This is a genomic window from Paracoccus indicus (genome assembly GCF_003056335.1).
Classification (GTDB): Bacteria; Pseudomonadota; Alphaproteobacteria; order Rhodobacterales; family Rhodobacteraceae; genus Paracoccus; species Paracoccus indicus.
The window spans coordinates 341586-397268 of the sequence record NZ_PYWA01000003.1 but is presented as its reverse complement, the minus strand read 5'-3'; the positions used below and the strand labels follow the sequence as shown (position 1 = coordinate 397268).

The window sequence follows — 55683 nt, the reverse complement described above, 5'->3', positions numbered from 1 at the left end:
GCCTGCTGGTCTACAACCCGTGGCTGGTCCTGCTGCTGGCCGTGGCGCTGATCCCTTCGCTGTTCGGAGAGATGCACTTCAACGCCCAGACCTATGCGTTGAACCACCGCCGCGCGCCCGACCGGCGCGAACGCGATTACCTGCGCATGATCGGGGCCAGCGCCGAGACCGCGAAAGAGGTCAAGATCTTTGGCCTCTCGCCCTTCCTCCGCGACCGCTACCTGACGCTGGCGCGGCGCTTCTACGTCGAAAACCGCGCCATCCAGCGACGTCAGCTGACGGTGATGGCGGGGCTGACGGCGATGGGGACCCTGGCCTATTACGGCGCCTTCCTCTGGATCATCGCCAACGCTCTGACCGGCGATCTGACGCTTGGCGATCTGACCTTTCTCTCGGGCAGCTTCCTTCGCCTGCGCGGGCTGCTGGAGGGTCTGCTGAGCAGCTTTTCAAGCATGGCCGGACAGGCGATGTATCTGGACGATCTGTTCGAGTTCTTCACCTCGACCCCCGCCATCGCCTCGCGCCCCGACGCCCTGCCGATCCCGACCCCAATCACGCAGGGCTTCCGCTTCGAGAACGTTGGCTTCCGCTATCCCGGTCGTGACGATTGGGCCATCCGCGGGATGAGTTTTGATCTGCATTCCGGGGAAACCGTGGCGCTGGTCGGTGAAAACGGCGCAGGCAAGACCACCATCGTCAAGCTGCTGGCGCGGCTCTATGACCCCGACGAAGGGCGCATCCTGCTGGATGGGCGCGACCTGCGGGACTATGATCTGGACGAATTGCGCGGCGCGGTTGGCGTGATCTTCCAAGACTTTGTCCGCTATGCCGTCACGGCTTCGGAAAACATCGCCATAGGTCGAATCGAGGCGCGGGACGACCGTCCGCGAATCATCTCTGCCGCCGAACGGTCGCTGGCCGATCAGGTCATCGCCAAGCTGCCCAAGGGCTATGACCAGATGGTCGGCAATCGGTTCAGCAAGGGCTTGGACCTGTCGGGCGGCGAGTGGCAGAAGCTGGCCATCGCCCGCGCCTATATGCGTGATGCACAACTGCTGATCCTGGATGAACCCACCGCCGCACTGGACGCCCGGGCCGAATACGAGATCTTCGAGCGGTTCAAGGAACTGACGCATGGACGCACGGCGCTGCTGATCTCGCATCGCTTCTCCAGCGTGCGGATGGCCGACCGGATCATCGTGCTGGAAAAGGGCCGCGTCGATGCGCAGGGCAACCACGAGGAACTGCTGGCCCAGAACGGCCGCTATCGCGAGCTGTTCGAGCTGCAGGCGCAGGGGTATCGCTGACAAAAGGGGGGTGATGGTACCGCCTGCCCGTCTCGAACGGGCGACCTCTAGATCCACAATCTAGCGCTCTAACCAACTGAGCTAAGGCGGCACTGGGCGGTTCAATAGCCCCAGTGCGCGGGGGTTGCAACCCTCGCTTGCCGTGAAATTGCGTCCGCGTTACAGAAAGTTTCTCAGCTGAAAGGACAGACCATGGGTATCAACAGCGAAAGCGACGTCACGGCCAATCTGCAGATCGGCCCGACCGATCAGGGAATGGTCCGCATCTACGTCCAGGGCGACGGCATCGACCTGCCGATGGACTTCGATGCCGAAGAGGCGACCGAGATCGCCGAGGAACTGCTGGCCGCAGCCGAGGCCGTGCGCAGCGATTCTAAAAAGCCCCGGCGCTGAAGCCGTCGGGATCGCAAAGACCCTGCAACCGCAGGGCCGCGGTCCGGGCAAAGTCGCGTTGCACCTTGGTGCGGCGTGCCGGAGCCAGCCGGGTTTCGGGTGCCATGCGCGCGATTTCCGCACCATAGGCATCGGCCATGATCAGGCCCGTATCCTCGGGCAGCAGATCGACGGGAAAATTCTCGTCGACGGCCCAGAAATAGCGGTCGCACCATTCCAGATACCCCTGCCACTTGCGGTCGGACTGGAAATCGGCGCGGCTGCTCTTGCATTCAACGATCCATAATTCGCCCTTGGGGCCAAGGCTGATCAGATCGACGCGCAGCCCGCGCGATGGCACGAATTCGGTCAGGACGGCATGGTCCAGCGTTCGCAGCATGCGCCCCGTGCCGCGCGCCAGGCGCTGCCCCGGCATGGCGGGAAGGCAGGTCGGATCAAGATTGCTCATCGGGAAAAACTAGAACAAATCGGCAACCACCTCAAGCCGCCTTGCCGCTGGCTGACGCTGCGTATAGCGTCCCGCCAAACGCGAAACCCGATGCCTCTTGAAAGGTCTGCATGTTCGATATCGCCCTGCTGTTTCTTGCCGGGCTGGTCGGCGGCATGCTGAACGCGGTGGCGGGTGGCGGCACCTTTATCACCTTCCCGGCTCTGGTTCTGGTCGGTGTGCCGCCGGTCATGGCGAATGCCACCGCGACCGTCGCATCCTTTCCCGGCTATCTGGCGGCGACCTATGGCTTCCGCCGCGATCTGGCCGTAATGCAGGGCGTGCGGATGGTTCATCTGACGTTCTGGACCATGGCTGGCGGGATGGTCGGAGCGGGTCTGCTGCTGGTCAGTTCAAACCAGGCGTTCTCGGCACTGGTGCCCTTCCTGCTGTTGATCGCCACCGTCGTCTTCATCTGGGCCGAGCCGATCAGGGCACTGGCGGCGCGATATGCGCGCGTGGTCACACCCTTCGGGTTGGGCACGCTGCTGCCGGTTGCGATCTATGGCGGCTATTTCAACGGCGGGCTGGGGATCATCCTTCTGGCGCTGTTCGCCATGTGGGGCATGCGCGACATCCACCAGATGAACGGGCTGAAAAGCTGGCTCAGCGTCGCCTTGTCGTTGATCGCCTGCCTGATCTTTGCCGTCGGCGGATCGATCGCATGGGGACCCGGCGCGCTGATGGCCACCGGCACCGTGCTGGGTGGCCTGGCCGGTCCGTCCATCGCAAGGCGGATTCCCATGCCGGCACTGCGGGCGCTGATCGCCTGCATCGGCTTCGGAACCACCGCAATCTTTTTCTGGCGTCTCATTCAAGGAGCATGAACATGAGCGACATCACCCGCATTGAAACCGGAACCCGCATGAGCCGCGCGGTCATCGCCAACGGCTTCGTCTTCCTGGCCGGTCAGGTCGGCGAACCCGGCAGCTCGGTGGCCGATCAGACCCGCGAGTGCCTTGCGAAGGTCGAGGATCTGCTTGCGAAGGCAGGCACCGACAAGACCAAGATCGTTTCGACGCAGATCTGGGTGGCCGACATGGCCGATTTCGCCGAGATGAATGCCGTGTGGGACGCATGGGTTCCCGAGGGCCACGCCCCTGCCCGCGCCACGGGCGAATCGGCGCTGGCATCGCCCGAACTGAAGGTCGAGATCATCGTCACCGCGGTCCTGTGATCGCCTGAATGACCGAGCGCGCCGCGCGATGGCCCGGCGCCTCACCCCCTTTACCTAGGCGGTCCATGGTCAGATCCATCGCATGCAATTGGGCACTGCGCGAGGCGGGGTCCTCGAGAGCGGCCTGAAGGGCCAGGGCGATGGGACCGGGCTGGCACTGACCGCCCAGATATTCGGGCACCGCGCGGGTGTCGCTGACCAGATTGACCAGCGTCACAGTATCGGTCCGCAGCAATGCCCCCAAAATCCAGCGGCTGATCGGCGCCATGTCATAGCCGATCACCATCGGAATGCGGTTCGCCGCCAGTTCGAGGCTGACGGTCCCCGATGCAGCCAACGCCAGATCGGCGGCTGCGAAAGCGGCGCGCTTCTCATCCGCCTCCTCGATGACGATGGGGGCCGTCGGCCAGCGGCGTGTCATGTCGCGGACCATGCCCGCCACGCCGGGGACGGTTGGCAGAACGACGCGGATCTCGGGGACGCGGTCGCGAAGGCGCATCAACGCCTCATCGAAGCGAGGCCCGAGGCGCGCGACCTCGGATCGCCGTGATCCGGGCAGACACAAGACGATGGGCGCATCGGCGTCGATGCCATGCGCGTTTCGGAACAGCATCGCCTGATCCGGCCCCGCCACATCGGATGTCGCCACCGGATGGCCGACGAAATCGCAGGTCATCCCCGCCGCCTGCATCAACGGCGGCTCGAACGGCAGGATCGCCAGCACGTGGTCTATGACCTTGGCCATCTTCACCGCCCGCCCCGATCGCCATGCCCAGACCGAGGGCGCGACATAGTGAACGGTGCGCAGCTGCGGTCGCGCCGCACGGACAATCTTGGCGACCCGCAGACAGAAGTCGGGACTGTCGATGGTAACAAGCACGTCGGCGCCCGACTGCAGAACCGCCTCGGCGGTTTCGGCGATCCGGCGTTTCAGGTGACGGTACTTGGGAAGGACTTCCCAGATGCCCATCAAGCTCAGCTCATCCATGGGAAACAGGCTGTGCAACCCGTGAACCTGCATGCCGGCGCCGCCGATGCCGACGAATTTCGCGCCCGGATCAAGATCCTTCAGACCCGCCATCAAGGCCGCGCCCAGCTGGTCGCCCGAGGGTTCGCCTGCGATCAGGAAATACTTCATGCCGCTTCACCTTGCTGCTGTCGGAACATAGGTATTGGCCAATCGGCCCGGATGCCAGTGCTTCCTGAGCAGGCGTCAGCCTTGGGGGCCCACTGCCCAAAGGAACATCCCGGCTGCCTCTGCCCGGCGCAGGGTCTCGGGCCGGTCCAGCAGGATCGCGCCGCCCGCTTCCCATGCGATGCCGGTCAGATCGGCCTTCGCGGCCTGATCGACGGTATCGGGACCGATGGTTGGCAGGTCGATCCGCCGATCCTGATCGGGCTTCGGCGCCTTGTAGAGGACACCCTTCGCGCCCTTGGGGTTGGGTCGCATGTCACCGTGGAGTGCGGCGAATTCCAGCATCGCCTCGGTTCCCGGCAAGGTTTCAAGCGCGAGGCAAAGCCCCTGCGCCACGACCGCGCCCTGACCCAGATCCAATGCACCGGTCGCGGACAGGATCTGCGCGGCACGGTGAACGTCGCGCTTGTCAGCATCGGAAGGCTGACCGGTCAGAAGACCTTCGGCGGGAACCAGATCAGGGCAGATTTCCGATACGGAACATATGGCAAGGTCGTTTTCCTCGAAGATGTCGAGGACAGTTCGCAGGGCTGCATCATCGCCTGACTGCATGGCCATCAGGATCCGCGGGACCATCTGCGCGGTGCGGGGATCGAAGGCTTCGGGATCAAGCCTGGGGCGTCGGATCGCCCCGGCAAAGACCACGCGGGTGATCCCCTGATCCAACAGGTTGTCGATGAAGGGCAGCAGACGCTCCAACCGGAAGGTCGTGTGGTCCAATCCTTCGGGCGCGAACCCCTCCAGCGCATAGACTGCGGGGTTGTCCAAGGCGCGCGCCACTGCGGGGGCGAGGTGCCCCTTGCCTGCGATCACTGCAATGCGTGTCATTTACTCTGCCTTGTTGCGCGGCGTCAGAAAGCTGCGGTCCGAGGGGCCGAGGATGAAGTCCAGCACATCACGCTCCATCCCGTGAACATCGGTTTCGGCGCGCGCGCGGGCGGTATCGCGGAAGGATCCCTGCCCCAGGGCCGCCAGCAATTCGCGCAGCGCCACGATGTCGCTGCGGCTGGCCCCGCGGCGTTTCAGGCCAACTAGGTTCAGCCCGTCCAGATGGCCGCGCGGTCCCTGAACCAGGCCATAAGGGATGACATCGGCGGTCACCATGGTCACCGCGCCGATCATCGCGCCACGTCCGATGCGCACCCATTGATGCACCCCCGACAGCCCGCCGACGATCACATCGTCCTCCAGATGGCAATGCCCTGCGACCGAGGCATTGTTCACAAGGATCACCCGATCGCCGATATGGCAGTCATGTGCGACATGCGCCCCTGACATGAACAGACCGTCGTCGCCGACGATGGTGACGCCGCCGCCGCCCTCGGTCCCGGGGTTCATCGTGACATATTCGCGGATACGGTTGCGCGCACCGATCTTCAGGCTGACATCCTCACCCCGGAATTTGAGGTCCTGAGGCACCTCGCCGATGCAGGCGAATGGGAAAACGACCGTGTCGGGGCCGATGCTGGTGTCACCGGCGACCACGACATGGGACTTCAGAACCACCCCGGCCGCCAGCTTGACCTTGGCGCCCACGACGCAGAACGGCCCGATGGACACGCCCTCGGCGATCTGGGCGCCGGGTTCGACCACGGCCGAAGGGTGGATCAGGGTCTCAGGCATCGGTCTTCCGCGCCATCATGGCGGTGAACTCGGCCGAGGCGCAGAGCTGGCCGTCGACCATGGCCTTGCCCTCGAACTTCCAGATCTTGCCGCCACCGCGGATCGCCTTGACGTGCAGCTCGACCACGTCGCCCGGCACGACCATGCGGCGGAACTTGCATTTGTCGATGCCCATGAAATAGGTCAGCATCTCCTCGTCCACGACGTTGATGCTGATACCGACGACGATGGCGGCGGTCTGGGCCATCGCCTCGATGATGGTGACGCCGGGCATGACCGGCTGTTCGGGGAAATGCCCCTGAAAATGCGGTTCGTTGCTGGTGACGTTCTTGATGCCGACGGCGCTTTCGAAGGGCACGATGTCGCGCACCTTGTCGATGAACAGGAAAGGGTAACGGTGCGGGATGATCCGCTTGATCAGCGACAGGTCTGCCTCGGTATAGGGGGCGGGATTGCGCGCGTCGTCGGCCATTTTCGTTCCTTCAGGCGGTTTTCAACGGGTTACCAACCGGATGCGGGCTTGGCAAGCACGCAGGGTTGCGGGTGGCGGTCATGCGCCGCGACCCCGCCGGCCTTCGACCAGCCAGCCGGTCAATGCCAAGCCCGCGATGATCGCCAACCACAGCCAGCCGGGAATGACGGGGCGGCGCTGCAATCCGGTCACCGTCGCCGCATCGCGCGGGGTGATGCCGATCCACGGTCCGCCGACGCCCTGCCCGGTCGCCCGTCCGGCGCGTGCGTGTCGGACCGATGGCACGCCGTCCGAGAGGTTCAGCACCGCGCCCGCCGACGCGTCGACCAGCGGTTCCAGCAGGGCCGCATCGGCGACCGTCTGTTCGAATTCGCGCGGTGCCGCGGGTCCAAGCGCCAGAACCCGGCTTTCGTTGCCGTTCTGCAGGCGATAGAGGCCCGGCTCGGGCGCAGTCCAATCGGCGGTGAAGCGTCCCGGTCCGTCGGGGTCCAGGGCCAGCGCCTGCGTCGTGCCGTCGGGCTGGATGATGACCAATGGACCGACCCGATCCTCCATCGTGCGGCGGGTGATGCGGACGCTCAGACCGCCCGAGACCTCGGCTAGCAGGCTCTCCTCCTCCAGCTCGGGTTCCTTCATCGACCAATGTGCGATGCGGCGCAGCAGCTCCAGCTGCGGTCCGCCGCCTTCGAAGCCGCGCCCCCAGAGCCACGCCTGATCCGAGGTCATCAGCGCCACCCGCCCCTTGCCGACGCGGTTCATCACCAGCAGCGGATTGTCGCCCGTCCCCGTCATCACGACCTGTGCGTCGGGGTTCGGCGCGACCTGCGCCATCCGCAGCCAGCGCCCCCATTCGGGATCGCCTTCATCCTGCACGCCGGGCAGATCGGCGGTCACGGGGTGGCGTCGGCCTTCTGCAGTCAGGCGCGGCAGGAAAGCCTCCTCGATCACGTTGCCGGTCGGGCGCGCGGGCAGGATCTGACCCATGGGCGACAGGTTCAGACTCTCGACCGAGGCCATCTCGGGGCCTGCCGCGACCAGCACCGCACCGCCGTCGCGCACATAACGGGCGATGTTCTGATAATACTCGGGCGGCAGGATGCCCCGCACGCGATAGCGGTCGAAGATGATCAGGTCGAAATCGTCGATCCGTTCAAGGAACAATTCGCGCGTCGGGAAGGCGATCAAGGCCAGTTCGCTGATCGGCACGCCGTCCATCTTGTTGGGCGGGCGCAGGATGGTGAAATGGATTAGATCGACAGAGACGTCTGATTTCAACAGGTTGCGCCAAGTTCTTTCACCGGCGTGCGGCTCGCCCGAGACCAGCAGAACCCGCAGCCGGTCGCGCACGCCATTGATGCTGATCGCGGCCGAGTTGTTGCGGTCGGTCAGCTCGCCCTCGATTTCCGGAAGGGTGATCTGGACGACGTTCTGACCGGCATGGGTCAGCGTCACCGGCAGCGAGAGGGTCGTGTTCAGGGGGACGGCGAAGGTCTGCTGGGCGTCTCCGTCCAAAGACAGGCGCAGAGTGGCGCTGCCTTGACCAAGGCCGGGCGGAACGGCGCCCTGATCCTCGACCCGCAGGCGGATCGTCACCTCTTGATCGATCAAGCCGAAGGCGGGGGCCTGTTCGATGACCAGACGCCTGTCCCAATCCTGCGGCTGTCCGGTCAGCAGGACGTGCAACGGCGCAGGCAGGCCCGTGGGCAGCATCTGCGGATCATGCAGGCGGCCATCGGTCACAGCGATCACGCCCGCCAGCCGCGCGTCCGGTTCGGCGGCCACGGCGCGGGTGATGGCGGTGGCCAGAAGGGTGCCGTCTTCGTCATCGCCCACGGTGACACGGCGCAATTCGGTATCGGGCAAAGCCTGCACGCCGTCCGACAGCTGGTCGACGGCCTGATCGACCTGCGCGCGCCGTCCCGGCAGATCCTGGCTGGCGGAACGATCGTCAAGCAGGATGACGATGTCGGTCAGCCCTGCGCGGGTGCCGATCTCGAAGGCGGGTCCGGCAAGGGTGATGGATGCCGCCAGCAAGGCAAGCCCCCGCCATGCCCATCCACGCAGCCCGCGCCACAGCGCAAAGCCCGCCACCAGCAGGGCCAGCGCGGTCAGCGTGGCAATGGCCCACCATGGCAGGGCGGGATCGAAGCGCAGTGCGGTCATCTGGACAGGGCCTCCTCGGTCCGCAGGCGGTCAAGCAGGGCGGGCACATGGACTTGGTCGGATTTGTAGTTCCCAGTCAGGACATAGGTGATCACGTTGACGCCAAAGCGCAGCGCCATCTCGCGCTGCTCCTCGCCCTTCCACCCCGAGCCGATGGGGAAGACCGGATAGCCGTCGTCGTCGATGGCCCAGGCCTCGGCCCAACTGTTGCCGCCGATGATGACGGGGCTGACGCCGTCGTTCAGCTGACGGAAGGGGCTGCCCTCGGCGGCCTCGGCACCGACGGGCGGAGCCTCGACCCAGACCGGATTGCCGCGCCACCGGCCCGGGAAATCGTCCAGCAGATAGAAAGTCCGCGTCAGCACGTGGTCTTCGGGAATGGGGGCCAAGGGCGGAATGTCCAACGGTGCCGCAAGCGCCTGCAGCGTGTCGGTCATGTCGGGGCCGCCGACGCCTGTCACATCGCCGTCACGCGTGTCGAACATGATCACCCCGCCCGACCGCATGAAGGCGTTCAGCCGCATGTAGGCACGCGGCGAAGGCGCAGGCTGATCGGCGGTCACCGGCCAATAGAGGAACGTCAGCAACGACAGGTCGTCGCTGTCCAGATCAATGCCGATCGGCGCTCCCGGCTCGACCGAGCTGCGCTGCCGCAAGGCCGCCGACAACCCGCGCAGCCCCTGATCCGAGGCCGTGTCGATCCGGTCGTCGCCGGTGACGACATAGGCCAGCGCGACCTCATCGGCGGCGCGGATCAGATCGGGGTCGAGGTCCTGCGCCATGGCGGCGGGTCTGGGCATCAGCGCCATCACCAGCAAGACCGCAGCCACGCGACCACCCCGCCCCAGCCAAGCCGAGCCCAAGGCATCCAACGCCAGCAGCGCCGCCGCCAGCGCCAGAAGCGCCCCCGTCAGATCGCGTCCCGTCGTCACGTCGGGCTGCATGACGGTCGCCCCCGGCCAATCGGCCAGGGTGATGGGTCCGCCTGCGTTTAGCGCCTGCTGACGTTCGCCCGCCGCATAGATGCCCGCCGGACGGCCAAATCCTGGGCCTTTCTGCATATCCGCACCCGGCACAGGCGCCAGATCGACAGCCTCGGTCAGATTGCCGAAGCCGTCCAGGACCTGCACCGGCGTCCAGAAGGGCTGCTGGCGGTCATCGACCGGTTCGTCGCGCGGGCTGGTTCCCGCCGTGGCCACCAGTCGCTGCATCATCTGGACGAACAGCTCGGACAGCGGCAACGAGGACCATTCGGCATTCGCCGTGACATGCACCACCACCACCTGCCCCTGCCCCAGCCTGTCGCGCGTCACCAGCGGCGTGTCGTCGCTCAGCGCGGCGATGGTTCTGGCGGTCAGATCGGCGGCTGGTTGGGCCATCAGCTGCGCCCGCACCGTCACGTCGTCGGGGATGACCAGCCCGGCAAAGGGGCCATCGGCGTCGAATGGCTTGATGCCGCGCGGCTCACCCCAGCTGAGCGCCCCGCCGATGTCGCGCCCCCCTTGGCGCAGATCGACCGGCAGCAGTGGTTCTTGATCCAGCCGGTCGAAGCCCGCCATGCGCGGACCGCCGAAGCGGATCAGCAGGCCGCCCTGATCGACCCATTCGGCCAGTTCGCCGATCTCGGCCAGTTGCACCTGATCGGCCAGGATCACCACGTCGGGCGCGGCGTCCAGAACGTCGCCCAGGCTGCCCTCGACCAGGTCCGAGGTCGGGGCCAACGCCTGCCGCAGGTAATGCAGTTGGGACAGCAGCTGCTGCGCCTCGGACTGGTCCGAAGGGTCGCCGACAAGCGCGACCTTGTGGCGTCTGACACGGTCATCGGCCAGCACGACCGCCCCGGCATGGCCGTTGCCCTGAATGCGGAAGCTGGTGATGCGATTGCGCAGTTCGGGTGGCAGGTCGATTGGGATGCTGCGCGTCGTGATGCCACCGCTGGTCTGCGGGGCATCGGCGGTCAGATCGGCCAGCGGACGGGGAATGCCCTGCGGGTCCGGACCGATCGCCTGCACAGTTGGCGCATCATCCGAGGTTCCGCGCAGGGTCAGTGCGGGCACGGTGCCCTCTTGCAGCGACAAGGTATGCAAGGCCCGCATCGGCGGCACAACCGTCACCGGCCCCAAGTCCGACAGATGCGCCAGCCAATCTGCACGCCCCGGATAGTCGGTTCCATCGGCCAACCACAAGGTCGACAGCGCCCCCGATGGCGCCTCGGCCAGAACCTCTGCCACATCACCCGGCAGGCCCGAGGGCCAAGCCTTGGGACGTACGGCGCGCAGGCTCGCGGTCAGGCTGGTGGCGGGCTGGAAAGCGACGGCACCGGCTGGCGGGCGTGCATCGGCCATGATCAGTGCGGCGGGACGACCCGCGGCGGCGGCATCCGTCAGCGCGGCCTCAGCCCGCGCCTGCTTGGCCGCCCAATCAGGCGCTGCGGCCCATCCGGCGTCCATCACGATCAGCAACGGCCCCGAGGCATCGTCGCGCGGCGCGGGCTTCCAGACCGGCCCGGCAAAGGCCAAGATCAGTGCCGCCACCGCCAGCAGACGCAGCAGCAGCAGCCACCAGGGCGTGCGACGGGCAACGGGGCTTTTGTCGGTCAGCCCTTGAAGCAATGCAACGCCGGGAAAAACGATGCGTTTGGGGGCGGGTGGCATGGCCCGCAGGATCACCCAAAGGACCGGCAGGGCGACCAATGCGCCCAGCACCCAAGGTGCTGTGAACCCCAAGGGACCCAGGATCAGCATCAATGCGCCCCCTTCGGTCCCAGCATCGCCCAGATCCGACCCAGAACCTGCGCCGGATCGTCCGAAGTGACATGATGGGTGAACTGCCATCCGGCTTGGGCCGATTGGCTGTGCAACCAGTCGCGCCGCTTTGCCAGGCGGGTCAGATAGGCTTGGCGCAGGCCTTGGGCATCACGACTGTGGTGGCGCGTCGCGGCATTCGGGGCGCGAAATTCGACGGCACCTTCGAAGGGGAAGTTCTCCTCATCCGGATCAAGGATTTGAAGCAGGCATCCGTGGGTGCCCAATCCGGCAGCACGGTTCAGGGCGTCGGCGATCCACTGCGGGTCGGCCAGAAAGTCCGCGATGACGATCACCTGACGGTCGGGCCGCAGTTCGGCGACGGGAAAATCGGTGTCGCGCGGCATGCACAACGCCTCGGCCAGGCGGTCGGCCTGAATGCGTCCGGTCCCTGTCGATTGGCCCAGAAGGCCGACCTTCTCACCCCCGCGCAAAAGCAGCATTGCCAAGGCCAGTGCCAGAACCTGTCCACGTTCCGCCTTGGTCGGGCGGTCGGACCCGCCGGTGAAATCCATGTCGGGCGATGGCGACAGCCAGATCTGGACGGTCTGGGCGGTCTGCGCCTCGCGGTCGCGCACGAATTGCGCGTCCGATCGGGCCGAGCGTCGCCAGTCGATGCTGCGCGCCCCGTCGCCGACCCCCGCGGGACGATACTGCCAGAAATCCTCGCCCGGACCGGCACGGCGCAGGCCGTGGGCGCCGGGGGCGATCATGGCGGCCAGACGCTCGGCCGCCAGCATCAGGGCGGGCAGATGCGCACTGGCCGTATCGGCCTGCGCCCGAAGGTCGGAAGGGCCGGTGATCATGCCGCGCGACGGCCGCCGATCCGGTCATCCAGCAGGCGCGACACCACGGCATCGACGCCCTGCCCCTGCGCGCGGGCCGCGAAGGACAGTGCCATCCGGTGGCGCAGGACGGGCGCGGCCATCGCCGCCACATCATCCAGCGTCGGGGCAAAGCGCCCGTTCAGCACCGCCCTGGCCCGCGTCACCAGCATCAGCGCCTGCGCCGCACGCGGCCCCGGCCCCCAGATCAGCGCATCGCGGACAAAGGCCGGAGCTTCGGGCGCGGTGGGACGGCAGGCGCGCACGATGTCCAGGATCGCCTCGACCACGGCATCGCCGACGGGCATCTGGCGGATCAGGCGCTGCGCGGCGATCAGGTCGTCGGCGGCAAAGGCGGCATGGGGCGCACCCTCCAGCAGGCCGGTCGTGGCCAGCAGGATGTCGCGTTCGGTGTCGCGGTCGGGATAATCGACGTCGATCTGCAGCAGGAAGCGGTCCAGCTGCGCCTCGGGCAGCGGATAGGTGCCCTCCTGCTCGATCGGGTTCTGGGTGGCAAGGACGTGGAAGGGGCGGCCAAGGGGGCGGTGCTGGCCGCTGACCGTCACCTCGCGTTCCTGCATGGCCTGCAGCAGGGCCGATTGGGTGCGCGGGCTGGCGCGGTTGATCTCATCCGCCATCAGAAGCTGGGTGAAGACCGGGCCTTCGATGAAGCGGAAGGCGCGGCTGCCGTCGGGAAGCGCGTCCAGCACTTCGGACCCCAGGATGTCGGCGGGCATCAGGTCGGGGGTGAACTGGATGCGCTGGCTGTCCAGCCCCATGACGGTGGCCAGCGTATCGACCAGCATCGTCTTGCCCAAGCCCGGCTGACCGACCAGCAGCGCGTGCCCGCCCGCAAGGATTGCGGCCAGCACCTGTTCGACCACCTCATGCTGGCCGACGAAACGCTGCTCGACGCTTTGCCGTGCTTCGGACAGGCGCGCGGCAAGGGTCTGGACCTCTTGCACCAGAATTTCGTCCGACGTCATGACATTGCCCTTCTGCTGCTTTAGACAGGAGCATATGCAGTTGGGGTGGAGGCGACCAGATCGAATGGCGGAAAACAGTGACAAAACCGTGAGCGCCGAGGGCCTGGCCCAGGTTGCAAGCAAGGCAGCCAAGGGTGGCCTGCCGCCCGTGCACCTGTGGAACCCGCCCTATTGCGGGGAAATGGACCTGGTGATCCGCAAGGACGGCATCTGGATCCACGATGGGACGCCCATCGGACGCCCCGCGATGGTGCGGCTGTTTTCCACCATCCTGAAGCGCGAAGGCGACAGCTTTTTCCTTGTGACCCCGGTCGAGAAGCTGGGCATCAAAGTCGAGGATGCGCCCTTCATCGCCACGGATGCCGATTTCGCGCCCGACAGCATCACCTTCACCACGAACGTCGGCGATCAGGTGGTGGCGGGCCCCGAGAATACCATCATCATGCGCGGCGATGCGGGCGAACCGCGCCCCTATGTTCATGTCCGCGCGGGCCTCGAGGCGCTGATCGACCGCAAGACCTTCTATCGGCTGGCGGCTGCGGCCGATCCCGGTCCGGACGGACGCGTCGGCGTCACCTCGCAGGGTCAGTTTTTCGCATTGGAGCCCTGATGCCGCGCTTTGCCGCCAACCTGACGTGGATGTTCACCGAACTGCAGATGTTCGACCGTTTCGCGGCGGCATCCGAAGCGGGCTTCACCGGGGTCGAGATCCTGTTCCCCTATGACTTGTCGGCACCGCAGATGTATCGCGCTGCCGTCAAGGCCGGGGTCGAGATCGCGCTGATCAACTGCCCTCCTCCGAACTGGGCGGGCGGCCCGCGCGGTTTCGCGGCCATCCCCGGAAACGAGGAACGCTTCAAACGCGACTTCGAACGCAGCCTGCGCGTGGCCGAGGCGCTGCGCGCCCGCCATATCCACATCATGGCGGGCAAGGCCAAGGGCCCCGAGGCGCTGGAAACCTACATCGCGAACCTCAGCTGGGCGGCAGAGCGCGCACCCCATACCAGCCTGACGATCGAACCCCTGAACCTGGAAGACCACCCGGGCTACTTCCTGAGCGACTATGATCAGGCTACCCGGATCCTGAACAGGATCGGCGCGCCGAATCTGGGGCTGCAGCTCGACACCTATCATGCGCAGGTGATCACCGGGGACATGCGTAGCGTATGGTCGGAACACGCCCCCCTTGTCCGGCACATCCAGATCGCCGGCCATCCGGGCAGACACGAGCCGGACGAGGGGTCGCTGGATTATCCCGCCTTCTTCCGCGCGTTGGATGACTGGGGATACAAGGGTTGGGTCAGTGCCGAATACGAACCCCTTCGGACCACCCAGTCAGGGCTGGATTGGCTGCGCCGTGCCACGCAGCCTTGACAGGTGCCGTGATAATTTCCAACGATCAGGGGAACTTGCGCGAAGGCTGCGCCGTTCATTGATCGACGCGCCGGAATGCAGGGTCACGGTCAGGCAGACGGCGCCTGTAAAAAGGGGAACACCATGAATTCGATCATCTACATTGTCGGCCTTATCGTCGTCGTCCTGTTCATCCTGTCCTTCCTGGGCCTGCGCTGATACACGACTGACCGACGCGGGGCGGCAGCCTGAACTGCGACCCTGACGACACGAAAGCGGAACCTCTGCCCCTTGGGCGGGGGTTTCGATCATTTGCGGGCTAGCCATCGGGTGCAGCATCCGGTAGGGCAACCGCGAACGTTAAAGAAGGCCGCCATGGATATCCGCAACATCGCCATCATCGCCCACGTCGACCACGGCAAGACCACGCTGGTGGACCAGCTGCTGCGGCAGTCCGGCTCCTTCCGCGAAAATCAGGCCGTTGCCGAACGTGCAATGGACAGCAACGACATCGAACGTGAACGCGGCATCACCATTCTTGCGAAGGCAACTTCGGTCGAGTGGAAGGGCACGCGCATCAACATCGTCGACACCCCCGGCCACGCCGATTTCGGCGGCGAGGTGGAACGCATCCTCTCGATGGTGGACGGTGTCTGCCTGCTGGTCGATGCCGCCGAAGGTCCGATGCCCCAGACCAAGTTCGTGACCTCGAAGGCACTGGCCCTTGGCCTGCGCCCGATCGTGGTGCTTAACAAGGTCGACAAGCCCGCCGCAGAACCCGAAAACGCGCTGAACGATGTCTTCGACCTCTTCGCGAACCTCGGTGCCAACGACGAACAGCTGGACTTCCCGCATGTCTATGCCTCGGGCATCGGCGGTTGGGCCGATACCACGCTGGACGGCGACCGCAAGGACATGTCCGACCTGTTCGACCTCATCCTGAAGCACGTCGAGCCGCCCAAGCAGATCACCCGCGCGGACGAACCGTTCCAGATGCTGGCAACCACGCTGGGTGCCGACAACTTCCTGGGCCGTCTGCTGACCGGTCGTGTCGAGGCTGGCACCGCCCGTGCCGGTGACACGCTGAAGGCGCTGTCGCGCGAAGGCGACCGGATCGAGCAGTTCCGTATCAGCAAGATCCTGGCCTTCCGCGGCCTGACCCAGACCCCGATCGACGTGGCCGAGGCCGGTGACATCGTCACCATCGCGGGCATGGCGAAGGCCACCGTGGCCGACACGCTCTGCGCCCCCGAGATCGAGACCGCCCTGCCCTCGCAGCCGATCGATCCGCCGACCATCAGCGTCACCTTCGGCATCAACGACAGCCCGCTTGCCGGCAAGGAAGGCAAGAAGGTCCAGTCGCGCGTCATCCGTGAACGCCTGATGCGCGAGGCCGAGATCAACGTCGCCATCAAGGTCGAGGACACCCCCGGCGGCGACGCCTTCGTCGTCTCGGGCCGTGGTGAACTGCAGATGGGCGTGTTGATCGAGAACATGCGCCGCGAAGGCTTCGAGCTGTCGATCAGCCGCCCCCGCGTCATCTTCCAGGAAGAAGACGGCGTCCGCATGGAGCCGATCGAGGAAGCCATCATCGACGTCGACGACGAATATACCGGCGTCGTGATCGAGAAGCTGACCGGCGAACGCAAGGGCGACCTGATCGAGATGCGCCCCGCAGGCGTCGGCAAGACCCGCATTGTGGCACTGGTGCCCTCGCGCGGTCTGATCGGCTATCAGGGCGAATTCATGACCGACACGCGCGGCAACGGCGTGCTGAACCGCATCTTCCACAGCTGGGCCCCCTACAAGGGTGCCATTCAGGGCCGCCGCCAAGGTGTTCTGATCAGCATGGAGAACGGCGTTTCGGTCTCCTACGCGCTTTGGAAGCTGGAAGATCGCGGCAAGTTCTTCATCGGCGCTCAGGAAGAGCTGTACCAGGGCATGATCATCGGCGAACACAGCCGCGACAACGACCTGGAAGTGAACCCGTTGAAGGGCAAGCAGCTGACCAACGTCCGCGCCTCGGGCACGGATGAAGCCGTCCGCCTGACGCCGCCGGTCCGCCTGTCGCTGGAAGAGGCCATCGCCTATATCAACGACGACGAGCTGGTCGAGGTCACGCCCAAGAACATCCGCCTGCGCAAGCGTCATCTTGACCCGCATGAACGCAAGCGGGCGTCGCGCGCCGACGCCTGATCCAATCTGATATGACCGAAGGTTCCCGGAACGAGTTTCCGGGGACTTTTCTTTTCGACGTGACCTGTCGAAACGACAGGTCGGGAACGGCACGATTTCGTGATATCCTTGATCTGCGTCATACCCCGACTGTCCTTCAAAGTGTCATGACTGCGATTGTTTGGTTGCCTATTTGCTTCCATACGGGTCTGATGGCGATGTATCCTGTTTCGCGCGTTGCCTTGTTTCGTCATCGACCCACCAACCAGCCCTACCGGATCAAATCGAATGACCAATACGATGTCCTCCCTGGAAAACACGCGCGTGCATGAACGCGCGGTTGCGGCCACATTGCGCCTAATCGAGGAATCGCAAACGCAGACGCCCGATCTTCAGGATGTCGCTGATGCCATGGAGATGCCGCTGGATCGTCTTTCGACGATCTTTCCGGACAAGACATCGCTGCTGGTCTCGGTCGTCGAACAGGCCTGCGTGGTTCTGATCGACCGCTGCACCCGTGCCGTCGTGCAGATCGATCCCGATGATCCGATGCAGCAATGTCACGCGCTGATCACCGCCTATCTGGCTTGGGTCGTTGAATACCCGCACCAGTTCCGGTTGATGTCGGACCAGCGGCTGATCAGCACCCAGGGCCAATCGCAACTGCGAAAGTATCAGGATTCGATCAACGACCTTGCCAGCCGCATGATGCAGCGCGCCCAGAACAAGGGCCAGTTGCACCCCAAGGAAGACATCGCGGCCTTGGTCGTCACCAGCCGCTGCTTCGTTTATGGAACGGCGCGCATGATCGTCGATGGCCGCCTTGGCGATTTCTCGCAGGACAGCGATCCGGTCAAGGCCGCGCAGGTCATCGTCGCCGATTATATCCGCCGGGTCGCGCGCGGATCGCAGGCTCCGACCGGCAACGCCGGCTGACGTGACAGTTTAACCCCTTTCGAACGGTCAGGCCATGCGGTATCCCCGTGGCAACCTGGGAATGACGAAAGACACGACGTGACCGATTACATCATCAAAGATATTGCGCTGGCCGATTACGGGCGCAAGGAACTGGACATCGCCGAAATCGAGATGCCCGGCCTGATGGCCCTGCTGGAGGAATACGGCGATAGCAAGCCCCTGAAGGGCGCGCGCATCGTCGGCAGCCTTCACATGACCATCCAGACCGCCGTCCTGATCGAGACGCTGGTGGGCCTTGGTGCGGATGTCCGTTGGGCGTCGTGCAACATCTATTCGACGCAGGATCATGCGGCGGCGGCCATTGCTGCGGCGGGCATCCCGGTCTTTGCGATCAAGGGCCAGAGCCTGGAAGAGCATTGGGACTATCTCGACCGCTCGTTCCAGTTCCCCGAGGGTCCGAACCTGATCCTGGACGACGGCGGCGATGCGACGCTTTACATCCTGCTGGGCGCACGCGCCGAGGCAGGTGAGGACATCATCCCCGTCCCGCAGTCGGATGAGGAAGCCGTCATCAAGGCGCAGATCGCCAAGCGCATGGAGCAATCGCCGGGCTGGTTCACCAAGACCCGCGACCAGATCCTGGGCGTGTCCGAGGAAACGACCACCGGCGTCCATCGTCTGTATGATCTGCAGAAGAAGGGCCAGCTGCCCTTCCCCGCGATCAACGTCAACGACAGCGTCACCAAGTCGAAGTTCGACAACAAATACGGCTGCAAGGAATCGCTGGTCGACGGCATCCGCCGCGCCACCGATGTCATGATGGCCGGCAAGGTCGCCGTCGTCTGCGGTTACGGCGATGTCGGCAAGGGCTGCGCCGCCAGCCTGGTCGGTGCGGGCGCCCGCGTGAAGGTGACCGAGGTCGACCCGATCTGCGCCCTGCAGGCCGCCATGGACGGCTTCGAGGTCGTGACGCTGGAAGACGTGGCCGATAGCGCCGACATCTTCGTGACCACTACCGGCAACCGCGACGTGATCCGGCTGGAACACATGCGCGTCATGAAGAACATGGCGATCGTCGGCAACATCGGCCATTTCGACAACGAAATCCAGGTCGCCAGCCTGCGCAACCACAAGTGGACCAACATCAAGGACCAGGTGGACATGATCGAGATGCCCTCGGGCAATCGCATCATCCTGCTGAGCCAAGGCCGCCTGCTGAACCTGGGCAATGCCACCGGCCACCCCTCGTTCGTGATGTCGGCCAGCTTCACCAACCAGGTTCTGGCGCAGATCGAGCTGTGGACCAAGCATGCCGAATACCAGCCGGGCGTCTATATCCTGCCCAAGGCGCTGGACGAAAAGGTGGCCCGCCTGCACCTTGAAAAGGTCGGCGCGAAACTGAGCACGCTTTCCAAGGAACAGGCGGATTACATCGGCGTTACGCCCGAAGGCCCCTTCAAATCCGACCATTACCGGTACTGATCACATGACAGAATATTCGTTGTTCACCTCCGAGTCCGTCTCGGAGGGGCATCCCGACAAGATCGCCGACCAGATTTCCGACGCGATCCTGGATGCCATCTTGTCCGAAGATGCACGCGCCCGCGTCGCCTGCGAGACGATGGTGAAAACCGGCGTCGCCATCATCTCGGGCGAGATCACGACCAGCGCATGGGTGGATCTGGAATCCATCGTGCGCGGCGTCATCAACGACATCGGGTATAATTCCTCGGATGTCGGCTTTGACGGGGCGACCTGCTCGGTCATCAACATCATCGGCAAGCAATCGCCCGAGATCAACCAGGGCGTCGACCGCGCCAGCCTGGAAGAACAGGGCGCGGGCGATCAGGGTCTGATGTTCGGCTATGCCTCGGATGAGACCGATGTGCTGATGCCGGCCCCCATCACCTATGCCCACCGGTTGGTCGAACGTCAGTCGAAGGTCCGCCGCGACGGCACCTTGGCCTGGCTGCGCCCTGATGCGAAATCGCAGGTCACGCTGCGCTATGGCGCCGACGGCCGCCCCGAGGGAATCGACGCGGTCGTGCTCTCTACCCAGCACAACCCCGAGATCAGCTTGGCCGATCTGCGCGAGGCCGTGATCGAGGAGATCATCAAGCCGGTCCTTCCGGCGGAATGGCTGTCGGGCGATACCAAGTATTTCATCAACCCGACGGGAAAATTCGTCATCGGTGGTCCGGTGGGCGACTGCGGCCTGACGGGTCGCAAGATCATCGTCGACAGCTATGGCGGCATGGCCCGTCACGGCGGCGGCGCATTTTCAGGCAAGGACCCGTCCAAGGTCGACCGCTCGGCGGCCTATGCGGGGCGTTGGGTCGCCAAGAACATCGTGGCTGCCGGTCTTGCCAAGCGGTGCGAGATCCAGGTCAGCTATGCCATCGGCGTGGCCGAGCCGACCTCGATCAGCATCAACTGCTTCGGGACGGAAACGGTGCCTGCCGACAAGATCGTCGCCGCCGTGCGCGAGGTCTTCGACCTGCGTCCCTTCGCGATCATCCGCGAACTGGATCTGCTGCACCCGATCTATCGCCCCACGGCCAGCTATGGCCACTTCGGGCGCGACCCCTATGAACTGAACGGCGCGACCGCCTTCAGCTGGGAGCGCACCGACCGGGCCGAGGCACTGAAGGCCGCCTTGACCTGAAACCTAAAAGGCCGCTCCGAGGGGCGGCCTTTTTCATGGGCGGGATCAATAGGCCATCACGCCCCAGTATTTCGTACCGCTGATGGGCTTGCCGTCATTGGCCAGCAGAAAGCCCGAGACGACGCGGATCAGCCCCCAGACCGCCAGAAACCCCCAGATCAGGAAGCCGATCCCGATCATCATGGTGATCATGGCCAGCAGGCCGATCAGCAGGCTGATCCAGAAGGTCCGGATCTGGAACCGCAGATGGCTGTCCAGCACCGCGTTCTGCCCGCGCGACATATAGGCATAGATGACCCCCGCCAATGTCGTCAGCGCAACCAGGTAGCCCACGGCATAGAGCCCATAGACGACCTTGGCAGGCATCAGGTCATTGTCGGTGGTCATCGGCGCTACCCTTTCAGGAATAAAGCTTGCGGGCGCGATCTTCGAAGGCGCGCACGATCCGCGACATGGCCTCGTTGAAGACGACGCCGATCAGCCGTTGCAGGATCATGTTCTTGAACTCGAAATCGACGAAGAACTCGATATGGCAACCACCCTCGGGGCGGTCCTTGAAGGTCCAGCCGCTGCGCATGTATTTGAAAGGGCCGTCCAGATATTCGGTGTCGATCTTCAGGACGCCGTTCTCATCCTCAGGCCACAGAACGACGCGGCTGCCGAAGCGTTCGCGGAAGACCTTGAAGCTGATGACCAGATCGGCGGCAATCTCCTTTGCGCCATCATCGCGGGTCGTGGTGCTGCGAATGCGGGCGGCGCTGTTCCACGGTAGGAACTGCGGATAGCTTTCGATATCGGCCACCAGATCGTACATCTGGCGGGCGGTATAGGGCAAATCTCGGGTGTCGTGATGTTTCGGCAAGGTCTGGCTCTTGAGTTTCGTCGCGGCGTCTGTTTCGATTCGGATCAGGCATTAACAGGCAGGGCCCGCGATGAACAACATGATCTGGCTGATGCGCGCCGCGAAATGGGCTCGAAAACCGCCAAGCGCGAAAATGGTCAAGTTGGTCTTCGCCATCATCGCGGCAGGCCTTGCCATGCTGCTGCTGGAGAAATTGGGAATGTGGCCCGAATGGGCCACATTGGAACAGCGTCGCGGAATGCGTATCCCGCATTAGTCCTTGCGGATGGCCACCGGTTGCTGACGCGGGGCGCCCAGTTGAAGGGTGATCGCGAAGGCGGTCAGCAGACCCATGGCGATAAAGATCATCGTCATCCCGTATTCCTTTCGTCCGGCTGATATCAACCTAATCACAGATCAGTGGCACGGAAAGTGTCACATTGTCCCATTTCGCCACTTTCGAAGCCGCGCTGCAGCCATGTCTGGCGTTGCTGGGCCGAACCGTGGGTAAAACTGTCTGGCATCGGGTTCCGCCCGGCGTTGGCCTGGATGACATCGTCCCCCACGGCCTCGGCTGCCTGCATCGCCTCTTGCATATCCCCAACTTCCAGCGTGCCAAATCGTTCCTGCGCCTGACGCGCCCAGATGCCGGCATAGCAATCGGCCTGCAGCTCGGTCATCACCGACAGGCGGTTCGAGTCCGTTTCCGAGACGCGGCCCCGTTCGCGGTTCACCGCGCCAAGCGTGCCGGTCAGGTTCTGGACGTGGTGGCCGATCTCATGCGCGATGACATAGGCGGCGGCGAAATCACCGCCCGCGCCCATGCGTTCGGCCATCATGTCGAAGAAGTCGGTGTCCAAGTAGACTTTCTGATCGCCGGGGCAATAGAAGGGCCCCATGGCCGAGGACGCCCCGCCGCAGGCCGATTTCACGGCGCCGCGGAACATCACCAGCGTCGGTTCGACATAATCGATGCCGGCCTGATTGCGCAGCACGGGGGTCCAGACTTCTTCCGTGTCGGCAAGAACGACGGACACGAACTGGCCCATCTGTTCGTCGCCCTCGCTCAGCTCGGTCGGCTGGGTGCCGCCGTCCATGCCCTGGACCAGGGGCGTCACGTCGATACCGAAGAAATAGCCGACGGCCAGCACGACCAGCGTCCCCGCGATGCCGATGCCGCCTGCCCGACCCATGCCGCGCCGATCCTCGATGTTGCTGCTGCCCCGCCGTCCGCGCCATTTCATGCCATGTCTTCCCTGTGCTGGGTGTGGTTCGGCAGCCAACGCGCCCGGCTGCATCGGGTTTCACGCAACCATCACAGCCTTGCGACGCCACGGCAAGATGCTTGACCTTTGCGGTCGCGGGGGGGATGGACAGGCAGGACAGCGAAAAGGGAACGCGATGCTGCGCAGGCTTTACGATTGGACGATGGGTTTGGCCGCGCACAGGCGTGCCTCGACATGGCTTTTCGCGATCAGCTTCGTCGAAAGCAGCGTTTTTCCCATCCCGCCCGACGTGCTGATGATCCCGATGGTGCTGGCACGGCGCGCACGTGCCTGGGCCATCGCATCCATCGCCACCCTGGGTTCGGTCCTGGGCGCGCTGCTGGGATATTGGATCGGTGCGGCACTGATGGATTCCGTCGGGCAATGGGTCCTGACGATGTACGGGAAAGAGGCCGCATACGACCACTTGGCCCAGCAATTCGCGGCCTATGGTGGTTGGGCGGTGCTGTTTGCGGCGCTGACGCCCTTTCCCTTCAAGGTCATCACCATCTTTTCGGGGGCCGTTGGTATGTCCCTGCCCCTGTTCGTCCTGACCACGATCATCGGTCGCGCCGCGCGCTTCTTCGTGGTGGCGGGTCTGCTTTGGCGCTTCGGCCCGCCGATCCGCGATTTCATCGAAAAGCGGCTTGGCCTGGTCTTCACCGTCTTCATGATCTGCCTGATCGGCGGATTTGCAGCCTTGAGGTTCCTATGACCGCCCGTCAGCTTGCCTATCTTGCAGGTGCGGGTTCCGCCGCCCTTCTGATCGCCGCCCTTGGGTTCCAGGCCGCCGGCTATGCCCCGTGCGAGCTGTGCATCCTGCAGCGCTGGCCCCATGTCGCGGCTGTGGTGATCGCCGCGCTGATCTGGCTGACCGGCTGGACGCGGGCGCTGGCCGTTCTGGGAATGGTCGCGGCAGGGACAGCCATGGGCTTCGCCATCTATCACATCGGCGTCGAGATGACCTGGTGGCCAGGCCCCGCCCATTGTTCGGGCGGGGTGGCGGATTTCGCCCGCATGTCAGCCAGCGACCTGATGACCAAGCTGCAGGGCACCCCCGTCACCCGCTGCGACGAGGTCGCTTGGCGCTTCCTTGGCGTCTCGATGGCGGGCTGGAACGCGATCTGTTCGGCGGTTCTGGCCGTCATCTGGGGCATGGCCGCGCGAAAGGCGGGAAACAGGGGCTGAGCGGTTGTTTTCCTGACCCTGCGGGCGGGGGCGCGATTGCCCCCTGCACCGGCCTCGGCTATACCGGAACTCGACAAGATGTTGAGGAATACCCGTGGCCGACACCCCAGAAGACGATCTGCCCCAATCCCCCGAGAATGGTGACGAAAACAGCACCGAGACGCGCGTGGTCATGCACCATGACGGCCCGGTCATCGACATCAGCGACGAGATGCGGACATCGTATCTGGACTATGCCATGTCGGTCATCGTCAGCCGCGCGATCCCCGATCTGCGCGACGGGCTGAAGCCGGTTCACCGCCGCATCCTCTATGCGATGGATGAAAGCGGGAACACGCACGACAAATCCTATCGCAAATCGGCCCGTCCGGTTGGCGACGTCATGGGTAAGTATCACCCGCATGGCGACAGCGCGATCTATGACGCGCTGGTCCGTCTGGCACAGGACTTCTCGATGTCGCTGCCGCTGCTGGACGGACAGGGCAACTTCGGCAGCATGGACGGCGACAGCGCGGCGGCCATGCGCTACACCGAAGTGCGCATGGACAAGCCTGCCAGCTATCTGCTGATGGATATCGACAAGGACACCGTCGATTTTCAGGACAACTATGACGGGAAGGACCGCGAACCGACCGTCCTGCCCGCCCGCTTTCCCAACATGCTGGTCAACGGCGCGGGCGGCATCGCCGTCGGCATGGCGACCAACATCCCCCCCCACAACCTGGGCGAGGTGATCGACGCCACGCTGGAGCTAATCGAGAACCCCGATCTGCCGACCGAGCGTCTGCTGGAAATCATCCCCGGTCCGGACTTTCCGACCGGCGCGACGATCCTGGGCCGGTCCGGGGCGCGCAAGGCCTATCTGGAAGGGCGCGGCAGCGTCATCATCCGCGCCAAGACCCATATCGAGGAACCGCGCAAGGACCGCTATGCCATCGTCGTGGACGAGATCCCCTATCAGGTGAACAAGGCCACGCTGATCGAAAAGATCGCCGAACTGGCCAAGGAAAAGCGCGTCGAGGGGATCTCCAGCGTTCAGGACGAATCCGACCGCCAAGGCGTCCGCGTCGTGGTCGAGCTGAAGCGCGATGCCACCCCCGAGGTCGTGCTGAACCAGCTGTTCCGCTTTACCCAGCTGCAGACCAGCTTCGGCTGCAACATGCTGGCGCTGAACGGTGGCAAGCCCGAACAGCTGAAGCTGCGCGAATTCCTGTCCTATTTCATCAGCTTCCGCGAGGAAGTTGTCGCGCGCCGCACCGCCTATGAACTGCGCAAGGCCCGCGAACGCAGCCACGTGCTCTGCGGTCTGGCCGTCGCCGTCAGCAATGTCGACGAGGTCGTGGCCACCATCCGATCGTCCGCCGATGCCGCCGAGGCCCGCACCCGGTTGATGGAACGCCGCTGGCCTGCCCATGACATCGTCGAATACCTGCGCCTGATCGACGATCCGCTGCATCCGGTCAACGAGGACGGGACCTACAACCTGTCGGAAACCCAGGCCCGTGCCATTCTGGACTTGCGCCTGCAGCGCCTGACCCAGATCGGCGTCAAGGAGGTCACCGACGAACTGCAATCGCTGGCCGACAGCATCCGCGACTATCTGGCGATCCTGGCCTCGCGCGAGCGCATCATGGATATCATCAGCACCGAGCTGCGCGAGATCCGCGATCTGTTTGCTGTTCCCCGTCGCACCGAGATTGTCGACTGGTCTGGCGATATGATGGACGAGGACCTGATCGAGCGCGAGGACATGGTCGTGACCATCACCTCGGGCGGTTACATCAAGCGGACCGCGCTCGCCGAATTCCGCGCGCAACGCCGCGGCGGCAAGGGTCTGTCGGGCATGGCCACCAAGGAAGACGACGTCGTGACGACGCTCTTTGTGGCCAATACCCACACCGAACTGCTGTTCTTCACCACGGACGGCATGGTCTATCGTCTGAAGACCTGGCGGCTGCCGCTTGGCGGGCGCACCTCGAAGGGCAAGGCCATCGTCAATATCCTGCCGATCGATTCCGGCGTCTCAATCGCGGCGCTGCTGCCGATGGATGCCCCGGAAACCGAGTGGGAGAACTATCAGGTCATCTTCGCCACCGATCAGGGCGACGTGCGCCGCAACGCGCTGTCGGATTTCACCAACATCATGCGCAATGGCAAGATCGCGATGAAACTGCCCGAAGGCGTCAGCCTGATCGGGGCGCGCTTGGCGACCGACCAGGACGATGTGATGATGTTCACTTCCTCGGGTCGAGCCATCCGCTTCCCGACCACGGCCGTGCGTGTCTTCCAAAGCCGCGCCTCGACCGGTGTTCGGGGCATCCGGCTTGGGAAGGATGACACCGTCGTCAGCATGTCCGTCATCCGCCACTTCGAGGCCGATCCGGCGGAGCGCGCCGCATATCTGAAGATGCGCCGCGCGGTGGCCGGCGCGCTGGACGACGGGGCCGAAGCCGATGAGGACGAGGAAGCCGTGGCCGAGGGCAGCATCACCCAGGAACGCTATGCCCAGATGTCGGCCGCCGAGGATCTGATCCTGACCATCACCGCGAAAGGTGCGGGCAAGATCAGCTCCAGCCACGATTACCCGGTGCGGGGTCGCGGGGGGCAAGGCGTGATGGCCATGGACCGCGCCATGCGCGGCGGTGCCATCGTCGCCAGCTTCCCGGTCGAGCTTGACGACCAGATCATGCTGGCCACATCCACCGGCCAGTCGATCCGCGTGCCGGTCGAAGGCATCAGCTTCCGGTCGCGTTCCGCAGGCGGTGTCCGCGTCTTCAATACCAGCAGCGGAGAGGTCGTCGTCTCGGTCGCCCGCATCGCCGAGCAGGCCGACGCCGAGGTGCTGCCCGACGAGGATCAGGACTGAAACGAGCCCGCCCGCCCCTGACCGGGGCGGGCTTTTCCGAACCAGCGGGGATGCCCTTGGATCAATCGAACGAATCGGTCTTGCGCGAACGCCTTCAGACGGGCTTTCTGGGGATCATCGCCTTTTCCCTGCTGCTGTTCATGCTGGTGCAGGCGCGCTTCATCCTGATTTCGCTGGCCATCGCGATCATCCTGTTTTCACTGACCTCGGACGCGATCCACGCAATTTCGACCCGGCTTAAGGTCCCGAACTGGCTGGCGACGACGCTGGCGCTGATCGGGATCGCGCTTGGACTTCTGTGGATTTCGACCACAATCGTGGCGCAGGTCAATGAGATCGTCTTCCTGTCGATCAGCTATGCCGAACGCGCACAGGCCGCCATCCCCGCCCTGACCGAGCGTCTTGGCCCCGAGGCGCAGGAACGCATCATCACGGCGCTGACCAACTTCAATATCACCGGCTGGATCAGGTCCTTGGCCGGTCAGGCCTCGGGCATTCTGTCGGGCAGCGTGCTGGTCATCCTGTTCGTGGGCTTCATGTTCGCCGAACAGGTCTGGTTTCCCCAGAAGGTCGAACGCCTGTCCGAGGATGCCGATCAGGCGCGACAGGTCCGGCGGATCATCACCTCGATCATGCATCGGGTGAACCGCTATCTGGTGGTCAAGACCGCGGTCAGCCTGGTCACCGCGACACTGGTCTGGCTGATCTTCAACGGTTTCGGTCTGGAGTTGGCGACCGCCGTGGCCATCCTAACCTTCGTGCTGAACTTCATCCCCTCGGTCGGGTCCATCGTCGCGACGGTCGTCGCGGCAATTCTTGTCTTCGTGCTAACAGGCGACATGACGATGACGTTGATCGTCGGGGCGCTGTGCAGTCTTGTGCAGTTCATCATCGGCAATGTCATCGACCCGATGCTGCTGGGCCAGACGCTGCGGCTGTCCAGCTTCGGGATCATCCTGTCGCTGGCCTTCTGGGGCGCGGTCTGGGGCATTCCCGGCATGTTCCTTGCGGTCCCCATCATGGTGGCGCTGATGATCGTTTGCGCGCATATCCCTTGGCTGCGTCCCGTCGCCGTGATGCTGTCGCGCGAAGGGCTGCCCGATGATGGCACCAGCGACCGTCAGGACAGCCCCCGCGCTGCGTGAAACGCTGACGTCTTTGTCATGAAAAAGGCGCCCCCGGTTTCCCGAGGGCGCCTTTTATCGTTTGAACTGCGCGATCACCGGTCGCCGTCACCACCGTCCGGCAGACCCGCAGCATCTGAATCCTGATCGAAGATCAGGGCCGGGTCGTGCTTTTGCGGGCCGGAGGGTGCCTCACGTACGGGCTTTTCCGCGCCCGTCAGGGCCTCGGGGTTGCGCAGCCAGATGTCGCGCTGTGCGAAGGGCACCTCGATGCCTTCCTCCTCGAACCGGCGGACGACCTCGTGCAGCACATCCGAGGTGACGCCCAGACCTGCGCCGACATCGGCAAGAATGGCGCGGATCTCGAAGTCGAGCGAGTCGGCACCCAAGCCCCGGAACAGGACCGAGGGGGGCGGATCGATGGCGACCATGGGCTGATCCTCGATGATCTCGCGCAAGATGCGTTCGACCTTGCGGGTATCGGTGCCATAGGCGACGCCGACCGGCACGATGATGCGGCCCACCTTGTTGTGGCGGGTCCAATTGGTGACCGGCTGGCTGATCAGGTCGCTGTTCGGGACGATCACCTCGGTCTTATCGAAAGTCTCGACCTGGGTCGAGCGGACCGAGATACGCTTGACGATCCCCTGCTGCCCACCCGCGCTGATCCAGTCGCCAACGCTGACGGGACGTTCGATCAGCAGGATGATGCCGGACACGAAGTTCGACACGATGTTCTGCAGGCCGAAACCGATACCGACAGACAGTGCACCCGCAACGATGGCGAGCGAGCTGAGGTCGATGCCGGCCGAGGTGATGGCCAGAACTGCCGCTAGGAAGACGCCGACATAGCCCAGACCGGATACCAGCGCATTCTGACCACCGGGATCAAGCTTGGTCTTCGGCAGGATCGAGGTGCGGAACGCCCCCTGCACCGTCCGGGTGACGCCGTAGCCGATGGCAAAGACGACTAGGAACGTCAGGATCGCGCCGGGGGACAGAGTGATGCCGCCAAGGCTGATGCCGGTGCGGAAGCGCACCCAGTATTCACCCAATTCCTCGGTCGATGCGCCCCAGATGACCAGGAACAGCGGCACCGACAGGATGACCAGCGCAAAGCCGATCAGCAGCGGTGCCAGACCGTCGCGGGCCCCTTCGGCACCACGCTGCAGCATGTTGAAGACGTCGGCGATGAAATCCTGCAGCAGGATCAGCAGCGCAACCAGCCCGAGCGACAAGAGCCACGGCCAGACCAGAAGATTGCCGAGGTTGATATAGCCTGCAGCCATTGCGATCAGTGCGATGATCGGCACGATGCGGGTCAGCTCGCCCGCCCAGGCCACGATCCAATGGCGATAGGACAGATCCTGCGTGACGGAATCGCGCGTCAGGCGGCGCAGCGTATTGCCCAGCTTGACCATCGCAAGACCGGCAAGGACGACCATGACGATATGCCACACACCGGCGGCGGCCTCGCTGAACTGGACCGGTACGCGACCGACCTGCGCCTCGCCCTGCTCGTAGAGTCCGGAAAGCGGCAGCACGGCGCGCGACAGGATGTGGTGGATCGACATCAGGGTCGCCAGCGTGGTGACCATGCGTGCGGCCGATATGCGGGCAGCCTCCCCCATCTGCAGCGAGGTATAGGCGATGGCCTCGCGCGGGAACATCGCCCTTGCCAGCCAGATGCCGCCGAACAGGATGACGGCCGCAACCGGCAGGGCGTCAAGGAACGGTGTGGTCCAAGGACCGGGCAGACCTGTCGCCTGGATCGCGCGGATCGCAAGGTTGACCCCGATCATCGGCACGGCGATCTGGCCAAGCGACACGACGAAGGCCATGACCGCCCGGCTGTAGGACGACGCACGCGCCGACAGCCGCGACGGAAGGTTGATGATCCAACGCCGGCCAAGCGTCAGCAGCAGGATCGCCGCCAGCAGATAGGCGCCCGCGATGGGCAGGCGGGAACGCGCTTCGGCAAAGGTCTCGGCTGTGGCACCTTGGACCGAAACCTCGGAGGCGACGCCCTCCAGCAGCTTGAAACCGTCCGAGACCGCTGCGGCCCAGCTGGTGGGCAGCAAGGGCGAGGGTGTCTGACGCGCCAACGCCAAGGCCTGTCGCTGACGGATGACCTCGTCGATCTGCGAGATGATCGAATTCGCACGGCTTGCCGCCTCGGTCGCGGCAAGCCGGGGGGCCTGCGCTGTGGACAGCTGTTCGTTCAGCTCCTTGCGGCGGCTGGCGACGTCGGCGTCTTCGCTTTCACCTTCAGCGGGTGCGGGGCCAAGCGCCTCGATCTGGTTGCGCAGGGTTGCGATGCGGTCGGCGTTGACGTTCTGACCCTGCTGAAGGCGGTCGCGCCATTCGACGATGGTATCGCGCGCCTGATCGAGGGCTGCGTCCGAAGCCTGCGGATCGACCGAGAGAGCCTCGACCTTTTCGGCGGTCTGTTCCCACTGGTCATAGTTCAGGGTCTGGTTCTGCTGGGCAAGGATCGGCGTTGCCGTGATGGCCAGGAAGGCCACCATCAGCATTGCTAGGAAATGTCGCATGTAGTGGATCAACCTTCAAAGACTTCGGGCAGCTCGGGTGCGCCGCGGGTCAGCCATTCGGGAACGGGCAGGCCCTTGGCGCGCAGGAACTCGGGGTTGAACAGCTTGGTCTGGTAACGGTTCCCGTAGTCGCACAGGATCGTGACGATGGTATGGCCCGGACCCATCTCGCGGGCCATGCGGATGGCACCGGCGATGTTGATGCCCGACGACCCGCCAAGGCACAGGCCTTCGTCCTTCAGCAGGTCGAAGACGATGGGCAGGGCCTCATCGTCGGGAATGCGCCAGCTGAAATCAGGGGTGAAGCCCTTCAGGTTGTCGGTGATGCGCCCCTGCCCGATGCCTTCGGTGATCGAGCTGCCGGGGCTGTCGAATTCGCCGGTGGTATAGAAGGAGTGAAGCGCCGCGCCCTCGGGGTCGGTCAGGCCGATCTTGACGCCCTTGGGCTGCAGCGCATCGGCCACCCCCGCCAGCGTACCGCCCGATCCGACGGCGCAGATGAAGCCGTCGACCTTGCCGTCGGTCTGGTCCCAGATCTCGGGGCCGGTGGTTTCGACATGGGCCTGGCGGTTGGCGGTATTGTCGAACTGGTTGGCCCAGATCGCGCCGTTGGGCTCGGTGCGCGCCAGCGCCTCGGCCAGACGACCGGAATAGCGGACATAGTTGTTCGGGTTCTTGTAAGGGGCTGCGGGAACCTCAACCAAGGTGGCACCTGCAAGGCGCAGCATGTCCTTCTTTTCCTGGCTTTGGGTTTCCGGGATGACGATCACCGATTTGAAGCCCATCGAGGCACCGACCAGCGCCAGCCCGATGCCGGTGTTGCCCGCGGTCCCTTCCACGATGGTGCCGCCGGGACGCAGCGCGCCGCGTGCGACCGCATCCTTGATGATATACAGCGCCGCGCGGTCCTTGACCGACTGGCCGGGGTTCATGAATTCGGCCTTGCCGAGGATCTCGCAGCCGGTTTCGTCGCTGGCGCGGTTCAGACGGATCAACGGGGTATTGCCGATCGCGTCGGCCAGATCAGAACAGATTCGCATGGCGATCGACCTTTTTTCCGGTTGGGTTCAATATGCTGAATACCTACACATGCACGCCACCAAGGGGCAACCCCGCCCCACGGTGCCGTGACCAGCAGGGAACGGCCCTAGCGGCCCGCCAGTTCCGCCCTGATCCTGTCCACGCGGGCGTCCAGCCACAGCGAAAGCGTGGATAATGGACCGTTGGCGATCTGGCCCTGGTCCACCAGATCCGACAGACGCGTGCGGTCCATGACATGGCTGCGGATGTCCTCGGCCTCGGCATCCAACCCGTGGACACCCGTGACATCATCGGGAAGGTCCGCGATGCCGATGAACTGGTACAGAAACTCGCAGACCGCGCCCGGACTGGGATAGCAGTTGAAGCAGGGCAGCAGGGTCTTGATGTCCAACCCCGCCTCCTCGCGGGCTTCGCGCAGGATGGCTGCTTCGACCGTCTCACCGGCATCCACACGACCCGCGATGGGCTCAAGCTGCCACGGCTGCGGATCGCCGCGCAGATAGGGGGCAAAGCGGAACTGTTCGATGATCAACACGCGATCGCGCACGGGATCCCACGGCAGCATGACCACGGCATCCCCCATCAGAAACCCTTCGCGGGTCACGCGGGTCGAACTGCCCCCTTGGTGCAAATCATGGGTCAGGCTCCGCTCTTCGACGGCAAAATACCCTTGGAAGCGCTGATGGCGTTCCAGCGTGCGGACAGCATCCGGGCCGCGGTGCGCGACAACCCCCTGCCCCGAAATCGGCATCCCGGCAGCCCTGATCCGTGTCGAGGCCCAGATCCCGATCATCGGCAACCGCCAAGCCAGAAGCTCAGGATCGACGTCGTCGCCAGCAGCGATGATCTGGCGGGCAATCTCGGCGTTCAGTGCGTCGCGGTCGGGGTCGGGATACCATCGGGCGTCGGTCTTCGGTTGGTCCGTCATACCCATGACCCGATGGCCTCCGATGTCGTGGACAGGCAGATGCATGACAGCGGCATAGCGCTGCAACTGCGGCGATATGTGAACGGCGACGCCTTGCAGCCGACCGCCATCGTCCGCCCAGCTGGGCCAGCCGTCCCTTTGCAGCCCGGCATGCGATCCGCCGTACAGGCTGCCCGCAATCGCTACGGGCGCACCCTCCAGGTCAAGCGCCCGCATCAGTTCCGGCTGTGCCAACGGCCCGACAAGAATGACTGTCATAGCTGTTGTCCCTGCAGGCGCAGACCTGCTGCCATCCCCATGTCGCGCGACGTCTGCAGGAACACGGCATCATAGGCTGCGAACATGACTTGCGCCAACTCTCGTCCAGCGGCGGATGTGGCAAAGGCGGTATAGGTGTCGATCTGGTTATCCGACAAAGGCGAATAGGCAAGCATCAGAAAGGCTTGCAGCCAATCGCGGGTTTCGGCCTCGATCTGGTCCTGCTGCGCCCAGGTCTCCGCCAACATCTGATCTTGCGTCAAAGGCATGTCGAACCCGCCTACGGCGCCAAAGCCAGTCGAAAACGCGACCGAGGCGTTCAGCCCACTGCTAACATTCGGTGCGATCAGATCGGCCTCCTCGATCAGGCGCAGGATCTGTGCAGCACGGGGATCACCCTGAGCTTCGGCTTTGGCAAAGGCCTCGCTGGCGTGGGCCGTGACCTGATCATCCAGCATGGCGTTGCGGGCCGAGGTCTCAAGCGGAACCAGCCGTCGCCCAAGCCCCGTTTCATAAAAGCGCAACGCCTCGGCGATCAGCGCGGGGTCGGCATTGTCCAAGGACCGCGCCAGTCCCCGACGAAAAAGCGTCTTAAGCCGGGCGGGGTCATGAATGTCGCCGACTGTCGCCGACCAAGGCCGACCGGTACCCGCGATCATGCCCTCGGAGGCGAGACGCGCGGCTTCGGAAACAGCCTCCTGCTGGAATATCCGCATTTGAGGTTCGAGGTTCAGGACCGACCAAAGGTGCTCGACAGTGCTGGACTGTTTCGCGACCTGCGCCTGCACGATCCGTTCGGGCCAGTCAGCCGCGCTGTCCGGCATGACCGGCCCTACGGCCAGTGCGGTTCCAAGACACATGATCGTCAGCATCACCCGCACCTTCCCAAGAAAATTCGACACTTATGCATTTTTTGGTCGAAACCCCCTTGCGCTTCAACCCCTGTCGATCTAATCCCCGCCTCACCACCCAAGAAGCGCGGAGAGGTGCCGGAGTGGTCGAACGGGGCGGTCTCGAAAACCGTTGAGCCCGAGAGGGTTCCCAGGGTTCGAATCCCTGTCTCTCCGCCACTTTTTCCTGATATATCAGTCTGGAAGGCTGCGCCCGAAAGGGCCACAGGATTATGTGCGGAATGGACGACGCCGAAGCGTCGCCCTGTTCAGTTGGACAGGCTTATTGCTTTGCTGCCAGCACGGCGCAGGCCATTCGATCGCCCGCATCACCCGAGGGTTGGGATTTCAGATCGTCGGCCTTGGCGTGCAGCATGAAAGCGGTGCCGTCTTCGTCTCCGATCAGATTAGCATCCAGTTCGGGGACGAAATACTCGACCGTGATGGCTCCGTTTTCCGGGATGTGGATATTGGGCATATCGCCAACATGCGGGCCGTTTTCCGACAGCACGCCGTGTTCCTCGCCCTCTTTTGCAAGATGGCCGCCGGCGGATTTGAAGTCGGGCCCTTCGCAGAGGCCGGTTTCATGCAGATGGGCCCCGTAGGTTCCTTCAGCGACATCCATCAGTTCGATGGTGACATGCATCATGCCCGAAGGTGTTTCGGTCGCCTCGATGGTGCCGCGGGGTTCGCCTTCGGCATTCGCGATATCGGCCGACATCGTGGCATTTTCTGCGGCCATCGCAGGTCCGGCGGCAAGGACGGCAATCATGGCGGCGGTCTTCATACGGGTCATTGTCTTGTCCTGTCGTTGTGAGTCTTCCTGCGACATCAACCGCCCAGATGGGCCGATGTTCCATGTCCGGGACGACCGGACTGCCCTCATTCAGCCTCATGCGGGAACTTTGCGGATGCTGCGGCGTCAATTCATGGAATGAAGTTTTCCAGACATAAGGATTTGACCATGCGCTTCCTGACCCTTGGACTGACTGCCGCCGTTCTGACCCTGTCGGCCTGCGGTGATACCACCACCGAACGTGCGGCCACAGGTGGCGTGGGCGGCGCTGTTGTTGCCGGACCCGTCGGAGCTGTCGTCGGCGGCACGGCCGGCGCCCTTGGCGGCGTGAACTGAGCCGCATCAGCGACCCAAAGATCACGCATAGGCCGCACCTTCACGGGTGCGGCCTTTCGCATGGCCTTGCGAGGCGGATTGCCATCCCCTACATCTGACACGAAAGACAGAAGGAACACCCGATGGCGATGGAAGCCCATGACATCGAAGCCCTGATCCAGGCCGCATTCCCGAATGCGAAGATCACGATCACCGATCTGGCCGGTGACGGCAATCACTATGCTGCCGAAGTCATCGACGAAAGCTTCCGCGGTCAGAACAGGGTTCAACAGCAGCGTGCCGTCTATGCCGCGCTGCAAGGCAAGATGGACGGTCCGGCAGGCGCGCTGCATGCGCTGGCCCTGACCACCAAGGCGCCCGCCTGAAGCGGCCCCTGCCCCCGAATTACGGCCTGCGACCGTCAGGCCCGCGACCAAAAGGATTGCGCAAATGAGCGACGTGACGACGAACATCCAGCAGATCATCGATACCAACCCGGTGGTGCTGTTCATGAAGGGCACCAAGGAAATGCCGCAATGCGGTTTCTCCAGCCGTGTTGCCGGCGTGCTGAACTACATGGGCGTCTCGTTTCAAGACGTGAACGTGCTGGCGGACGAAGGTTTGCGCCAAGGCATCAAGGACTTCTCGGACTGGCCGACCATCCCGCAACTGTATGTCAGTGGTGAATTTGTCGGTGGCTGTGACATCATCACCGAGATGACATTGTCGGGTGAACTGGACCAGCTGTTCGCGCAGAAAGGCGTCGAGTTCGACCAAGCTGCGGCGGACAAGATCCGGGAAGCAAACGCCTGATGTGGAAAGGGCGCCCATCGGGGCGCCCTTTTCGTTTCTCAGATCACATCGTCTGGGTCGTGATAGATATCGGATCTGCGACCTTCTTGGATTTTGGCAGCGAGCGTAATACCGACTGCGAAGGCTCCGATCAGCTTGGCCATGCTTCCGGCGTTGCTGTTGGATGTCTGTCGCGCTTGCTGGACAAATTTGTCGGTCGAGCGCTGAGCGGCTTGGATGTTTTGCGTCGAGAGGCCCAGTGACGTCGCGGTCTCGCGAACCGTGCCGAAGACCCTGCGTTCGGTATCGCTGGCAACCTTGGCAGCGCGGTATCCCGCCTCGTCGATCAAGGCATGAGCCTTATTCTCGGCCATAGCGACGACTTTGTTAGCTTCAGTACGAGCCTTGGCAACCGCTGCGTCCGTCGCCAGCGTTACCCGCGCCTCGACTTCCTTACGCAGATCGTCAGAGCTGGGCATCTTGTGCTTTTCGCGCGACGACACTGCAACAATGATCAGCGCGATCATGACCAAGGCGCCGCCGATCGTCAAGGACGCCAAGGTGGAACCCCATCCAAGTTCGTTCGCCAGATAGGACCACAGCGCCGCCGTCAGAAACCCAAGTCCGATCACCGCGACCACACCGGCAGCGCCTTTCAGCGCCGCGCGGCGGGCCTTGTCCGTCAGAGCAAGTTTTGCATTGCGGGCAAAATCGAACATGGGCGGCTCAGCGACGCGCGATCAGCAGGCCGACCAGGAAGCCGACGCCTGCCGCGATGCCCAAGGACTGCGCCGGGTTCCGGCGGACCATTTCTGACACTTCGTCATAACGCTCTTCGGCATAGATGGCAGCTTCATGCGCCTTTTGCTGGCCGGCACCATACAGGCGTTCGGCTTCCATGCGTGCGCGATCGGCGTATTCCTGACCGGTCTCACGGGCGCGACCTGCATAGTTGCGACCGGCTTCGACAGCGTCGTTCGCGATTTCCGCACCGCGCTGCGCCAAGCGATCCGCACCCGAATTCTCGGACAGGTTGTCGACGGTATCGCGGACGTCCTCGCGCACCTTGCGCGCGCCCTCGTTCAGGTCGCTGCGCGCCTCGTTTGCGGCGGATTGTGCGTCGCGTTTCACGTCGTCGGCAGAGATCGAATTTGCCATGGTAAAGTCCTTTCATCGGTGTCGTGTCACCTTCGCTGGACAAACAAACGCCCAAGGTGATTGTTCCCGATCAGGATAAAAATCTTTATTGACATGGGGTGATCGCGAAAGAGCGTGGTAGGGGCGGCCGGACTCGAACCGGCACTCATTGCTGAAACGGATTTTGAATCCGTCGCGTCTACCATTCCGCCACGCCCCCGATCTCTCGGCGCTCTTTCGGCGCGACCCTTCCGGGTCTGACAGACGAATATTTCCGTCCGCGCGGATATGCAAGAGGAAGAAACGGGGCGCGGACGGATTGCCCGGCCCCCTCATCATTCGTGGATCAGGCGCGACCCAGCCTCGCCAGGCGCGCATCACGCAGCTGGGCGAAATCGTCGCCCGCGTGATAGGACGAACGGGTCAGCGGCGTGGCCGAGACCATCAGGAAGCCCTTGCCATAGGCCGACTTTTCATAACCCTTGAATTCCTCGGGCGTGACGAAGCGGTCGACGCGGTGGTGCTTGGGCGTCGGCTGAAGATACTGGCCGATGGTGATGAAATCGATGTCGGCGGCCCGCATGTCGTCCATGACCTGCAACACGCCCTGACGATCCTCGCCCAGACCCACCATGATGCCCGACTTGGTGAACATCGTCGGGTCCATTTCCTTGACCTGCTGCAGCAACCGCAGCGAATGGAAATAGCGCGCACCGGGACGCACGGTCGGATAGAGGCCGGGCACCGTTTCCAGATTGTGGTTAAAGACGTCGGGACGCGCCTCGACCACGATCTCCAGCGAACCGGGCTTGGACTTCAGGAAGTCCGGCGTCAGCACTTCGATCGTCGATGTGGGCGAGCGGTGGCGAATCGCGCGGATGGTCTGGGCAAAATGTTCGGCCCCGCCGTCGTCCAGATCGTCGCGGTCGACGCTGGTGATCACGACATGGTTCAGGCCCAGCTTCTGCACGGCATGGGCCACGCGGCCCGGCTCGAAGGCATCCAGGTCCTGCGGGCGGCCGGTGGCCACGTTGCAGAAGGTGCAGCCACGGGTACAGATTTCTCCCATGATCATCATGGTGGCGTGGCCCTGGCTCCAGCATTCGCCGACGTTGGGGCAGCCTGCTTCTTCGCAGACGGTCGACAGGCGGTTTTCACGCAGCAGATCGCGCGTCTGCTTGTAGCCTTCCGAGGTGGGCGCCTTGACCCTGATCCAATCGGGCTTCTTGGGCTGGGCCTGGTCGGCGCGATGCGCCTTTTCCGGGTGACGCTGATCCGGCATCCTGAGGTCGCGCAAGGTCTTGGTCCTTTCGATCGCGGTTCCCGCAGAATTAGGCCCTTTCGGCACGATTGGCAACGCGTTGCCGATGCGCGCGACACATGGCTGTCATGATGCGCCGATCAGCCGCGCTGCGGCATTGCCCTTGCCGCAACGCGGCGTTACCACCCCGCGCAAGGGGAGGAAGTCGCAGGAACCGCATCGGCGGTGTCCCTTCACACAGACAGGAGTTTTCATGAAACCCGGATCGCAGCTGCCAGACGTCACCTTCCACACCCGCGTTCGCGACGAATCGATCGGCGGTTCGAACCCCTTCCGCTGGCAGAACATGACCACGGCAGATTATTTCGCCGGCAAGCGCGTCGTGCTGTTCTCGCTGCCCGGTGCGTTCACGCCCACCTGTTCGACCTATCAGCTGCCCGGCTTCGAGGCGGCCCATGACCAGCTGAAGGATCTGGGCATCGACGCCGTCTATTGCATGTCCGTGAACGACAGCTTTGTGATGAACCAATGGGCGAAATCGCAGAACCTGAACCACGTGACGGTCATTCCGGACGGTTCAGGCGAATTCACCGCCAAGGTCGGCATGCTGGTGCGCAAGGACAACCTCAGCTTCGGCGCGCGCAGCTGGCGCTATGCCGCCATCGTCGACGACGGCAAGGTGGTCGCATGGTTCGAGGAACCGGGTCGCTGCGACGATTGCGCCGAGGATCCCTATGGCGAGACCTCGCCCGAGGCGATCCTGGCCTGGCTGCAGAACGCCAACGTCACCGAACTGGCCTGATGGCCCCGGCGGGGTGGTCGCCTGACCGCCCCGCCATTTTCAGGCCAGCAGGGGCTGCGCCGCATTCCGCAGCATCTGGGCCAGATCGTCGAACCAGCCCTGTGCGTGGGTCGACCGGCGACGCAGCAACATGATCTGGCGCGCGGGCTGGGGTTCGGGAAACCCGATGGCGGTCAAACCCGGTGCGGCGGCGGTTTCCTGGCCCAAGGCGATCTGCGGCAGGAAGGTCAGCCCCATTCCCTGCGCGGCCAAGCGGCAGAGCGTCGACAGCGACGCCGCCCCCAGATCCAGCCGGCTGCTGCGGCGGCTGAGGCCACAGACCTCCAGCGCTTGATCGCCGAGGCAATGCCCCTCGTCCAACAACAGCAGATGTCCCGGATCCAACGCTGACGGAGCGATCGCCTTCCCATCCAGATCGGCGATGCGCGCGGCGCTGCCTGCCAGTAGGAACCGATCCTGAAACAGAAGTTCACCGCCAAGGTTCGCATCCTCGGGCGGGCTGGCGACGACGACGGCGTCAAGGCGACCGGCCAGCAGTTCGTCCAGCAGCGTATCGGTCTGCGCCTCGCGCAGGTGCAGATCGCGGCCGATGTCGCGGGCACGCAGGATGGGCAGCACCTCGGGCAGCAGATAGGGGGCGACGGTCGGGATCATTCCCAGCATCAGCCGACCGCCCTGCCCCGGCTGGCGCAACGCGGTCTCGAGGTCGGTCATGGCGCCCAGCACCTTTTCGGCATGATCGGCCAACGATCGCCCCTGCGGCGTCAGCACCACCCCTTGGGGCGTGCGTTCGACAAGGCGCGCGCCGACCTCATCCTCCAACGCGCGGATCTGCATCGACAGCGCAGGCTGGGTGACATGGATCGCCTCGGCGGCACGCGTGAAATTGCCACTGCGCGACAGGGCAAGGAAATATCTCAACTGACGGAGCGTGATGTTCATAAGGCATTCTGATCACATCCAGCAGAAAATGCAATTTCAGTTTATATGATCCATACGTCATGTTGCGCCCATATCGCAGACCCAACCAAGGATCGCATTGCATGAACGACCAATCCCACCGCCCCACGATGACGACCACGGCTGGCGCGCCGGTCGCCTCGAACCAGAACAGCGAAACGGCCGGACCGCGCGGTCCACTGTTGATGCAGGATTATCAGCTTCTTGAAAAGCTGGCCCATCAGAACCGTGAACGCATTCCCGAACGCGTCGTCCACGCTAAGGGCTGGGGTGCATTCGGCACCTTCACCGTGACGAACGACATCACGCAGTACAGCTGCGCCTCGATCTTTGCCGAAGTCGGCAAGACGACCGAGATGCTGGCGCGTTTCTCGACCGTGGCAGGCGAACAGGGCGCGGCGGATCATGAACGCGACGTGCGGGGCTTTGCGCTGAAGTTCTATACCGATCAGGGCAACTGGGATGTCGTGGGCAACAACACGCCCGTGTTCTTCGTCCGTGATCCGCTGAAGTTCCCGGACTTCATCCATACCCAGAAGCGTCATCCGCGCACCAACCTGCGCAGCCCGACGGCCATGTGGGACTTCTGGGGTCGCCACCCCGAATCGCTGCACCAGGTGACGATCCTGATGTCGGACCGCGGCCTGCCGCAGGACCCGACCTTCATGAACGGCTATGGCAGCCACACCTATTCCTTCTGGAACAAGGCGGGTGAGCGGTTCTGGGTCAAGTTCCACTTCAAGACCCAGCAGGGCCACCGCCATTACACCAACGGCGAGGCCGCCGAGATCATCGGCCATTCGCGCGAAGGCTATCAGGAGGCCTTGTTCGGCAAGATCGAAAACGGCCAGCACCCGCGCTGGAAGATGTTCGTTCAGGTCATGCCCGAGGCGGATGCCGAAACGACCGCCTTCGACCCCTTCGATCTGACCAAGGTCTGGTCGCACAAGGATTACCCGCTGATCGAGGTCGGAGAGTTCACGCTGAACCGCAATGCCGACAATTATTTCGCCCAGATCGAGCAGGCCGCCTTCAGCCCGTCGAACAAGGTGCCGGGCATCGGCTATTCGCCCGACAAGATGCTGCAGGCGCGCGTCTTCAGCTATGCCGACGCCCATCGCTATCGCCTTGGCACGCATTATGAACATCTGCCGGTGAACGCGCCGAAATGCCCGGTCCATCACTATCACAAGGATGGGCAGATGAACTTCTTCGGGCATCAGTCGGGCAGCATCGACGCCTATTACGAGCCCAACAGCTTCGGTGGCGCGGTCGAGGATGGCAGCTTTGCCGAACCGCCGCTGCGCATCTCGGGCGAGGCCGGTCGTCATCCGCACCAGCAGCAGATGGACGATTACGTCCAGCCCCGTGCCCTGCACGACGAGGTGCTGAACGACGAGGAACGTGCGCGGCTGTACCACAACCTGGCCGCCGCGATGGAGGGTGCCGATGACGCCATCGTCGAGGTCGCCTTGGGCCATTTCGACCGCATCAGCCCGGCCTATGGCGCTGGCATCCGCGCTGCGCGCGAGGAAATCGCCCGCCGTCACGACTGACGACACCGCGAAATGAAAGGGGCGCCCCGGTGGCGCCCCTTTTCCTGCATCACCCGATCAGCGGCGATCCTTTGCCGTAATGTTCGGCGTAATGCCGTTCCAGCCGCATCAGCGCCAGGCGCAGGACGATCTTGCCGGAACGCGCCGACCAGCCCAAGCGGCGCTCGGTCATCTCGATTCCTTCCAGAAAGCAGCAGACCCGCAGGACGATGTCCCCCATGCCCGGCCCAAGGTCGCGCAGGGCCAGGGCCACGCGATCACGCGCCGATTCCGATCCGCCGCGATAGCCCGAGGCGTTGTGCGACACGTCGATCCCCGAGGTCATGAAGCCGTCCCAGTTCTGCGTCACGCGCGGCCCCATCTGCGCCAGCTCGAAATCCTCGCGCAGGCGCTCGCCGGCGGTGACCATGCCGGGGGTCAGGAAGGCCTCGCCCTGATGGTCGCGGCGGCGGGCCAGCACCAGCAAGGGACTTTCTGCGATGTTGACGCGCATGCGCTTGTGTCGGCCATCTTCGGGATCCTGCATGACGCGGTCTTCGTAGATGCGATGCTGATCGGCGTGCTGGAAGGATGCGGCGGCCTCGGCCATGCCCTCGGGCTGAACGGGGCTGGCATCGGCAAAGGAATCGGGTCCCATGGCCGCATTGCGCTGACGCGGCGACCGCAGCATCTGGCGCAGAGCGTCGCGACCGGCAGGCGCGATCACATAGCGCTGGACGCGACCGCTGTCGCGGGTCTGGACGACCCAGCCTTTCAAGGCCATCGCCTCGGCCAATTGCCGTTCCAGCACCACGGTCCGGATGTCGTCACGGGTGACGATGGCCTTGTCCATGCCCGGCGCGGTGACCATCACCGCCCCCGCCTCGGCCAGCCTGCGCAACACGCGCAGCGATTGGCGGTCGTCGTTCGGCTTGGGGGTTGCGTCGGGCTTCGCCAGCGCGCCATCGACCAGCGGATCGTCGCGCCGCGCCTCGAAGCGGCGGATGCGGCGCAGGATGGTCGAGGCGTGGCAGCCTGCCTCGCGCGCCAAGGAACGGATGGTTTCGCCGTTTTCGACGTGGCGCAGGTAAAGGCGCGCATCGTCGCCCAGAACATCGCCATGCGCGGCTTGCCGTCCTTCAGAACGGTGCTCCGCGATGGGGGTGTCGAGTGCGAAATCACCGGTCAATATGGTCATGTCAGGTCCCTTGTCGTCCTCGGGTCGCCCGGCAGTTGACCACCCTGGGTTGAAAATCCTTCCCTGTGGTTAACAGGGTATTACTGCACATAGCCGCAACATTCCCTAACAATTCCTAAAGATTCCTTGTCCGAGCGGGCGCTGCGTTGACCCATTCGGCAACACGCGCTTGGGTTGTGTGATGGTGGTCCTGCGTCAACCCCTCGAGGATCAGAAGAATGACCAACAGCACGAATGTCATCGCCTTTCCCGCCCGCAATGCCGATCAACCCTTCCGACGTCCCGCGGCGCTGATCCGTGCGGCCCGCGAGGGACAGCGCGCGTGGAAGCGTGAACGCGATCTGGCCCGGCTGCTGCGCGCCGACCGCTGCCCCGAACCCGCCCGCGCCCTGTCGCGCCTGCGCACGGAAGAAGAGATTCAGAACGATCATCGCCTGAACCGCCTGGCCGATTACGACATGAAGCGCCATGTGCTGCTGATGATCGCCATCATGGCCGAGATGCGCGCCGCCATCGAGGCGCACCCCACCCCGATGGCCACCGCGCTTTAGTGGCGGCGGGCTTTAGGGTCAGCGCCCTTTCAGAAGCGATCCAAGGACACCCCGGACCAAGGCCTGCCCGGTCCGGGTTCCCAATTGCCGCGCGAGGCTCTTGCCGAAGGTCTCGAGCACGCGGTCGGATCGGCTGCTGCGGCGCGTCGCCTGCTTGTCGGGCTTGGGCGCCTCGTAGCGGCGCGCATTGCGATGGCCGTCTCCGGGCGACATGTCGAACAGGTCGTCGTCGGACCGCTTGGCAATCTCTGCCTCGGCCTGACGCGCGGCCTCGGCGGTGCGCTTAGCCAGGATCTCATGTGCGGATTCGCGATCCAGCGGCCTGTCGTATTTCAGACCCTGCGGCGATTTCTTCAGGATATCCGCCCGCGTCGCCTGATCGATGGGACCAAGCTGGCTGAACGGCGGACGGATCAGCGTGCGCTGCGCGATGCCGGGCGTGCCCTTGGCCCCCAGGAAGGATGTCACGGCCTCGCCTGTGCCGACCTGCTGGATCGCCTCGGCGATGTCGAATTCGGGGTTCGGGCGATAGTTTTCGGCGGCCAACCGCAAGGCCTTCTGATCCTTGGCCGTGAATGAGCGCAGGGCGTGCTGCACGCGATTACCCAGCTGACCCAGCACGCTTTCGGGAATATCGGCGGGGTTCTGGCTGACGAACCAGACGCTGACACCCTTGGAGCGGATCAGGCGTGCCACCCGCTCGACCTTGTCGATCAGCGCTTTCGGGGCATCGTCGAACAGCAGATGCGCCTCGTCGAAGAAGAAGGCGATGCGGGGGCGGTCCGGGTCGCCAACCTCGGGAAGCTGCTCGAACAGTTCCGACAGCAACCATAGCAGGAAGGTCGCATAGAGCTTGGGTGCGTTCATCAGCCGTTCGGCGGCCAGGATGTTGATCACCCCCTTGCCCGATGCGTCCTGCCGGATCAGGTCCGACAGTTCCAGCGCGGGCTCGCCGAACAGGCGATCGCCGCCCTCGTTCTCCAATACCAGCAGCGCCCGCTGGATCGCACCGACGCTGGCGGGGCTGACATTGCCATAGCGCAACGACAGGTCCGCGGCGTTCTGGCCGACCCAGACAAGCATCGCTTGCAGGTCCTTCAGGTCCAGCAACGGCAGGCCGTCCTGGTCCGCGACACGAAAGGCGATGTTCATCACGCCTTCCTGCGCGGCGGTCAGATCCAGCAGGCGCGACAGCAGCAGCGGCCCCATCTCGGCGGGGGTGGTGCGGACCGGATGGCCAAGCTCGCCCCAGACATCCCAGAAGGTGACGGGGAAGGATTGGTAATCCAGCGTGCAGCCGATCTGATCGGCGCGTTTTGTAAAGGCATCATGCAGCTTGAAGTCGGAACGCCCCGCACAAGCCAGCCCCGACAGATCGCCCTTGATATCGGACAGGAAGACCGGCACCCCGGCCAGCGACAGGCTCTCGGCCAGGGTCTGCAGTGTCACGGTCTTGCCGGTGCCGGTGGCCCCCGCGATCAGCCCGTGGCGGTTGGCGTATTTCAGCAGCAGCGTCTCGGGCGTCGCATAGCCTTGGCCTGCACCGCCAACAAAGACGGTGCCTGCATCCGGATCCAGAACTGACGACATGGTGACCCCCACTTTTTTTCACGGACGCAACACCATGCGCCCTTCCTGAAAAGACAATCTTAACCAGTTTGGCGCAAGATCAACTTGTTCGGGATCGCCGGTCGCGGGTTCGAGCATCCTCCCTCTTGACCTGCCGCGCCTTTCGGGGCGCGGCTTTTTTGTAAAGATCGTGAAACGTATCAGCAGTTGACTGATCACGGCTGCGCGATTAGCCTGCACGACAATAAAGACCGGCCAGTCCGGCAGGGAGACTACGCAAAGGCGTCGGGGCCGTGGTGAAAGCCACGGCCTTTCGCGTTGCGACCGCGCTTGAACCGCCCGCCAGTTTGCCGCAACCTTTCGGCCGTATCCGCGCGGATCACACCACTGCCCGCCGATCACCCGACGCTCAAATCAAGGTGAAGCACGGGTGGGTCTGTTGCACCTGACAAGGTGCAGGCGTCGTGCTAGATCAGCGCCAATGCTCTGAGCAAAGGGAAGAAACATAGATGTCCATCAAACCCTCGCACGCGTTGCTGGCCGCATTGGCCCTGATCGCAGGTCCGGCATTCGCGCAGGACGACGCCACTCCGACCCAGCCCGAGACCACCTCGACCGAGCAGCCGGGCGATGCGGCAGCCGCGACCGGCGCCACCCCGGCCGAAGCGGCCACCGAAGCGACCCCGGCTGACGAAGCAGAGGCCGCGCCCGCCGAGGAAACCCCTGCCCCCGAGGCAGATCAGGCCGAGGATCAGACGGACGAACAGGCCGATGCCGCAGCCGCGCAACAACCCGCCGCAAATGATCCTAACCGCCCCGGCACCTATTACGCCAAATCCGAGCATGGCGATTGGACTATCCGCTGCATCCGTGCAGGTGAGGGCAAAGACCCCTGCGAGATGTACAAGCTGCTGAACGACCAGGACGACAATGCCGTGGCCGAGCTGACGCTGGTCCCGCTGTCGAACGGCAATGTCGCCGCCGGCGCCACGCTGGTCGCACCGCTGGAAACCGACCTGATCGAGGGGCTGGGCTTCCGCGTCGACAGCGGCGAGATGCGCGGCTATCCCTTCAGCTTCTGTGCGCCCGTGGGCTGCATCTCGCGCCTGGGCTTCACCCAAGCCGAGCTGAACGGCATGAAGCGCGGCAACAAGGCCACCGTGCAATTGCTGCCTTTCGGCGGCGACCCCAAGAAGCCGGTCCAGCTGGAGATCTCGCTGTCGGGCTTCACCGCCGCCTTCGACGAACTGGCCGCCTATGCCGCCCTGCCCGCCGATCAGAAGCCGGCCGAGGACAAACCCGCCGAGTGATCGGCCCGTCATGACGACCGAACCGCGCCCCTTTCAGGGCGCGGTTTTTTCATGTCAGGCGCTTGGCGTTCAGATGCGTCGCAGCGCGATGACGGCGTTCAGCCCGCCGAAGGCGAAAGCGTTCGACAGGACTGCCTCGACCTCGACCTCGCGGGCCTCGTTGGGGACCACGTCCAGTGCGCATTCAGGATCATGTTCCTGATAGCCGATGGTGGGCGCGATGACCCCGTCACGCAGCGCCATGATGCAGGCCAGCAGTTCAACTGCACCCGTCCCGCCGATCAGATGGCCGTGCATGGATTTGGTCGAGGACATCATCAGCTTGTCGGCATGATGGCCGAAGGCATGGGCCACCGCCGCGCATTCCGTCTTGTCGTTGGCCGCAGTCCCGGTGCCATGCGCGTTGATATAGCCGATCTGTTCGCGGTTCAGGGCCGCGTCCGTCATCGCGCCGGTGATCGCGCGTTCGGCCCCTTGGGCCGACGGCATGACGATGTCCTGCGCGTCCGACGACATGGCGAAACCCACCACCTCGGCAAGGATGTCCGCGCCGCGGGCCTTCGCCCGACTGTACTCCTCGAAGACGAAGACGCCTGCACCCTCGCCCTGCACCATGCCGTTGCGGTTGGCGCTGAAGGGGCGGCAAGCGTCCTTGGACATGACGCGCAAACCTTCCCAAGCCTTGACGCCGCCAAAGCAGAGCATCGCTTCGGACCCGCCCGACAGCATCACATCGGCAGCCCCCGAACGGACCATCTGGAAGGCCAACCCCATCGCATGGTTCGAACTGGCGCAGGCAGTTGCCACGGTGAAGGCCGGACCGCGCAGGCCGAATTCCATGCTGACATGGCTGGCAGCGGCATTGTTCATCAGCTTGGGGACGACAAAGGGGTGGACGCGGTTCTTACCCTCTTCATAGACGGCGCGATAGTTTTCGTCCCAAGTGTTCAACCCGCCACCCGCAGTGCCAAGGATGACACCGGACCGCAGCCCAAGCGCGCCTTCGAAGTTCAGCCCCGCCTGCGCCACGGCCTGCTTGGCGGCCAGCAGCGTGAACTGGGTAAACTTGTCGTAAAGCAGGATCTGCTGGCGGTTGAAGTAGGTCTCGGGCGTCCAGTTGTGGATCTGGCCGCCGATCTGGATCGACAGACGCTCGACGTCGCGAAAATCCAGCTGCGTGATCCCGCAGCGCCCTTCGCGGAAGGCCTCCAGTGTCGAGGCCACGTCGTGGCCAAGCGCGTTGATCGTGCCGGCGCCGGTGATGACGACGCGCCGCAGACCCTCGCGACACGCCATGTCGGCCCCTGTCGCCACGACCGGGGCAGCCACGCCCCGGTCGATCTTATCCGCCTGCTTGCCGACCGGGTTCTTCTTCTTGCTCATCCGTCCTTTTCCGCGACAAGGCGCTGAACCGCGGCAATGATCGTACCCATGTTCGAGATGTCGAATTCGGACTTTTCCGGCTCGTTCGCATTGAAGGGGATGGTGACGTCGAACTCCTCCTCGATGGCGAAGATGGATTCGACCAGGCCCAGGCTGTCGATTCCCAGCTCCTCGGGGGTTGCGTCGTCGGTCACCTGTTCGGGTTCAAGCATCGCCTGTTCGGCAATGATGGCACGAATTCGGGTCTGGATGTCTTCGGTCATGTCGCCTCCTGCCTAGCCCTTTTCCAACAGACGTGTAACTGTTTCCTGAAGATCCGACAGCTGTTTTGCGAAACGCGGCAGACGGCGCGTCGCCTTCTGGATCTCCAATTGGGTCTCCATCTTGACCGCCGGATTGCCCAAGATCACGCGGCCTGCGGGAACGCGGGTGAAAATCTTGGTTGCACCGCCCGCGATCACATCGTCGCCGATAGTGATATTGTCCGACACGCCGACCTTGCCCGCCAGCACGACGCGGTCGCCCACGGTCGAGGACCCGGCAATGCCAACCTGGCTGCACAGCAGGCAGTCTTGACCCACGACGACGTTGTGACCCAGCATCACCAGGTTGTCGATCTTGGTGCCCGACCCCACGCGGGTCGCGCGGATCGTGCCACGATCGATGGTCGCATTGGTGCCGATCTCGACTTCGTCACCCAGCTCGACCGTCCCAAGCGAATGGATGCGGGTCCAGTGCTGGGCCGAGATGGCCTCTCGCGCGCCAAGCGTGCGGCGGATTTCCTCGATGCCTGATTCCTCGGGGGTGACGAAGGAAAAGCCGTCGCCGCCGATCACGGCACCCGGCTGGATGAACAGCCGGTCCCCTGCGACCACATCGTGCCCGATGCGGACACCCGCGTGGATGACGGCGTCGCTGCCGATCCGCGCATTCCGCCCGATGCTGACATGCGAGGCGATGCGCGCCTTCGCCCCGACGACCGCATCGCGCCCGATGACGACAAAGGGCGCGATGGCGGCCCCTTCGCCGATGCTGGCGGTCGGGTGGATCACGGCGGTCGGGTGAATGCCCGTCTCGATGTCGGGGCCCTGGTCGAAGGCGCGCGTCAGTCCGGCCATCACCAGACGCGGGCGCGGCGCGAAGATCGCGGCACGGACGCCATAGGCCTCGGGGTCCATCCCCTCGGCCAGGATCGCGATGCAGCCGGGGCGCAGGGCCTCGGCGTATTTGGGCGCCATAGCCAAGGCGATCTGCCCGCCCGTGGCATCGGCCGGCTGTGTCTGGGCAGGCTCCCCCGCGCCGGTGACCTGAAGATCGGTCTCGCCCCATGCGCGGGCATCCAGCGATTGCGCCAATTCCTTGATCGTGACGGTCATAATGCCCCCTTTTGGCCAAGGGCTTAACGCGTTTGCCGACGCCCCGCCAGCAAAACGCGCCCGACCCCGATCACGACGGTGCGTTGTCCCGCCCCAGGCCTTCCGCCTGAAGCGCCTGCCAGACGCGCCCGTCGCGGCCATAGACGTCGCCATAAAGGCGCACGTTCCCCGAAGCGTCGGGCCAGGCGGTGAAATAGACCAGATGCACCGGAACCGCAGGCCGCAGGGTCAGCCATGTCTCGCGCCCGCTGTCAAGGGTCCGCTGGAACAGCCCCGCGGGATCATCGGTCTGCTGCGACAGCAGTTCACGTGCCAGATCGCGCGGATCGCCGATCCGCACGCATCCATGCGAATAGGCACGCGTCGCATTGCCGAACAGATGCTTGCTGGGCGTGTCGTGTAGATAGATGTTCCACTGGTTGGGGAAGATGAACTTGACGATGCCGAGGGCATTGTCCTCGTTTGGCTTCTCGCGCAGCCGATAGGGAAAGTTGCTGGCCGTGTACCGGTTGAAGTCGATGCTGTCGCGCGACACGACATTCCCGCGCCGGTCCACCACGTCCAGATGCGACACCGCGTTGCGGTTCGCCTGCAGCTTGGGCAGATATTCGCGCGTGGTGATCGAGCGGGGCACGTTCCACGCCGGGTTGACCACGACATTCGACATCATGTCCGAAAACTCGGGCGTGCGCATGTGTTCGTCGTTCTTGCCGACGACGCTGCGGGTGCGGAACACCTCTTGCCCGTTTTGGATGATCGCGGTTTCATACTGGGGAATGTTCACCCAGATATAGCGGCCTTCGAACGCCTCCGATCCCATCCAGCGCAGACGCTCCATTGCGACCAGAATCGCACGCTGCCGCGCATCCTGCCCGGCCGGCATGTCGCCGTTCAGCAGGCGGATGGTTTGCGGACCGGCAATCCCGTCATCGCGCAACCCCGCAGCCCGCTGGTATTCGGCCACCGCTTCGGACAGGGCGGCGTCATAAAGCGTCGCGTCGGTGGCCTCGGCCGCGAAGCCTATGGCGGCCAAGCGGACACGAAGCGGGACAACGCCCGCGCCGGATTGCCCGACGCGCCAGACAGCCTCGGGTGCCGGGGGCAGGCCTTCGGGGACGGCCAGACGCGCGGGGCCGAACAGCGCATCCTGCAACGCCTTGTAGGCAGGGTGGCTGGGTCCGGCGTTCATCAGCACCGCGGTCGGATCGGCAGAGGCCTGGAATTCCCGCAGGCTGGCCGCGATGGCGGGCCTTTTCGGCACACGCTTGATATCCGGATCGACCGCCGAGGGCGAGAGGATGCCACCCCCGAGGTCGCGCAGCAGATGCGCGGCACGCTTGGCATAGGCGACCTCATCGGCCACGCTGCGCGGATGGTCCGGCAAGGATGCGGCATCATAGCGCGAGGCCGGGATGCCATGGCGGGGCATCGCCTCGATCGCCAGCTTGACGGCCTGGCGGCGCGCCTCTGCAGCGGGCCCGATGAAGACCGGCGCCAAACCGTTGCCGCCATAGAAGGCGGCCAGGTCGGAATCACCCGCGACGGCGCGGGCCAGATCCATCTGTGCCGGCGAAAACTGCAGCTTGGGCCCGGGAACCGACATCAGGGCGGCAACCCGTTCCTGTGCCGTTGCAGGGCCGGACAGCACCGCCGCACCCAACAAGATTGCAAAGACAGAACCCACACGCCAAACAGACATGACACACCTCAAATCACCAGTTACCGATAGTCTCACACCACGATGGCCGAAGCCACACGCCATCCCGTTGACACCGCGCGAGAAAATGGTCCGTTGCAGGCAGGCCACAGGGTTTCGCCCCTTTTGCAACATTGACCAAATTGGGCGGTTTCTTGCCGAAAGCGGCGATTTTGAACGGCGGGATGGCAGATTCCGTTTCTCAACCTCAAGGACTTTTGACACAATGTTAGCAAGTCGGGGATAAACCACGACATGCCGCGAAAGTTTCGCGGATCCAAAAACGAAGCAGGACAGGCGATCTGACATGACAATGGACCTCATCTCCCGTCGCGGCGTGCTGGGCGCATTCGCAGCAACCAGCGTCGTGGCTGCTCCGGTTATGGCCAACGCTTTCGGGTTCCTTCGCGGGGCCGGCGACATGCGCCGAGTGCGCATGTATTCGGGACGTACCGGCGAAAGCATCGACACCGTCTATTGGGTCGACGGCAAGTACATCCGCGAAGCCCTGAACGAAATCAACGTCTTCATGCGCGACTGGCGCACAGGCGAGGTGATCGGGATCGACCCGCGCACCATCGACGTGGCCGCCGCATCCTCGCGCCTGCTGCAGACGAACGAACCCTACATGATGCTGTCGGGCTACCGTTCGCCGCGGACCAATGCCATGCTGCGCCGCACCTCCAGCGGTGTCGCCAAGAACTCTCTGCACATGACCGGCAAGGCCGCCGACCTGCGGCTGAAGTCGCGCTCGGTGTCGCAGATGTTCCAGGCAGCGGCTGCCTGCCGTGGCGGCGGCGTCGGACGCTACAGCCGCTCGAACTTCGTCCACATGGATTGCGGTCCGGTCCGCACTTGGGGCAGCTGATCTCCGGATCGCCGAGCTATCCGAAAGATATGCACCCCTGCCAAAAAGGCAGGGGGTGTTGCCCGCCAAAGGGCAGTGCGCCATTTCGGGCTTGCCCTTGACGTCAGCTGCGGTCAGCCTTGTGCGCATGATGCATGCTGAAGATCGGACACACATGAGCCCCCAGACCACGCGCCGTTTCCGCACCGCCAAGGCCATTCAGGCTGCCGCAATCGAACTTTCGGTCCGCGACGGCCTTGCCAACGTCACGACCGAGGCGATCGCCCGCCACGCCGGCATCAGCACGCGCACCTTCTTCAACTACTACCCCTACAAGGAAGCGGCCCTGATGGGGCCTCCGCCCGATTACCCGCCCGAGGCATCCGAAAAGTTCGTCGCCGGCAAGGGACGCCTGATCGACGACCTGCAGGTCCTGATCTCGGCCCATCTGGCACGCTACCTGGATGAACGGGAAATGATCGCCCAGATGCTGGCCCTGTCCGACAGCGATCCCAAGCTGGAAGCCCTGCGCAACAGCGCCATGCTGGCCCGTCGTGCCCAGATGCGCGGTCTTCTGCATCGCCGCATGCCCGGCTCGGATGAACGCGTGATCGAGATTTTGGCAGCGGCCATCATCGCGGCGACCAATGCCGCGACAAAGGATTGGGCAGCCGGAACGCGGCCGGATTTCGTCGCCTCGGCCCATGAGAACCTGTCCCTGATCCTGACCGCGGCCGAGATGCTGGGCACCGCCAGCGCCTAGGGCGTCAGCAGCTTGCGATACATCTGTTCAAGGAATTCCTGCCCCTCGGCGAAGGGGTCGCGCCCGCTGCCAAGCACTGCGCGGACCTGGATCTCGAAATCGGCGTAATGCTGGGTCATCGACCAGATCGAGAAGATCAGGTGGCGCGGATCGGTCCGGGCCAGCCGCCCTTCGACCATCCAGCCCTGCAAGACGACGACCGTCCGGTCGACGATATCGCGCAGACCACCCCCCAGGATCTGGGTCAGATGTGGCGCGCCTTGCAGGATTTCATAGGCGAAAAGACGCGATTCGCGTGGGTAATCCCGCGACATCCGCATCTTGGCCGCGACATAGCCAAGCATCTCGGCCATCGGATCGCCGGCGGGGTCGATCTGCTGCATCGGTGCCAGCCACATATCCAGCAGTTCGGTCAGCAGCGTCTTGTGGATGTCATCCTTGGAGGCGAAGTAATAAAGCACGTTCGGCTTGGACAGACCCGCAGACCGCGCGATCTGGTCGATGGTCGCGCCACGAAAGCCGTTTGCCGAAAAAACGTTCAGTGCCCCATCCATGATCAGGTCGCGATTCTTCTGCTGGATCCGGGTCATTCGGGGCATTTTCGCGTCTGTCATTGGCGTCTCCGCTCTGGCATGATCTGAAATTGGGCAGTTCAGGTGCAAATGTCTCGGGCCGGATCAGCACGGTTGACTGACATTGGACCCGTGCTAGCTTGATCCTGACCGTTTGGTCAATAATTCAAAAGGGTTCCCAAGATGCCGCTTGACCGCAAGCCCGCCCCCAACGATCTGCGCGCCTTCTGGATGCCGTATACCGCGAACCGACAGTTCAAGTCGGCGCCACGGATGTTGGTGGCATCGCAGGACATGCATTACACGTCGTCGGACGACCGTCAGATCCTGGACGGGACCGCGGGCCTGTGGTGTTGCAACGCCGGCCATTGCCGCCCCCGCATCACCGAGGCTGTGCAGAAGCAGGTGGCCGAGCTGGATTATGCCCCCGCCTTCCAGATGGGTCACCCCCTGGCCTTCGAGCTGGCCAATCGAATCGTCGATATCGCACCCGAGGGGATGGAGCATGTCTTCTATTGCAACTCGGGGTCCGAGGCCGTCGATACGGCCCTGAAGATTGCGCTGGCCTATCACCGAGCACGGGGCGATGCGTCGCGCACCCGGCTGATCGGGCGCGAGCGCGGCTATCACGGGACGGGCTTCGGCGGGATCTCGGTCGGAGGGATCGTGAACAACCGCCGCCACTTCGGCACGCTGCTGGCGGGCGTCGACCACATGCCCCATACCCACCTGCCTGAAAACGTCTTCACCAAGGGCCAGCCCGAACATGGCGCGAACCTGGCGGATGAGTTGGAACGCATCGTCGCGCTGCACGGCGCCGAAACCATCGCCGCCGTCATCGTCGAACCGATGGCCGGATCGACCGGCGTGCTGATGCCCCCCAAGGGTTACCTGCAACGCCTGCGCGAGATCACCCGCAAGCACGGCATCCTGCTGATCTTCGACGAGGTCATCACCGGCTTCGGTCGCTTGGGCAGCCCCTTCGCCGCCCAGCATTTCGGCGTCATCCCGGACATGATCACCTGCGCCAAGGGGCTGACGAACGGCGTCATCCCGATGGGCGCGGTTCTGGCGACCGCCCAGATCCATGACGCCTTCATGCAGGGCCCGGAACACATGATCGAGCTGTTCCACGGTTATACCTACTCGGGCAACCCGATCAGCTGCGCCGCCGCTTTGGCCACGCTGGATACCTATGCCGAGGAAGGCTTGCTGACCCGCGCCGCCGATCTGGAAACCTATTGGCAGGAAGCCCTGCACGGGCTGCGCGATCATCCCAATGTCATCGACATCCGCAACATGGGCCTGATCGGCGCGGTCGAGCTGGCCCCCATCGCGGGCGAACCCGGCAAGCGCGCCTTCGATGCCTTCGTGCGTGCCTTCGAGGCCGGCATCCTGATCCGCGTCACCGGCGACATCATCGCACTTTCGCCGCCGTTGATCATCTCGGAGGCGCAGATCGACCAGCTGATCGGCACTTTGGGCGACGTTCTGAAACAGACCGCCTGACCACACAAACTCATCCAACCGACCCCGCGACAAGACGGGGCGGCCAGACAGGAAGGACACGAGATGACCGTTGCAAGCGGGGTGGTTTCGGCTGCCAATATGAAAATCGATGGCGACCGGCTGTGGGACAGCCTGATGCAGATGGCCAAGATCGGCCCCGGCATCGCGGGCGGCAACAATCGCCAGACGCTGACGGATGAGGACGCCGAGGGCCGCCGCCTGTTCCAGTCCTGGTGCGAGGATGCGGGCATGACCATGGGTCTGGACCGCATGGGCAACATGTTCATGCGTCACGAAGGCGCCGAGCCTGATCTGGACCCCGTCTATATCGGCAGCCACCTGGATACCCAGCCCACGGGGGGCAAATACGACGGCGTGCTGGGTGTGCTGGCCGGGTTGGAGGTGATCCGCTCGATCCGCGACATGGGCGTCAGGACGCGCCGTCCCATCGTCGTCGTCAACTGGACGAATGAGGAAGGCGCGCGCTTCGCCCCGGCCATGCTGGCCTCGGGCGTCTTTGCGGGCGTTCTGACCGAAGATTACGCCAACAGCCGCCAGGATGCCGAGGGCAAGAGCTTTGGCGAGGAACTGGACCGCATCGGCTGGCGCGGGACCGAGAATGTCGGCGACCGCAAGATCCACGCCATGTTCGAATACCACATCGAGCAGGGGCCGATCCTGGAGGCCGAGGGCAAGGATATCGGCGTCGTCACCCATGGTCAGGGCCTGTGGTGGTTGCAGGTGACGCTGACCGGCAAGGACGCCCATACCGGATCGACCCCGATGAACATGCGCGTGAATGCAGGCCTTGGCATGGCCCGCATCACCGAAGCCGTGCACCGCATCGCCATGGATCACCAGCCCGCCGCCGTGGGTGCCGTGGGTCAGGCCAATGTCTATCCCAACAGCCGCAACGTGATCCCCGGCAAGGCGGTCTTCACCATCGACTTCCGCTCGCCCGATCTGGAGAAGCTGACCTCGATGCGGTCGAAGCTCGAGGCGGAAGCCGCTGACATTGCCAAGGAACTCGGCCTTGGCATCGAGATCGAACCCGTCGGCCATTTCGACCCGGTGACCTTCGATCCGACACTGGTCGCATCGGTCCGGCAGGCGGCGGAGCGTTTGGGCCACAGCCACATGGACATCGTCTCGGGGGCAGGTCACGACGCCTGCTGGATCAACAAGGTCGCGCCGACCGTGATGATCATGTGCCCCTGCGTCGACGGCCTGTCCCACAACGAGGCCGAGGAGATCACGCCCCAGTGGGCCGCCGCGGGGTGCGACGTGCTGCTGCATGCGGTGCAGGACGCCGCCGAAATCCTCCGCTGAACGCAACATCATGAAAGGGCTGGCAAGATGAGCACTGTCATCAGGAACGGCACCATCGTCACCGCAGATCTGACCTATAAATCCGACGTCCTGATCGAGGGCGGCAAAATCACCGCCATCGGCGAGGGGCTGATGGGCGACAAGGTTCTGGACGCCACCGGATGCTATGTCATGCCCGGCGGCATCGACCCGCATACCCATCTGGAGATGCCCTTCATGGGCACCTATTCCGCCGATGATTTCGAAAGCGGCACCCGCGCGGCGCTGGCGGGCGGCACGACGATGGTGGTGGATTTCGCCCTGCCCTCGCCCGGTCAGGGGCTGCTGGATGCGTTGCAGATGTGGGACAACAAGTCGGGCCGCGCACATTGCGACTATAGCTATCACATGGCGGTGACGTGGTGGGGCGAACAGGTCTTTGACGAGATGCAGGCGGTCGTCGATCGTGGGATCACCAGCTTCAAGCATTTCATGGCCTACAAGGGCG

The 55683-nt window shown here is 64.2% G+C and carries 55 protein-coding genes and 3 tRNA genes (2 of these 58 running past the window's edge); 28 read left to right on the top strand and 30 right to left on the bottom strand.

Annotated elements, in window-relative coordinates; genetic code table 11:
- Nucleotides 1-1307, top strand: the 3' portion of a protein-coding gene (locus DDE75_RS07230) for an ABC transporter ATP-binding protein (protein ID WP_162798937.1). Its footprint begins 547 nt before the window's first position; 1307 of the gene's 1854 nt are visible here — the last part of the coding sequence; its start codon lies off the left edge, out of view; it ends in the stop codon at nt 1305-1307.
- A 14-nt stretch (nt 1308-1321) separates the two neighbouring features.
- On the opposite strand, the gene DDE75_RS07225 is transcribed toward DDE75_RS07230, so the two are convergent.
- Nucleotides 1322-1398: transfer RNA gene (locus DDE75_RS07225), tRNA-His, on the bottom strand.
- Nucleotides 1399-1499: 101 nt separating this feature from the next.
- On the opposite strand from DDE75_RS07225, the gene DDE75_RS07220 reads away from it, so the two are divergent.
- Nucleotides 1500-1700, top strand: coding sequence for a DUF6324 family protein (locus DDE75_RS07220; RefSeq protein ID WP_108501688.1), 201 nt, complete (start codon nt 1500-1502; stop codon nt 1698-1700).
- On the opposite strand, the gene DDE75_RS07215 is transcribed toward DDE75_RS07220, so the two are convergent.
- Nucleotides 1681-2148, bottom strand: coding sequence for an MmcB family DNA repair protein (locus DDE75_RS07215; RefSeq protein WP_108501687.1), 468 nt, complete (start codon nt 2146-2148; stop codon nt 1681-1683). The two genes, DDE75_RS07220 and DDE75_RS07215, sit on opposite strands and share 20 nt — an antisense overlap.
- 110 nt (nt 2149-2258) lie before the next feature.
- Between DDE75_RS07215 and DDE75_RS07210 the strand changes: the two genes are divergently transcribed.
- Together DDE75_RS07210 and DDE75_RS07205 are read left to right on the top strand one after the other, a co-directional pair.
- Nucleotides 2259-3014, top strand: coding sequence for a sulfite exporter TauE/SafE family protein (locus DDE75_RS07210; RefSeq protein ID WP_108501686.1), 756 nt, complete (start codon nt 2259-2261; stop codon nt 3012-3014).
- Nucleotides 3015-3016: 2 nt separating this feature from the next.
- Complete coding sequence (locus DDE75_RS07205) at nt 3017-3364, top strand: RidA family protein (RefSeq protein ID WP_108501685.1); 348 nt, start codon at nt 3017-3019, stop codon at nt 3362-3364.
- On the opposite strand, the gene lpxB is transcribed toward DDE75_RS07205, so the two are convergent.
- The 8 genes from lpxB to DDE75_RS07165 form a co-directional block, all read right to left on the bottom strand.
- Entirely contained in the window at nt 3348-4502 is a 1155-nt protein-coding gene (gene lpxB, locus DDE75_RS07200) for a lipid-A-disaccharide synthase (protein WP_108501684.1), read from the bottom strand. The genes DDE75_RS07205 and lpxB overlap by 17 nt on opposite strands.
- Nucleotides 4503-4577: 75 nt before the next feature.
- Nucleotides 4578-5387 (bottom strand): LpxI family protein, encoded by an 810-nt coding sequence (locus DDE75_RS07195; RefSeq protein WP_108501683.1) that lies wholly within the window; start codon nt 5385-5387, stop codon nt 4578-4580.
- A complete protein-coding gene (gene lpxA / locus DDE75_RS07190) occupies nt 5388-6182 on the bottom strand; it encodes an acyl-ACP--UDP-N-acetylglucosamine O-acyltransferase (protein WP_108501682.1) in 795 nt (264 codons plus the stop codon).
- Nucleotides 6175-6654, bottom strand: coding sequence for a 3-hydroxyacyl-ACP dehydratase FabZ (fabZ, locus tag DDE75_RS07185; RefSeq protein WP_108501681.1), 480 nt, complete (start codon nt 6652-6654; stop codon nt 6175-6177). Before fabZ ends, lpxA begins: the two co-directional genes overlap by 8 nt.
- 78 nt (nt 6655-6732) lie before the next feature.
- The gene (locus tag DDE75_RS07180) at nt 6733-8817 is read right to left on the bottom strand and encodes a hypothetical protein (RefSeq protein ID WP_108501680.1); all 2085 of its coding nucleotides are present in this window, start codon (nt 8815-8817) and stop codon (nt 6733-6735) included.
- Complete coding sequence (locus tag DDE75_RS07175; RefSeq protein WP_108501679.1) at nt 8814-11561, bottom strand: DUF4159 domain-containing protein; 2748 nt, start codon at nt 11559-11561, stop codon at nt 8814-8816. The genes DDE75_RS07180 and DDE75_RS07175 overlap by 4 nt, the downstream gene beginning before the upstream one ends.
- Nucleotides 11561-12427 carry a DUF58 domain-containing protein gene (locus DDE75_RS07170; protein WP_108501678.1) on the bottom strand — a complete coding sequence of 289 codons (867 nt, stop codon included), beginning with the start codon at nt 12425-12427 and terminating at the stop codon, nt 11561-11563. Before DDE75_RS07170 ends, DDE75_RS07175 begins: the two co-directional genes overlap by 1 nt.
- The gene (locus DDE75_RS07165; protein WP_108501677.1) at nt 12424-13431 is read right to left on the bottom strand and encodes an AAA family ATPase; all 1008 of its coding nucleotides are present in this window, start codon (nt 13429-13431) and stop codon (nt 12424-12426) included. The genes DDE75_RS07170 and DDE75_RS07165 overlap by 4 nt, the downstream gene beginning before the upstream one ends.
- 64 nt (nt 13432-13495) lie before the next feature.
- On the opposite strand from DDE75_RS07165, the gene DDE75_RS07160 reads away from it, so the two are divergent.
- The 6 genes from DDE75_RS07160 to metK all read left to right on the top strand — a co-directional run bounded on the left by DDE75_RS07160 (nt 13496) and on the right by metK (nt 20542).
- Nucleotides 13496-14041 carry a DUF1285 domain-containing protein gene (locus DDE75_RS07160; RefSeq protein ID WP_108501676.1) on the top strand — a complete coding sequence of 182 codons (546 nt, stop codon included), beginning with the start codon at nt 13496-13498 and terminating at the stop codon, nt 14039-14041.
- A complete protein-coding gene (locus DDE75_RS07155) occupies nt 14041-14805 on the top strand; it encodes a hydroxypyruvate isomerase family protein (RefSeq protein WP_108501675.1) in 765 nt (254 codons plus the stop codon). Before DDE75_RS07160 ends, DDE75_RS07155 begins: the two co-directional genes overlap by 1 nt.
- A gap of 354 nt (nt 14806-15159) precedes the next feature.
- Nucleotides 15160-16980, top strand: a complete 1821-nt coding sequence (gene typA / locus DDE75_RS07150; RefSeq protein WP_108501674.1) for a translational GTPase TypA — start codon at nt 15160-15162, stop codon at nt 16978-16980.
- Between the two features lie 267 nt (nt 16981-17247).
- Complete coding sequence (locus DDE75_RS07145) at nt 17248-17895, top strand: TetR-like C-terminal domain-containing protein (protein WP_108501673.1); 648 nt, start codon at nt 17248-17250, stop codon at nt 17893-17895.
- 78 nt (nt 17896-17973) lie between these two features.
- Nucleotides 17974-19359, top strand: coding sequence for an adenosylhomocysteinase (ahcY, locus tag DDE75_RS07140; protein ID WP_108501672.1), 1386 nt, complete (start codon nt 17974-17976; stop codon nt 19357-19359).
- A gap of 4 nt (nt 19360-19363) precedes the next feature.
- Complete coding sequence (gene metK, locus DDE75_RS07135; RefSeq protein WP_108501671.1) at nt 19364-20542, top strand: methionine adenosyltransferase; 1179 nt, start codon at nt 19364-19366, stop codon at nt 20540-20542.
- A gap of 45 nt (nt 20543-20587) precedes the next feature.
- Here the strand turns inward: metK and DDE75_RS07130 are convergent, their stop codons facing one another.
- Together DDE75_RS07130 and DDE75_RS07125 are read right to left on the bottom strand one after the other, a co-directional pair.
- On the bottom strand, nt 20588-20929 hold the full coding sequence (locus DDE75_RS07130; protein ID WP_108501670.1) for a DUF4870 family protein: 342 nt from the start codon (nt 20927-20929) through the stop codon (nt 20588-20590).
- 13 nt (nt 20930-20942) lie between these two features.
- Nucleotides 20943-21404, bottom strand: a complete 462-nt coding sequence (locus tag DDE75_RS07125; protein WP_108501669.1) for a type II toxin-antitoxin system RatA family toxin — start codon at nt 21402-21404, stop codon at nt 20943-20945.
- 70 nt (nt 21405-21474) lie between these two features.
- On the opposite strand from DDE75_RS07125, the gene DDE75_RS07120 reads away from it, so the two are divergent.
- Nucleotides 21475-21660 carry a hypothetical protein gene (locus DDE75_RS07120; protein ID WP_108501668.1) on the top strand — a complete coding sequence of 62 codons (186 nt, stop codon included), beginning with the start codon at nt 21475-21477 and terminating at the stop codon, nt 21658-21660.
- A gap of 133 nt (nt 21661-21793) precedes the next feature.
- Here the strand turns inward: DDE75_RS07120 and ypfJ are convergent, their stop codons facing one another.
- A complete protein-coding gene (ypfJ, locus tag DDE75_RS07115) occupies nt 21794-22627 on the bottom strand; it encodes a KPN_02809 family neutral zinc metallopeptidase (RefSeq protein WP_108501667.1) in 834 nt (277 codons plus the stop codon).
- 157 nt (nt 22628-22784) lie between these two features.
- Between ypfJ and DDE75_RS07110 the strand changes: the two genes are divergently transcribed.
- From DDE75_RS07110 to DDE75_RS07095, 4 genes are all read left to right on the top strand, one after another.
- Nucleotides 22785-23363 carry a YqaA family protein gene (locus tag DDE75_RS07110; RefSeq protein ID WP_108501666.1) on the top strand — a complete coding sequence of 193 codons (579 nt, stop codon included), beginning with the start codon at nt 22785-22787 and terminating at the stop codon, nt 23361-23363.
- Complete coding sequence (locus DDE75_RS07105; RefSeq protein ID WP_108501665.1) at nt 23360-23836, top strand: disulfide bond formation protein B; 477 nt, start codon at nt 23360-23362, stop codon at nt 23834-23836. Before DDE75_RS07110 ends, DDE75_RS07105 begins: the two co-directional genes overlap by 4 nt.
- Before the next feature lie 172 nt (nt 23837-24008).
- Complete coding sequence (gene gyrA / locus DDE75_RS07100) at nt 24009-26702, top strand: DNA gyrase subunit A (RefSeq protein WP_108501759.1); 2694 nt, start codon at nt 24009-24011, stop codon at nt 26700-26702.
- 50 nt (nt 26703-26752) lie between these two features.
- Nucleotides 26753-27847, top strand: coding sequence for an AI-2E family transporter (locus DDE75_RS07095; RefSeq protein WP_108501664.1), 1095 nt, complete (start codon nt 26753-26755; stop codon nt 27845-27847).
- Nucleotides 27848-27921: 74 nt separating this feature from the next.
- Here the strand turns inward: DDE75_RS07095 and DDE75_RS07090 are convergent, their stop codons facing one another.
- From DDE75_RS07090 to DDE75_RS07075, 4 genes are all read right to left on the bottom strand, one after another.
- Entirely contained in the window at nt 27922-30378 is a 2457-nt protein-coding gene (locus tag DDE75_RS07090; RefSeq protein WP_108501663.1) for a DUF3772 domain-containing protein, read from the bottom strand.
- Nucleotides 30379-30386: 8 nt separating this feature from the next.
- The gene (locus DDE75_RS07085) at nt 30387-31418 is read right to left on the bottom strand and encodes a cysteine synthase A (protein ID WP_108501662.1); all 1032 of its coding nucleotides are present in this window, start codon (nt 31416-31418) and stop codon (nt 30387-30389) included.
- Nucleotides 31419-31525: 107 nt separating this feature from the next.
- A complete protein-coding gene (locus DDE75_RS07080; RefSeq protein WP_108501661.1) occupies nt 31526-32605 on the bottom strand; it encodes an NUDIX domain-containing protein in 1080 nt (359 codons plus the stop codon).
- Entirely contained in the window at nt 32602-33477 is an 876-nt protein-coding gene (locus DDE75_RS07075; protein ID WP_108501660.1) for a DUF2059 domain-containing protein, read from the bottom strand. The genes DDE75_RS07080 and DDE75_RS07075 overlap by 4 nt, the downstream gene beginning before the upstream one ends.
- Nucleotides 33478-33585: 108 nt before the next feature.
- Here DDE75_RS07075 and DDE75_RS07070 point away from each other — a divergent pair.
- Nucleotides 33586-33675 (top strand) — tRNA-Ser (locus DDE75_RS07070).
- Nucleotides 33676-33778: 103 nt separating this feature from the next.
- Here DDE75_RS07070 and DDE75_RS07065 read toward each other — a convergent pair.
- On the bottom strand, nt 33779-34291 hold the full coding sequence (locus DDE75_RS07065) for a superoxide dismutase family protein (RefSeq protein WP_108501659.1): 513 nt from the start codon (nt 34289-34291) through the stop codon (nt 33779-33781).
- A 168-nt stretch (nt 34292-34459) separates the two neighbouring features.
- Between DDE75_RS07065 and DDE75_RS17445 the strand changes: the two genes are divergently transcribed.
- The 3 genes from DDE75_RS17445 to grxD all read left to right on the top strand — a co-directional run bounded on the left by DDE75_RS17445 (nt 34460) and on the right by grxD (nt 35419).
- Nucleotides 34460-34627, top strand: a complete 168-nt coding sequence (locus DDE75_RS17445) for a hypothetical protein (RefSeq protein ID WP_170310933.1) — start codon at nt 34460-34462, stop codon at nt 34625-34627.
- 122 nt (nt 34628-34749) lie between these two features.
- Nucleotides 34750-34992, top strand: coding sequence for a BolA/IbaG family iron-sulfur metabolism protein (locus DDE75_RS07060; RefSeq protein WP_072296172.1), 243 nt, complete (start codon nt 34750-34752; stop codon nt 34990-34992).
- A gap of 64 nt (nt 34993-35056) precedes the next feature.
- A complete protein-coding gene (gene grxD / locus DDE75_RS07055) occupies nt 35057-35419 on the top strand; it encodes a Grx4 family monothiol glutaredoxin (protein WP_108501658.1) in 363 nt (120 codons plus the stop codon).
- Between the two features lie 38 nt (nt 35420-35457).
- On the opposite strand, the gene DDE75_RS07050 is transcribed toward grxD, so the two are convergent.
- The 4 genes from DDE75_RS07050 to lipA all read right to left on the bottom strand — a co-directional run bounded on the left by DDE75_RS07050 (nt 35458) and on the right by lipA (nt 37817).
- Nucleotides 35458-36117 (bottom strand): phage holin family protein, encoded by a 660-nt coding sequence (locus tag DDE75_RS07050; protein WP_108501657.1) that lies wholly within the window; start codon nt 36115-36117, stop codon nt 35458-35460.
- Between the two features lie 7 nt (nt 36118-36124).
- Nucleotides 36125-36556 carry an ElaB/YgaM/YqjD family protein gene (locus tag DDE75_RS07045; protein WP_108501656.1) on the bottom strand — a complete coding sequence of 144 codons (432 nt, stop codon included), beginning with the start codon at nt 36554-36556 and terminating at the stop codon, nt 36125-36127.
- 115 nt (nt 36557-36671) lie between these two features.
- Nucleotides 36672-36755 (bottom strand) — tRNA-Leu (locus DDE75_RS07040).
- Nucleotides 36756-36881: 126 nt separating this feature from the next.
- Nucleotides 36882-37817 carry a lipoyl synthase gene (gene lipA / locus DDE75_RS07035; RefSeq protein ID WP_108501655.1) on the bottom strand — a complete coding sequence of 312 codons (936 nt, stop codon included), beginning with the start codon at nt 37815-37817 and terminating at the stop codon, nt 36882-36884.
- A gap of 232 nt (nt 37818-38049) precedes the next feature.
- Here lipA and DDE75_RS07030 point away from each other — a divergent pair, with 232 nt between their 5' ends.
- The gene (locus tag DDE75_RS07030) at nt 38050-38598 is read left to right on the top strand and encodes a peroxiredoxin (RefSeq protein ID WP_108501654.1); all 549 of its coding nucleotides are present in this window, start codon (nt 38050-38052) and stop codon (nt 38596-38598) included.
- Nucleotides 38599-38637: 39 nt separating this feature from the next.
- Here DDE75_RS07030 and DDE75_RS07025 read toward each other — a convergent pair whose 3' ends face one another.
- Nucleotides 38638-39540, bottom strand: a complete 903-nt coding sequence (locus tag DDE75_RS07025; RefSeq protein ID WP_108501653.1) for a hydrogen peroxide-inducible genes activator — start codon at nt 39538-39540, stop codon at nt 38638-38640.
- 101 nt (nt 39541-39641) lie between these two features.
- Here DDE75_RS07025 and DDE75_RS07020 point away from each other — a divergent pair, with 101 nt between their 5' ends.
- Nucleotides 39642-41114, top strand: a complete 1473-nt coding sequence (locus DDE75_RS07020; protein WP_162798935.1) for a catalase — start codon at nt 39642-39644, stop codon at nt 41112-41114.
- 49 nt (nt 41115-41163) lie between these two features.
- Here the strand turns inward: DDE75_RS07020 and DDE75_RS07015 are convergent, their stop codons facing one another.
- The gene (locus tag DDE75_RS07015; protein WP_108501652.1) at nt 41164-42291 is read right to left on the bottom strand and encodes a DUF6456 domain-containing protein; all 1128 of its coding nucleotides are present in this window, start codon (nt 42289-42291) and stop codon (nt 41164-41166) included.
- A gap of 218 nt (nt 42292-42509) precedes the next feature.
- Between DDE75_RS07015 and DDE75_RS07010 the strand changes: the two genes are divergently transcribed.
- A complete protein-coding gene (locus tag DDE75_RS07010) occupies nt 42510-42842 on the top strand; it encodes a DUF6477 family protein (protein ID WP_108501651.1) in 333 nt (110 codons plus the stop codon).
- Between the two features lie 18 nt (nt 42843-42860).
- Here the strand turns inward: DDE75_RS07010 and DDE75_RS07005 are convergent, their stop codons facing one another.
- Nucleotides 42861-44432 (bottom strand): helicase HerA-like domain-containing protein, encoded by a 1572-nt coding sequence (locus tag DDE75_RS07005; protein ID WP_108501650.1) that lies wholly within the window; start codon nt 44430-44432, stop codon nt 42861-42863.
- 488 nt (nt 44433-44920) lie between these two features.
- On the opposite strand from DDE75_RS07005, the gene DDE75_RS07000 reads away from it, so the two are divergent.
- On the top strand, nt 44921-45721 hold the full coding sequence (locus tag DDE75_RS07000; protein ID WP_108501649.1) for an invasion associated locus B family protein: 801 nt from the start codon (nt 44921-44923) through the stop codon (nt 45719-45721).
- A gap of 69 nt (nt 45722-45790) precedes the next feature.
- Here DDE75_RS07000 and DDE75_RS06995 read toward each other — a convergent pair whose 3' ends face one another.
- The 4 genes from DDE75_RS06995 to DDE75_RS06980 all read right to left on the bottom strand — a co-directional run bounded on the left by DDE75_RS06995 (nt 45791) and on the right by DDE75_RS06980 (nt 50083).
- Nucleotides 45791-46999, bottom strand: coding sequence for a beta-ketoacyl-[acyl-carrier-protein] synthase family protein (locus DDE75_RS06995; protein WP_108501757.1), 1209 nt, complete (start codon nt 46997-46999; stop codon nt 45791-45793).
- A 101-nt stretch (nt 47000-47100) separates the two neighbouring features.
- Nucleotides 47101-47367 (bottom strand): acyl carrier protein, encoded by a 267-nt coding sequence (locus DDE75_RS06990; RefSeq protein ID WP_108501648.1) that lies wholly within the window; start codon nt 47365-47367, stop codon nt 47101-47103.
- Between the two features lie 12 nt (nt 47368-47379).
- Nucleotides 47380-48480 carry a UDP-3-O-(3-hydroxymyristoyl)glucosamine N-acyltransferase gene (lpxD, locus tag DDE75_RS06985; protein ID WP_108501647.1) on the bottom strand — a complete coding sequence of 367 codons (1101 nt, stop codon included), beginning with the start codon at nt 48478-48480 and terminating at the stop codon, nt 47380-47382.
- Nucleotides 48481-48550: 70 nt separating this feature from the next.
- Nucleotides 48551-50083, bottom strand: coding sequence for a L,D-transpeptidase family protein (locus tag DDE75_RS06980; RefSeq protein WP_245894644.1), 1533 nt, complete (start codon nt 50081-50083; stop codon nt 48551-48553).
- 400 nt (nt 50084-50483) lie between these two features.
- On the opposite strand from DDE75_RS06980, the gene mepK reads away from it, so the two are divergent.
- A complete protein-coding gene (mepK, locus tag DDE75_RS06975; RefSeq protein WP_108501645.1) occupies nt 50484-51044 on the top strand; it encodes a peptidoglycan L,D-endopeptidase MepK in 561 nt (186 codons plus the stop codon).
- A 154-nt stretch (nt 51045-51198) separates the two neighbouring features.
- The gene (locus tag DDE75_RS06970; RefSeq protein WP_162798934.1) at nt 51199-51786 is read left to right on the top strand and encodes a TetR/AcrR family transcriptional regulator; all 588 of its coding nucleotides are present in this window, start codon (nt 51199-51201) and stop codon (nt 51784-51786) included.
- Here the strand turns inward: DDE75_RS06970 and DDE75_RS06965 are convergent.
- Nucleotides 51783-52385 (bottom strand): TetR/AcrR family transcriptional regulator, encoded by a 603-nt coding sequence (locus DDE75_RS06965; protein WP_108501643.1) that lies wholly within the window; start codon nt 52383-52385, stop codon nt 51783-51785. The two genes, DDE75_RS06970 and DDE75_RS06965, sit on opposite strands and share 4 nt — an antisense overlap.
- 156 nt (nt 52386-52541) lie before the next feature.
- Here DDE75_RS06965 and aptA point away from each other — a divergent pair, with 156 nt between their 5' ends.
- From aptA to hydA, 3 genes are all read left to right on the top strand, one after another.
- Nucleotides 52542-53867, top strand: a complete 1326-nt coding sequence (gene aptA, locus DDE75_RS06960) for an omega-aminotransferase AptA (RefSeq protein ID WP_108501642.1) — start codon at nt 52542-52544, stop codon at nt 53865-53867.
- 63 nt (nt 53868-53930) lie between these two features.
- The gene (locus DDE75_RS06955) at nt 53931-55196 is read left to right on the top strand and encodes a Zn-dependent hydrolase (RefSeq protein WP_108501641.1); all 1266 of its coding nucleotides are present in this window, start codon (nt 53931-53933) and stop codon (nt 55194-55196) included.
- Nucleotides 55197-55223: 27 nt separating this feature from the next.
- On the top strand, nt 55224-55683 hold the 5' portion of the coding sequence (gene hydA, locus DDE75_RS06950; protein WP_108501640.1) for a dihydropyrimidinase. Its footprint extends 992 nt past the window's final position; only the first 460 of its 1452 coding nucleotides appear in the window; it begins with the start codon at nt 55224-55226; the stop codon falls past the right edge of the window.

Excerpts from the sequence above, each read along its gene's own strand:
- DDE75_RS07220 (WP_108501688.1), top strand. The coding sequence starts at position 1,500 with ATGGGTATCAACAGCGAAAGCGACGTCACGGCCAATCTGCAGATCGGC.
- DDE75_RS07215 (WP_108501687.1), bottom strand. The coding sequence starts at position 2,148 with ATGAGCAATCTTGATCCGACCTGCCTTCCCGCCATGCCGGGGCAGCGC.
- DDE75_RS07210 (WP_108501686.1), top strand. The coding sequence starts at position 2,259 with ATGTTCGATATCGCCCTGCTGTTTCTTGCCGGGCTGGTCGGCGGCATG.
- DDE75_RS07205 (WP_108501685.1), top strand. The coding sequence starts at position 3,017 with ATGAGCGACATCACCCGCATTGAAACCGGAACCCGCATGAGCCGCGCG.
- lpxB (WP_108501684.1), bottom strand. The coding sequence starts at position 4,502 with ATGAAGTATTTCCTGATCGCAGGCGAACCCTCGGGCGACCAGCTGGGC.
- DDE75_RS07195 (WP_108501683.1), bottom strand. The coding sequence starts at position 5,387 with ATGACACGCATTGCAGTGATCGCAGGCAAGGGGCACCTCGCCCCCGCA.
- lpxA (WP_108501682.1), bottom strand. The coding sequence starts at position 6,182 with ATGCCTGAGACCCTGATCCACCCTTCGGCCGTGGTCGAACCCGGCGCC.
- fabZ (WP_108501681.1), bottom strand. The coding sequence starts at position 6,654 with ATGGCCGACGACGCGCGCAATCCCGCCCCCTATACCGAGGCAGACCTG.
- DDE75_RS07180 (WP_108501680.1), bottom strand. The coding sequence starts at position 8,817 with ATGACCGCACTGCGCTTCGATCCCGCCCTGCCATGGTGGGCCATTGCC.
- DDE75_RS07175 (WP_108501679.1), bottom strand. The coding sequence starts at position 11,561 with ATGCTGATCCTGGGTCCCTTGGGGTTCACAGCACCTTGGGTGCTGGGC.
- DDE75_RS07170 (WP_108501678.1), bottom strand. The coding sequence starts at position 12,427 with ATGATCACCGGCCCTTCCGACCTTCGGGCGCAGGCCGATACGGCCAGT.
- DDE75_RS07165 (WP_108501677.1), bottom strand. The coding sequence starts at position 13,431 with ATGACGTCGGACGAAATTCTGGTGCAAGAGGTCCAGACCCTTGCCGCG.
- DDE75_RS07160 (WP_108501676.1), top strand. The coding sequence starts at position 13,496 with ATGGCGGAAAACAGTGACAAAACCGTGAGCGCCGAGGGCCTGGCCCAG.
- DDE75_RS07155 (WP_108501675.1), top strand. The coding sequence starts at position 14,041 with ATGCCGCGCTTTGCCGCCAACCTGACGTGGATGTTCACCGAACTGCAG.
- typA (WP_108501674.1), top strand. The coding sequence starts at position 15,160 with ATGGATATCCGCAACATCGCCATCATCGCCCACGTCGACCACGGCAAG.
- DDE75_RS07145 (WP_108501673.1), top strand. The coding sequence starts at position 17,248 with ATGACCAATACGATGTCCTCCCTGGAAAACACGCGCGTGCATGAACGC.
- metK (WP_108501671.1), top strand. The coding sequence starts at position 19,364 with ATGACAGAATATTCGTTGTTCACCTCCGAGTCCGTCTCGGAGGGGCAT.
- DDE75_RS07130 (WP_108501670.1), bottom strand. The coding sequence starts at position 20,929 with ATGACCACCGACAATGACCTGATGCCTGCCAAGGTCGTCTATGGGCTC.
- DDE75_RS07120 (WP_108501668.1), top strand. The coding sequence starts at position 21,475 with ATGAACAACATGATCTGGCTGATGCGCGCCGCGAAATGGGCTCGAAAA.
- ypfJ (WP_108501667.1), bottom strand. The coding sequence starts at position 22,627 with ATGAAATGGCGCGGACGGCGGGGCAGCAGCAACATCGAGGATCGGCGC.
- DDE75_RS07110 (WP_108501666.1), top strand. The coding sequence starts at position 22,785 with ATGCTGCGCAGGCTTTACGATTGGACGATGGGTTTGGCCGCGCACAGG.
- DDE75_RS07105 (WP_108501665.1), top strand. The coding sequence starts at position 23,360 with ATGACCGCCCGTCAGCTTGCCTATCTTGCAGGTGCGGGTTCCGCCGCC.
- gyrA (WP_108501759.1), top strand. The coding sequence starts at position 24,009 with ATGCACCATGACGGCCCGGTCATCGACATCAGCGACGAGATGCGGACA.
- DDE75_RS07095 (WP_108501664.1), top strand. The coding sequence starts at position 26,753 with ATGCCCTTGGATCAATCGAACGAATCGGTCTTGCGCGAACGCCTTCAG.
- DDE75_RS07090 (WP_108501663.1), bottom strand. The coding sequence starts at position 30,378 with ATGCGACATTTCCTAGCAATGCTGATGGTGGCCTTCCTGGCCATCACG.
- DDE75_RS07085 (WP_108501662.1), bottom strand. The coding sequence starts at position 31,418 with ATGCGAATCTGTTCTGATCTGGCCGACGCGATCGGCAATACCCCGTTG.
- DDE75_RS07080 (WP_108501661.1), bottom strand. The coding sequence starts at position 32,605 with ATGACAGTCATTCTTGTCGGGCCGTTGGCACAGCCGGAACTGATGCGG.
- DDE75_RS07075 (WP_108501660.1), bottom strand. The coding sequence starts at position 33,477 with ATGCTGACGATCATGTGTCTTGGAACCGCACTGGCCGTAGGGCCGGTC.
- DDE75_RS07065 (WP_108501659.1), bottom strand. The coding sequence starts at position 34,291 with ATGACCCGTATGAAGACCGCCGCCATGATTGCCGTCCTTGCCGCCGGA.
- DDE75_RS17445 (WP_170310933.1), top strand. The coding sequence starts at position 34,460 with ATGCGCTTCCTGACCCTTGGACTGACTGCCGCCGTTCTGACCCTGTCG.
- DDE75_RS07060 (WP_072296172.1), top strand. The coding sequence starts at position 34,750 with ATGGCGATGGAAGCCCATGACATCGAAGCCCTGATCCAGGCCGCATTC.
- grxD (WP_108501658.1), top strand. The coding sequence starts at position 35,057 with ATGAGCGACGTGACGACGAACATCCAGCAGATCATCGATACCAACCCG.
- DDE75_RS07050 (WP_108501657.1), bottom strand. The coding sequence starts at position 36,117 with ATGTTCGATTTTGCCCGCAATGCAAAACTTGCTCTGACGGACAAGGCC.
- DDE75_RS07045 (WP_108501656.1), bottom strand. The coding sequence starts at position 36,556 with ATGGCAAATTCGATCTCTGCCGACGACGTGAAACGCGACGCACAATCC.
- lipA (WP_108501655.1), bottom strand. The coding sequence starts at position 37,817 with ATGCCGGATCAGCGTCACCCGGAAAAGGCGCATCGCGCCGACCAGGCC.
- DDE75_RS07030 (WP_108501654.1), top strand. The coding sequence starts at position 38,050 with ATGAAACCCGGATCGCAGCTGCCAGACGTCACCTTCCACACCCGCGTT.
- DDE75_RS07025 (WP_108501653.1), bottom strand. The coding sequence starts at position 39,540 with ATGAACATCACGCTCCGTCAGTTGAGATATTTCCTTGCCCTGTCGCGC.
- DDE75_RS07020 (WP_162798935.1), top strand. The coding sequence starts at position 39,642 with ATGAACGACCAATCCCACCGCCCCACGATGACGACCACGGCTGGCGCG.
- DDE75_RS07015 (WP_108501652.1), bottom strand. The coding sequence starts at position 42,291 with ATGACCATATTGACCGGTGATTTCGCACTCGACACCCCCATCGCGGAG.
- DDE75_RS07010 (WP_108501651.1), top strand. The coding sequence starts at position 42,510 with ATGACCAACAGCACGAATGTCATCGCCTTTCCCGCCCGCAATGCCGAT.
- DDE75_RS07005 (WP_108501650.1), bottom strand. The coding sequence starts at position 44,432 with ATGTCGTCAGTTCTGGATCCGGATGCAGGCACCGTCTTTGTTGGCGGT.
- DDE75_RS07000 (WP_108501649.1), top strand. The coding sequence starts at position 44,921 with ATGTCCATCAAACCCTCGCACGCGTTGCTGGCCGCATTGGCCCTGATC.
- DDE75_RS06990 (WP_108501648.1), bottom strand. The coding sequence starts at position 47,367 with ATGACCGAAGACATCCAGACCCGAATTCGTGCCATCATTGCCGAACAG.
- lpxD (WP_108501647.1), bottom strand. The coding sequence starts at position 48,480 with ATGACCGTCACGATCAAGGAATTGGCGCAATCGCTGGATGCCCGCGCA.
- DDE75_RS06980 (WP_245894644.1), bottom strand. The coding sequence starts at position 50,083 with ATGTCGGTTCCCGGGCCCAAGCTGCAGTTTTCGCCGGCACAGATGGAT.
- mepK (WP_108501645.1), top strand. The coding sequence starts at position 50,484 with ATGACAATGGACCTCATCTCCCGTCGCGGCGTGCTGGGCGCATTCGCA.
- DDE75_RS06970 (WP_162798934.1), top strand. The coding sequence starts at position 51,199 with ATGAGCCCCCAGACCACGCGCCGTTTCCGCACCGCCAAGGCCATTCAG.
- DDE75_RS06965 (WP_108501643.1), bottom strand. The coding sequence starts at position 52,385 with ATGCCCCGAATGACCCGGATCCAGCAGAAGAATCGCGACCTGATCATG.
- aptA (WP_108501642.1), top strand. The coding sequence starts at position 52,542 with ATGCCGCTTGACCGCAAGCCCGCCCCCAACGATCTGCGCGCCTTCTGG.
- DDE75_RS06955 (WP_108501641.1), top strand. The coding sequence starts at position 53,931 with ATGACCGTTGCAAGCGGGGTGGTTTCGGCTGCCAATATGAAAATCGAT.